This window comes from Arenibacter palladensis (assembly GCF_900129275.1).
GTDB lineage: Bacteria > Bacteroidota > Bacteroidia > Flavobacteriales > Flavobacteriaceae > Arenibacter > Arenibacter palladensis.
The window spans coordinates 288,356-346,026 of sequence record NZ_FQUX01000001.1 but is presented as its reverse complement, the minus strand read 5'-3'; the positions used below and the strand labels follow the sequence as shown (position 1 = coordinate 346,026).

Annotated in this window: 44 protein-coding genes and 1 tRNA gene (1 of these 45 cut by a window edge); 26 read left to right on the top strand and 19 right to left on the bottom strand. The window is 40.4% G+C overall.

Annotated elements, in window-relative coordinates; all coding sequences use genetic code 11:
* The 4 genes from BUA60_RS01295 to BUA60_RS01280 form a co-directional block, all read right to left on the bottom strand.
* On the bottom strand, nucleotides 1–38 hold the 5' portion of the coding sequence (locus BUA60_RS01295) for a HEAT repeat domain-containing protein (RefSeq protein ID WP_072859943.1). 3,373 nt of this gene lie to the left of the window's left edge; only the first 38 of its 3,411 coding nucleotides appear in the window; it begins with the start codon at nucleotides 36–38; the stop codon falls past the left edge of the window.
* A 67-nt stretch (nucleotides 39–105) separates the two neighbouring features.
* Nucleotides 106–1,260 (bottom strand): lycopene cyclase family protein, encoded by a 1,155-nt coding sequence (locus BUA60_RS01290; protein ID WP_072859942.1) that lies wholly within the window; start codon nucleotides 1,258–1,260, stop codon nucleotides 106–108.
* A 128-nt stretch (nucleotides 1,261–1,388) separates the two neighbouring features.
* The gene (locus tag BUA60_RS01285; protein WP_072859941.1) at nucleotides 1,389–1,877 is read right to left on the bottom strand and encodes a thioredoxin family protein; all 489 of its coding nucleotides are present in this window, start codon (nucleotides 1,875–1,877) and stop codon (nucleotides 1,389–1,391) included.
* A gap of 5 nt (nucleotides 1,878–1,882) precedes the next feature.
* Nucleotides 1,883–4,186, bottom strand: coding sequence for a TonB-dependent receptor (locus tag BUA60_RS01280; RefSeq protein ID WP_072859940.1), 2,304 nt, complete (start codon nucleotides 4,184–4,186; stop codon nucleotides 1,883–1,885).
* Nucleotides 4,187–4,265: 79 nt separating this feature from the next.
* Here BUA60_RS01280 and BUA60_RS01275 point away from each other — a divergent pair, with 79 nt between their 5' ends.
* The 5 genes from BUA60_RS01275 to BUA60_RS01255 are packed head-to-tail and all read left to right on the top strand — an operon-like array spanning nucleotide 4,266 to nucleotide 7,089.
* A complete protein-coding gene (locus BUA60_RS01275) occupies nucleotides 4,266–4,928 on the top strand; it encodes a metal-dependent transcriptional regulator (protein WP_072859939.1) in 663 nt (220 codons plus the stop codon).
* On the top strand, nucleotides 4,925–5,746 hold the full coding sequence (locus BUA60_RS01270) for a ZIP family metal transporter (RefSeq protein ID WP_072859938.1): 822 nt from the start codon (nucleotides 4,925–4,927) through the stop codon (nucleotides 5,744–5,746). Before BUA60_RS01275 ends, BUA60_RS01270 begins: the two co-directional genes overlap by 4 nt.
* A gap of 44 nt (nucleotides 5,747–5,790) precedes the next feature.
* Nucleotides 5,791–6,222, top strand: coding sequence for a hypothetical protein (locus BUA60_RS01265; RefSeq protein ID WP_072859937.1), 432 nt, complete (start codon nucleotides 5,791–5,793; stop codon nucleotides 6,220–6,222).
* Between the two features lie 33 nt (nucleotides 6,223–6,255).
* The gene (locus BUA60_RS01260) at nucleotides 6,256–6,669 is read left to right on the top strand and encodes a DUF2141 domain-containing protein (RefSeq protein WP_072860800.1); all 414 of its coding nucleotides are present in this window, start codon (nucleotides 6,256–6,258) and stop codon (nucleotides 6,667–6,669) included.
* A gap of 33 nt (nucleotides 6,670–6,702) precedes the next feature.
* Nucleotides 6,703–7,089: a DUF423 domain-containing protein gene (locus BUA60_RS01255; RefSeq protein ID WP_072859936.1), complete on the top strand. Its 387-nt coding sequence runs from the start codon at nucleotides 6,703–6,705 to the stop codon at nucleotides 7,087–7,089.
* 3 nt (nucleotides 7,090–7,092) lie between these two features.
* Here BUA60_RS01255 and BUA60_RS01250 read toward each other — a convergent pair whose 3' ends face one another.
* The 5 genes from BUA60_RS01250 to BUA60_RS01235 form a co-directional block, all read right to left on the bottom strand.
* Nucleotides 7,093–8,625, bottom strand: coding sequence for a carboxypeptidase-like regulatory domain-containing protein (locus BUA60_RS01250; protein ID WP_072859935.1), 1,533 nt, complete (start codon nucleotides 8,623–8,625; stop codon nucleotides 7,093–7,095).
* Nucleotides 8,626–8,763: 138 nt separating this feature from the next.
* Complete coding sequence (locus BUA60_RS22935) at nucleotides 8,764–8,913, bottom strand: hypothetical protein (protein WP_178346947.1); 150 nt, start codon at nucleotides 8,911–8,913, stop codon at nucleotides 8,764–8,766.
* A 106-nt stretch (nucleotides 8,914–9,019) separates the two neighbouring features.
* The gene (gene feoB, locus BUA60_RS01245; protein ID WP_072859934.1) at nucleotides 9,020–11,257 is read right to left on the bottom strand and encodes a ferrous iron transport protein B; all 2,238 of its coding nucleotides are present in this window, start codon (nucleotides 11,255–11,257) and stop codon (nucleotides 9,020–9,022) included.
* Nucleotides 11,254–11,496 carry a FeoA family protein gene (locus BUA60_RS01240; protein ID WP_072859933.1) on the bottom strand — a complete coding sequence of 81 codons (243 nt, stop codon included), beginning with the start codon at nucleotides 11,494–11,496 and terminating at the stop codon, nucleotides 11,254–11,256. The genes feoB and BUA60_RS01240 overlap by 4 nt, the downstream gene beginning before the upstream one ends.
* A gap of 218 nt (nucleotides 11,497–11,714) precedes the next feature.
* Nucleotides 11,715–12,389, bottom strand: coding sequence for an SCO family protein (locus BUA60_RS01235; RefSeq protein WP_072859932.1), 675 nt, complete (start codon nucleotides 12,387–12,389; stop codon nucleotides 11,715–11,717).
* A gap of 162 nt (nucleotides 12,390–12,551) precedes the next feature.
* Between BUA60_RS01235 and rseP the strand changes: the two genes are divergently transcribed.
* Both rseP and BUA60_RS01225 read left to right on the top strand, forming a co-directional pair.
* Nucleotides 12,552–13,868 (top strand): RIP metalloprotease RseP, encoded by a 1,317-nt coding sequence (gene rseP / locus BUA60_RS01230; protein WP_072859931.1) that lies wholly within the window; start codon nucleotides 12,552–12,554, stop codon nucleotides 13,866–13,868.
* Nucleotides 13,869–13,972: 104 nt separating this feature from the next.
* Nucleotides 13,973–14,046: transfer RNA gene (locus BUA60_RS01225), tRNA-Asn, on the top strand.
* Nucleotides 14,047–14,228: 182 nt separating this feature from the next.
* Here the strand turns inward: BUA60_RS01225 and BUA60_RS01220 are convergent.
* On the bottom strand, nucleotides 14,229–14,711 hold the full coding sequence (locus tag BUA60_RS01220) for a hypothetical protein (RefSeq protein WP_072859930.1): 483 nt from the start codon (nucleotides 14,709–14,711) through the stop codon (nucleotides 14,229–14,231).
* Between the two features lie 258 nt (nucleotides 14,712–14,969).
* On the opposite strand from BUA60_RS01220, the gene BUA60_RS01215 reads away from it, so the two are divergent.
* Entirely contained in the window at nucleotides 14,970–15,299 is a 330-nt protein-coding gene (locus BUA60_RS01215) for a YegP family protein (protein WP_072859929.1), read from the top strand.
* 841 nt (nucleotides 15,300–16,140) lie between these two features.
* Here the strand turns inward: BUA60_RS01215 and BUA60_RS01205 are convergent.
* Nucleotides 16,141–17,067 carry a helix-turn-helix transcriptional regulator gene (locus BUA60_RS01205; RefSeq protein ID WP_143153104.1) on the bottom strand — a complete coding sequence of 309 codons (927 nt, stop codon included), beginning with the start codon at nucleotides 17,065–17,067 and terminating at the stop codon, nucleotides 16,141–16,143.
* 143 nt (nucleotides 17,068–17,210) lie between these two features.
* Here BUA60_RS01205 and BUA60_RS01200 point away from each other — a divergent pair, with 143 nt between their 5' ends.
* The gene (locus tag BUA60_RS01200; RefSeq protein WP_245802485.1) at nucleotides 17,211–17,942 is read left to right on the top strand and encodes a DUF975 family protein; all 732 of its coding nucleotides are present in this window, start codon (nucleotides 17,211–17,213) and stop codon (nucleotides 17,940–17,942) included.
* A gap of 223 nt (nucleotides 17,943–18,165) precedes the next feature.
* On the opposite strand, the gene BUA60_RS01195 is transcribed toward BUA60_RS01200, so the two are convergent.
* Nucleotides 18,166–18,777: an RNA polymerase sigma factor gene (locus tag BUA60_RS01195; RefSeq protein WP_072859925.1), complete on the bottom strand. Its 612-nt coding sequence runs from the start codon at nucleotides 18,775–18,777 to the stop codon at nucleotides 18,166–18,168.
* 113 nt (nucleotides 18,778–18,890) lie between these two features.
* Here BUA60_RS01195 and BUA60_RS01190 point away from each other — a divergent pair, with 113 nt between their 5' ends.
* The 14 genes from BUA60_RS01190 (at nucleotide 18,891) to BUA60_RS01125 (ending at nucleotide 43,426) form a co-directional block, all read left to right on the top strand.
* Nucleotides 18,891–20,060 carry a FecR family protein gene (locus BUA60_RS01190; RefSeq protein WP_072859924.1) on the top strand — a complete coding sequence of 390 codons (1,170 nt, stop codon included), beginning with the start codon at nucleotides 18,891–18,893 and terminating at the stop codon, nucleotides 20,058–20,060.
* A gap of 109 nt (nucleotides 20,061–20,169) precedes the next feature.
* Nucleotides 20,170–23,589 carry a SusC/RagA family TonB-linked outer membrane protein gene (locus tag BUA60_RS01185; protein WP_084532448.1) on the top strand — a complete coding sequence of 1,140 codons (3,420 nt, stop codon included), beginning with the start codon at nucleotides 20,170–20,172 and terminating at the stop codon, nucleotides 23,587–23,589.
* 10 nt (nucleotides 23,590–23,599) lie between these two features.
* Nucleotides 23,600–25,381, top strand: a complete 1,782-nt coding sequence (locus tag BUA60_RS01180) for a RagB/SusD family nutrient uptake outer membrane protein (protein ID WP_072859922.1) — start codon at nucleotides 23,600–23,602, stop codon at nucleotides 25,379–25,381.
* 440 nt (nucleotides 25,382–25,821) lie between these two features.
* Nucleotides 25,822–27,402 (top strand): sulfatase family protein, encoded by a 1,581-nt coding sequence (locus tag BUA60_RS01175; protein ID WP_072859921.1) that lies wholly within the window; start codon nucleotides 25,822–25,824, stop codon nucleotides 27,400–27,402.
* Between the two features lie 269 nt (nucleotides 27,403–27,671).
* Nucleotides 27,672–29,261 (top strand): sulfatase, encoded by a 1,590-nt coding sequence (locus BUA60_RS01170; RefSeq protein ID WP_072859920.1) that lies wholly within the window; start codon nucleotides 27,672–27,674, stop codon nucleotides 29,259–29,261.
* Nucleotides 29,262–29,288: 27 nt separating this feature from the next.
* A complete protein-coding gene (locus BUA60_RS01165) occupies nucleotides 29,289–31,199 on the top strand; it encodes a glycoside hydrolase family 97 protein (RefSeq protein ID WP_218587878.1) in 1,911 nt (636 codons plus the stop codon).
* A 296-nt stretch (nucleotides 31,200–31,495) separates the two neighbouring features.
* Entirely contained in the window at nucleotides 31,496–32,902 is a 1,407-nt protein-coding gene (locus tag BUA60_RS01160) for a sulfatase family protein (protein ID WP_084532446.1), read from the top strand.
* Nucleotides 32,903–32,973: 71 nt separating this feature from the next.
* Entirely contained in the window at nucleotides 32,974–34,395 is a 1,422-nt protein-coding gene (locus BUA60_RS01155; RefSeq protein ID WP_072859919.1) for a sulfatase family protein, read from the top strand.
* 6 nt (nucleotides 34,396–34,401) lie between these two features.
* A complete protein-coding gene (locus BUA60_RS01150; protein ID WP_072859918.1) occupies nucleotides 34,402–35,835 on the top strand; it encodes a sulfatase family protein in 1,434 nt (477 codons plus the stop codon).
* A gap of 10 nt (nucleotides 35,836–35,845) precedes the next feature.
* Nucleotides 35,846–37,432, top strand: a complete 1,587-nt coding sequence (locus tag BUA60_RS01145; protein ID WP_072859917.1) for a sulfatase family protein — start codon at nucleotides 35,846–35,848, stop codon at nucleotides 37,430–37,432.
* 74 nt (nucleotides 37,433–37,506) lie between these two features.
* Nucleotides 37,507–39,099 carry an alpha-L-fucosidase gene (locus BUA60_RS01140; RefSeq protein WP_084532445.1) on the top strand — a complete coding sequence of 531 codons (1,593 nt, stop codon included), beginning with the start codon at nucleotides 37,507–37,509 and terminating at the stop codon, nucleotides 39,097–39,099.
* Nucleotides 39,086–40,579 carry a sulfatase gene (locus tag BUA60_RS01135; RefSeq protein WP_072859916.1) on the top strand — a complete coding sequence of 498 codons (1,494 nt, stop codon included), beginning with the start codon at nucleotides 39,086–39,088 and terminating at the stop codon, nucleotides 40,577–40,579. The genes BUA60_RS01140 and BUA60_RS01135 overlap by 14 nt, the downstream gene beginning before the upstream one ends.
* A 26-nt stretch (nucleotides 40,580–40,605) precedes the next feature.
* A complete protein-coding gene (locus tag BUA60_RS01130) occupies nucleotides 40,606–42,195 on the top strand; it encodes a glycoside hydrolase family protein (RefSeq protein WP_072859915.1) in 1,590 nt (529 codons plus the stop codon).
* 190 nt (nucleotides 42,196–42,385) lie between these two features.
* Complete coding sequence (locus BUA60_RS01125; protein ID WP_084532444.1) at nucleotides 42,386–43,426, top strand: family 43 glycosylhydrolase; 1,041 nt, start codon at nucleotides 42,386–42,388, stop codon at nucleotides 43,424–43,426.
* Between the two features lie 144 nt (nucleotides 43,427–43,570).
* Here BUA60_RS01125 and BUA60_RS01120 read toward each other — a convergent pair whose 3' ends face one another.
* Complete coding sequence (locus BUA60_RS01120; RefSeq protein ID WP_072859914.1) at nucleotides 43,571–45,955, bottom strand: TonB-dependent receptor; 2,385 nt, start codon at nucleotides 45,953–45,955, stop codon at nucleotides 43,571–43,573.
* Nucleotides 45,956–46,167: 212 nt separating this feature from the next.
* Here BUA60_RS01120 and BUA60_RS01115 point away from each other — a divergent pair, with 212 nt between their 5' ends.
* The 3 genes from BUA60_RS01115 to BUA60_RS01105 all read left to right on the top strand — a co-directional run bounded on the left by BUA60_RS01115 (nucleotide 46,168) and on the right by BUA60_RS01105 (nucleotide 49,210).
* The gene (locus tag BUA60_RS01115) at nucleotides 46,168–47,184 is read left to right on the top strand and encodes a sensor histidine kinase (RefSeq protein ID WP_072859913.1); all 1,017 of its coding nucleotides are present in this window, start codon (nucleotides 46,168–46,170) and stop codon (nucleotides 47,182–47,184) included.
* Nucleotides 47,181–47,888, top strand: a complete 708-nt coding sequence (locus BUA60_RS01110; RefSeq protein WP_072859912.1) for a LytR/AlgR family response regulator transcription factor — start codon at nucleotides 47,181–47,183, stop codon at nucleotides 47,886–47,888. The genes BUA60_RS01115 and BUA60_RS01110 overlap by 4 nt, the downstream gene beginning before the upstream one ends.
* Before the next feature lie 284 nt (nucleotides 47,889–48,172).
* Nucleotides 48,173–49,210 carry a LacI family DNA-binding transcriptional regulator gene (locus BUA60_RS01105; protein WP_072859911.1) on the top strand — a complete coding sequence of 346 codons (1,038 nt, stop codon included), beginning with the start codon at nucleotides 48,173–48,175 and terminating at the stop codon, nucleotides 49,208–49,210.
* Nucleotides 49,211–50,091: 881 nt separating this feature from the next.
* Here the strand turns inward: BUA60_RS01105 and BUA60_RS01100 are convergent.
* From BUA60_RS01100 to BUA60_RS01075, 6 genes are all read right to left on the bottom strand, one after another.
* Nucleotides 50,092–51,702 carry a UxaA family hydrolase gene (locus BUA60_RS01100; RefSeq protein ID WP_072859910.1) on the bottom strand — a complete coding sequence of 537 codons (1,611 nt, stop codon included), beginning with the start codon at nucleotides 51,700–51,702 and terminating at the stop codon, nucleotides 50,092–50,094.
* A 32-nt stretch (nucleotides 51,703–51,734) separates the two neighbouring features.
* Nucleotides 51,735–53,180: a tagaturonate reductase gene (locus tag BUA60_RS01095; protein WP_072859909.1), complete on the bottom strand. Its 1,446-nt coding sequence runs from the start codon at nucleotides 53,178–53,180 to the stop codon at nucleotides 51,735–51,737.
* Nucleotides 53,181–53,558: 378 nt separating this feature from the next.
* Entirely contained in the window at nucleotides 53,559–54,602 is a 1,044-nt protein-coding gene (locus BUA60_RS01090; RefSeq protein WP_072859908.1) for a Gfo/Idh/MocA family oxidoreductase, read from the bottom strand.
* Between the two features lie 90 nt (nucleotides 54,603–54,692).
* Entirely contained in the window at nucleotides 54,693–55,967 is a 1,275-nt protein-coding gene (locus BUA60_RS01085) for a TRAP transporter large permease (protein WP_072859907.1), read from the bottom strand.
* Nucleotides 55,964–56,428, bottom strand: coding sequence for a TRAP transporter small permease (locus BUA60_RS01080; protein WP_072859906.1), 465 nt, complete (start codon nucleotides 56,426–56,428; stop codon nucleotides 55,964–55,966). Before BUA60_RS01080 ends, BUA60_RS01085 begins: the two co-directional genes overlap by 4 nt.
* Nucleotides 56,418–57,431 carry a TRAP transporter substrate-binding protein gene (locus BUA60_RS01075; protein ID WP_072859905.1) on the bottom strand — a complete coding sequence of 338 codons (1,014 nt, stop codon included), beginning with the start codon at nucleotides 57,429–57,431 and terminating at the stop codon, nucleotides 56,418–56,420. The genes BUA60_RS01080 and BUA60_RS01075 overlap by 11 nt, the downstream gene beginning before the upstream one ends.
* Between the last annotated feature and the right edge of the window lie 240 nt (nucleotides 57,432–57,671).

Below are 57,671 nucleotides of genomic sequence, written 5' to 3'. Positions count from 1 at the left end.
ACTAATAGAGCAATTCTAAAGGAGATAGTGTTTCGCATGGGTTTATATTGGTCTTAAGAGGAGTAAAATATACGTGTATATATCAGTATTTTAAAATATTGCCTGTTAAATTAAAAATATCCTGCGCACAAAGGCTTGGATAAATTCTTTTTTGGGGCAGGCCGCTATAATTTTTAAGTCTTCCCAAAGGCTGGTTTTTTCATCCAAAAATTTAAAGATATTTTGGGCTTTCCGTTGTTTGAACAATCGCCCAAAAATTAACCTTCCCTTATTGTTGTTCCTATGGAGTATATCCAACAATAGTAGGTCATAAAACCAAAATCGGTCCTTTTTAAAAAAGGTATTTAGCGGTTTGTCTTTTTTCAAAAACGGGATTAAAGCTCCTGTTTTTTGATGTGTCCGCATAAAAGTATAGCCGGAACTGGGCTTGGCCCATCCGCCGGCAACCCCAATGTGCATAAGATTCTTACTGTTGTGAATATTGAAATCATAACAGCTCATGGGGATGTTTCCCTTTTCCCTTTCCAATATTTCGTACTGTTGGCAATTTAGATCATCTTTTAGGTAGTCTTTTATGGCTTCTTCATATTCATGGGCAGGGAGCAGATTTTTGGAGAATAGGGTGTACTCCACCAAGGCCTCCGTTTCAGAAAAGGGCAGTACATACATAAACCGGGTGTTACCTTTCTGAGGTATGGAAAAATCCATAAAAGTGGCCTGTTGACTGTCAAAAACAGGTTTGTCAGATTTTATAAACCACCCTATAAAATGTTGCTGAAGGACCGGGTATTTTTTCTGTTGCAAAAGAGGTTTGTAGTTGAATATGCTATTGAATACTTTTTTACCGATAAATGAATGGGAATCCGTGTCTACGATTACTTGGTCATCCCTCTCCTCTATGTGGGCAACATTCCCTTCCATGAAAGTGATGTTGGCATGCCAATTGATTTTTGTCCGGTAGGCTTTGTAAAAATCTACTGCCCTGATCATCTTATAGGTATAAGGGTCAATGGACATACGTTTGGAATAGGTGTCATCTGCCACCAAAATATGATTCCAGGTCTTGTGTAGAATGGCATCGAATTCACCCTCCTCCTTTTCCCAAAAACACCAGGTACGATCATTGGGTTTGTTCAAGTCCTTGTCCAATAAAAGAATGGATTTTTCCGAAAAGAAACTATCCTTTCCCAGAGCGTCGGCCAATAGCAGACCGGAGGCACCGGCACCAATAATAATATAATCGTATGTGGCCTTGGACATGGTCTCTATTGACACTGAATAATGCTGGGTTAAGTAATGATGAAATATCCATATAGGGGATATTTCCAAAAATACGAATTCTATTTATAGAACATACATTTCCTTGAAAGGTATAAATTTGGCTTAGGTTATGGCATTTTTTCCAGTATAGAGAGCAATTGTTCTGCATCCAGATACTGGAAATAGCGTGCTTGGGCATTAAATTTGGAATCCATCAAAACCATAGCGGGCAAGGTAAAGGGAGCGTCTTTTCTACTTGCTAAAAGAAGCGGGATTTCGTGTACTGGATTGCGTTTATTGGCCCTCTTATTGATAAAACTTTGTTGCCCGAAAACTATGGTATCCGTTGTTTCCACATTCATCTTCACGGCATAATAGTCGTTGTTGAGTTTATGGATTACCTTGGGGTCTTTGAAGGCAATTTTATCCATTTTTAGGCATGGGGCGCACCAATCAGCATAAAAATCGATAAATACTTTTTTTGGATGCACCTCTAAGGAATCGTTCAATTGCTCAAAACTGATCCATTGTATTGTATTATTTGTTTGGGCATATGTAATACCGGAGATTACGTTAAATAGACAAACGAACATCCATATAGTCAGCTTTTTCTTCATGTTTATTACAATGATTTTATTCTTAGTCCAACAAAAACGGTCCTGGGTGCTCCCGGTCCATAAACGTAGTTACTATCCCTATTTTTTCCTAGATCGAAATCGTCCTGGTAGGCGTTGGTCAAGTTTTTTACCCCACCAAAAACTTCCATTCCAGTATCAATATTGGAAAATTCAAAACTGTACCCAAGTCTTAGGCTAAGTTCCGTGAAGGATGGGGTGCTAGTGTATTCATCCATAGCCTGCCCAGTTCCTTCCCCGCTAAAATGGACCAGTTCCATAGGACCTGTATACACTATATTGGCGCTGGCGCTCAATTTTTTGGTAGGGGTATAGGTAAAGGTAGCGTAACCGTAATTATTGGGGGTTCTTAGAAATTCCCTTTTGGCTTCCAGGCCTTCAATATTTTCTACGGCCTCATCATACTGGCTCTCTTGTAGGGTAATGCCTGCATCAACTTGTAACATATAGTCAAAATTGGCCCTTGTTTCCAAGGTAATACCTTTTACGGTGGCACCACTGCCATTTCTTTTTTCGAAACGTTCACCAAATTGATCCTCCCCCAATGGGAAAAGGTAAAAGGCGTCATTTAGATGGGTTTGGAATCCCTCCAGGGTGAAGCCTGCAATAAAGTGTTCCCTAGCCTTATCGTAATTTACTGATGCCGTAAAACTATTGGAGCGTTCTTCCTTTAAATTGTCGGACAGGGTGATACGCGATATACCACCCCCGGCAAAAGCTATGTGCAGGTCGGTATCAAAGGCTTGCGGCGCCCTGAAACCTGTGCCCCAGCCGAGCCTTAATTGTGTCTCCTTCTTCCATTTGTACAGCAAGGAGAGTCTAGGGCTTAAAATGGCCTTGTCCAAGAGATTGTGCTGGTCTATTCTAAACCCTGATAAAAAATTTAGATCAGGAGTTATATCCCAATCATTCTGTAGAAATCCCCCAAGGTTTCTTGTGGTCTGATCTATTTTATAGTTATAGGCTTCAATTACATCCAATACCTCGTCATATACATACTCGGAACCAAGGGTAATAACGCTTTTGCCCCCTAAAAAGGAATTGAATCTATGATTGTATTGCGCCCCACCTTGATGGGTGGTAACATGGGATATGCCATAGGGAGGGTCCGCATAAAACTGGCTCAATTCTGGTTCCTCGTCCGGGATGATGCCCGTATAATGATCACGATCGGTATATTGACCGCCATAATAAAGTATTAAAGCACTTTTTTCTTCATTAAAATTAATCTGATAATCCAAACTTCCCATAAGTACGTTGTGGGTCCTTTCTTCCGACTGCTGTGCCAAGTGAGCGGATTTGTCTACCATTTCGCCCCCATAGCGATATTCATTAATACTACTTATACTCGCTTCCAGTTTTTGGTTTTCTTTAGGGATATAAAAGAAATTGGTGCCAAAGGAATTGTTTTTTAGCTGTGGTAGCTCGGAAAAATTATCCCCGTTATCGTCATAGGTATCACGGTCCCGCTTACTGACGAAAAATGTAGCGCCAGCATTTTTCTTGGTGTTTACTACAGTTGCATTTCCAACAAGAAGATGGTCGTTGCTGCCATTGCCCATATTTTGATAGGTGTAGGTAAAGGCATATTCATTTTGCCTAGGAATTTTGGTCATTACATTTACAGTCCCTCCAATGGCACTGGACCCGTATAAGGCCGATACGCCGCCTCGGACTATTTCAATACGCTCTATCATATTGGCAGGAATTTGCTCCATGCCATATAATCCGGTAAGTGGACTAAATATGGGCCTCCCATTGATAAGGATTTGCGAATATCCTCCTTGTAGCCCGTTTATGCGCAATTGGGTATAATTGCAGGTTTGGCAATCGGTTTCTATGCGGAGGCCTGGTTGAAATCTGAGGCCTTCGGACAGGTTGCTTGCCACCACGTTGTCCAATGTTTTACTGTTGATCAAATTTACAATTACTGGTGAGTCCGTTCGTCTTTTGTCCGTCCGGGTACCCGTAACCACCACTTGTTCCAGCCCCATAACATCTTCCTCCAATTGAAAATTTAGTTGCAAAGTAAGGGAGTTGTTTAGCGTAACCACCTTTTCCACGGATGTGTATCCTATGCTTTTACATATTACGGTGTAGGTGCCAAAAGGAGCCTCCAGGACATACTTTCCGGCTTCATTGGTAGTAGTGCCTAGACGGGTGTCCTTGAGTTGTATGGTAGCCCAGGGCAAAACCTCCCCTTGGGACTTGACCGTACCTGTTAAGGTTCCGGTTTGTGAATAAAGGTTTAAAAGTGGAATAAGGAGACTTACCAACAATATATTTTTCATCAATTGAAATTATAATTTAGGCAAATCTAAAAATTTGTTTTTATAAATAAAAATGTATTTTTGTGTAAATAAGTATTTAATGACACGTTCGGAAGAAAACTATATTAAGACTATTTTTCATTTAGGAAGAAAGGGGACCCAGGAAGTGGCCACCAATGCCATTGCCGAACTCATGGAAACCAAGCCTTCCTCGGTTACGGATATGATCAAGAGACTGTCCGAAAAAGATCTGGTAAACTACAAGCGTTACCAAGGGGTCTCATTGACCGACTTGGGAAACAAAACAGCTTTGGGGATTATTAGAAAACATAGGCTATGGGAGGTTTTCTTGGTGGAGAAGTTGGATTTTTCCTGGGATGAGGTGCATGAAGTGGCGGAACAGTTGGAGCATATAAAAAGCGACAAGCTAATAGATAGCCTTGATAAGCTGTTGGCATATCCAAAATTTGATCCGCACGGAGATCCCATACCCGACAAAAATGGTGGATTTAAGGAAAGGGACAGGGAATTATTAAGTGAAGTCCCCATAAATACTGGTGGGGTATGTGTTGGGGTGAAGGACTCATCCGCAACCTTTTTAAAATTCCTGGATAAAAACGGCATAGCCTTGGGGAACCAAATAAAGGTAATGGAGATAGAAGAGTTTGACGGTTCATTGAATATTGAGATCGACGGCAGGAAAATGCAAATTTCACATGTCATTGCTTCTAATTTATATATTAAAGCCAGTGATGAAATATGAAGGAAATTATTGATTATTTTGAAGCAATAGACCCTATTTTGGCTGCATTTTATGCCACCTTATTTACATGGGGATTAACTGCTCTGGGAGCTGCGCTGGTCTTTTTCTTTAAGACCATGAATAGGGCAGTGTTGGACGGGATGTTGGGTTTTACCGGAGGTGTTATGGTAGCCGCAAGCTTCTGGAGTCTTTTGGCGCCAGGAATTGAAATGAGCCCTGGAGAGGGGTTTGTAAAAGTAATTCCGGCGGCAGTTGGATTTTTGTTAGGGGCTTTATTTCTTTTTGGATTGGATAAGGTCTTGCCGCATTTGCATATCAATTTTAAGGAAAATGAAAAGGAAGGGATAAAAACACCATGGCATAAAACCACCTTATTGACTTTGGCGATTACCTTGCACAATATTCCGGAGGGACTTGCCGTTGGGGTATTATTCGGGGGTGTTGCCGCAGGATTTGACGGGGCTACGATTGGTGGGGCCGTGGCTTTGGCCATGGGGATTGGACTCCAAAATTTTCCCGAGGGTTTTGCCGTTGCCATGCCATTGAGAAGGCAGGGACTAAGCCGTAGAAAGAGTTTTATGTTTGGTCAGGCTTCCGCTTTGGTAGAACCTATTGCCGCTGTATTGGGGGCTTGGGCCGTTCTTACCTTTCAGCCCATTTTGCCCTATGCGCTGTCTTTTGCGGCCGGTGCAATGATATTTGTGGTCGTGGAAGAAGTAATTCCGGAAACACAACAGGACAAGTATACGGACATTGCCACCATGGGTTTTATAGGAGGTTTTATAATAATGATGGCATTGGATGTTGGTCTTAGTTGATATGTTCTATTTTTATAAATTAATCGTCTATCTTCACTAATAATATGGGAAAAACTGAAAAAAGACATTGGTTGCTCAACTTGCTTATTGTGGTCACGATAATTGTGGTGGCCTTGGCTTTTACGGCACATTATAAAAATTGGGTAAAGACAGAAAAGGAGGAACTGGAAATATTATCCGGAATATATTTCGTAAAAATTCCATATGCCGATATGGATAGTGTTTCTATGGTGGAAAAGATACCTTCTATGGAGCGCATTAACGGTTTCTCTGTTAAGGAAAGGGAAAAAGGTGTTTTTAAAGAGGATAGCCTTAGTACGAACAAGGTGTATGTTTATGTAGATAAACTATCCCAACAAAAGATTAGGCTGGTCTATAAGGATTCCATGAAATTATTTTTAAACATGCCCGATAGTACCGAAACCGAGCTTATGTATCAGTTTTTGTCCAATAAAATTAATCCACCCAAGGAATAGATGTTGTATTCGGGTGTAGATTTCGTTATAAGCATGAAGAAATATAGTTGGCTATTGTTGTTTGCTTTTCCTTTTTTAGGGATGTCCCAATACAGCCTTTCTGTAGAAGTACAGGGCGTGAAATCCTCTTTGGGGAATATAAATATCGCCATTTACAATCGCTCCCAGGGATTTTTAGAATATGAAGAGGTCTTTAAGGTAGACCGGATTGCAGCACAGGAGGCGACCACCAATTTCAAGATTATGGACCTTCCCAACGGGGAGTATGCCGTTGCCATTTTTCATGACGAAAATGGGAACGATAAATTAGATACAAATTGGTTGGGGATTCCCAAGGAATCCGTTGCCTTCTCCAACGCCAAGATCAAGGCCTTTGGACCACCCAGCTATAAGGAGTGTGCCTTTAATTTGAATAGGGACTTGGATTTAAAGATGCAGTTCAATTAGGATATATATTTTAAACTTTGTAATAACAGTCTTATGGTACTTATAGCTCATATAATGGGTTCCCTTTACGGTCTTTTAGCGGTGGTATTTGGTGCCTTTGGGGCACACGCGCTAAAAAAGTCCTTAAATGAACAACAATTAAAAAGCTTTGAAACGGGCGTAAAGTATCAAATGTACCATGCTATTTTGTTGTTGGTTTTAGGATTTAACTTTAATTTGGAAACTGCTTTGGAACGTTATATGATCTATTGTTTTATTGTGGGGATCTTTCTTTTTTCCTTTAGTATTTACGGTCTTTCCATTAGTGCGGCCAAGGGCAGGAAAATTAGGATTCTGGGGCCAATAACTCCATTGGGAGGATTGTTATTGGTAATAGGATGGGCCTTATTGCTCTATTCCTTTATCCAAAATTTAGTGTAGTATTTAATTGATCTCCACTTGTGCCGTAAAATCCTTAATGGCCTGATTGGGTTCCAAGATGTTATATCCCTTCCAAAATTCTGGATCATAGTTGGGCATATAGGTAGGAAGTACCGTGTTATTTTCTTTAATGGAATTGAATTCTTGTTCTGTGATATCCTCAGTATCAAAAAGGATAAGTTCGTGCTTATTTATGCCGCTGCTGGCCATATCCAATTTTAAGTGAAGTTCATTTTGTTTGTTCCTTCCTTTAACTCGTTTGTTTAATTCAATTATTTTTAGAGGTCTTTTTATTCCAACTTTTGCCCCTAATTCCTCTTCCAGATAGCGCAAATAATAAAATCCGTCTTCGTTTTTAGAGAAGATCATTTTGCCCCTGTCCAAATATTGATCCAAGGAAATACCTAAAAGTTTAAAGGTTCTTAATGATTTAACATTGTTGTAATCTAACCGGATAATGGCAAAATCATCGGCATTTATAAATAGCCTTCCCTTGTAGTCTGCACCTCTTTTGGGCTCAAAATCCAAAATATACACCGCATCATCGCCCCAATAGGTAAAATCGATCATCTTAAAATCGTAGCGATTGTCTTTGTTGATAAAGTTGAGGTCGGAATCCTTGAGAAAGAACTGTTTTTCCATAATTTTTCCCAAACTTCCCTTTTTAAAGGAGGCAAAATTCTTCTTGCGCTCTTCTTCCTTTTTTTTCTTTTCAGCCAGTTCCTTTTTCAGTGCCTCGGCATCGGTGGAATCGGTGGGGAAGGTCATAAATTCGTCCGCGTCCACTTTGGTGCCAAATAGCCCCGATTTTATTTTGAAATAGGAATCGGGCTTTATATTTTTCTTTAGAATGTCATTGAACTTTTCCTCTAAGGAAGTCAGGTCCAGTTCACTTTGCTTATCATAAAGGTCCGAAGCCTTTATTAGGGTAAGTTTTTGGTTGTCCTTTTCAAAGTTGCCATAGAAGTCACCCAGGATCTCGGTGTAGCGACTAGATTGTTTAGGGATGGAATTTAGTACACTGTCCAAGAACTTTTTGTTGAGGGCCTCTATAGTAGATTCCTTGAACGTATAGTCCCTTTTAGTAAGGTTTTGATGGTAGGAATCTCTAAAAAATACGCGCTTTTTGGTGAGGCTGGTACCGTAATTTCTATCGATATTGATTTTTACCTGTTCAATAAGTTCTTCTGCGGTATATTGCTTATTGCTGACAATAACGGGATTTAGTTCAATGGGTTTTGCATTTAAAAGAATTACACTTTCCTTAAATTCGTTCAATGGCTTGCCCAAGGCTTCATATCCCATACATGAAACAAAAAGGGAGTCGGTTTCCTTGGTGTTCGCATCTAGGAGTAAACTAAAGCGCCCTTCCTCATTGGTAATTACGCCTTTTTTGTTGGATAATTGTACGGTGGCGTAGGGAATAGGTTGTTGGTTTGCGGAGTCCCTTACCACAGAGCTAATAATTTGGGCCTGATTGTAGAAAAATCCAAAGACAATTAGAAGCGCGGAAATTAAGGTTCTATTTATAAGCATAGAAGTGGTCTAAAGAACACCAAATTAAGGAATTGGAATTCTGAATGCAATGGACTTGTGATTATTTTAAGACACTGGAATACTTTTTTCAGCTAACGGTAGTGGAGTTGTGGCAATTAAATTGGATGTATGAAAAGGTTAATGACAACCACAATCCCCATCACCACAGGCTTTGGAGTTTCGTTTTTTTCCTGCAAACAAAGATTTTGGCAATAGAAATTTCTTTACGAGATACCCAAATGCGAGGGCAACCGTGATATAGACCAGAATATGTTGAAGAATACTCATTTTTAATTCTCGTTTTGAACGTTGAACAGATAAAAGTATATGGTTGCTTATTTATCTATCGGAACCAAATTCCGTTATATTCTTTCCTTTTTTTTGATCCACCGGATTACTTGATAATCTGGTAGGCAATCAATGCTACAATATACGCAAAAAGACTCATAAAAACCAGCTGGGCTGCAGGCCATTTCCAAGTATTGGTCTCCCTTTTTACTATGGCCAATGTACTCATACATTGCATGGCAAAGGCATAGAAAAGCAACAAGGATATCCCTGAGGCCAGATTAAATAAAGGCTTTTTAGTTTTGGGATCCATTTCGGCGGCCATTCTATTCTTTATAGTGTCCTCTTCATCGCTGCCCACACTGTAAATGGTAGCCAAGGTACCCACAAAGACCTCTCTTGCGGCAAAGGAAGTCAATACGGCTATACCAATTTTCCAATCATATCCCAACGGGCGTACAACAGGCTCTATGGCCTTACCCATATATCCCATATAGGAATTTTCCAGCTTATAACTGGCAATTTCCTGATTGGTGGCCTTTTCGTTTAGGGTCATTTCCTTAATTCTTAGCGAGTCGTTTATAGCCGCTTGGTCCAAGGCGTAGACTTTGGAGTTTAGACTATCCTGTAGTGCCAATTTATAGCTGGCCATGGTACTTTCTATATTGGATTTGTTAAAGTCTGAAAACCCTTCATTTTTTATATTTTCTGTTACAATAGTCTCTGCATTTTCAAAATCATCGGAAAAGCCGTTGGAGCCCAAAAACCATAGAATAATAGAGATGGCCAATATAATTTTACCGGCACCCAGCACAAAACTTTTAGTCTTTTCCCAAACCGTGTATACCACATTCTTAACAAGTGGTAACTTATAATTGGGCATTTCCATGACGAAAAAGGTCTTGCTCTTGATCTTCATAATCTTGTTCAGGATCATCGCCGAAAGTATTGCCGCTCCAAATCCCATAAGATAAAGGAGCATTAAGGTCAGTGCCTGATAGCTAAGCCCCAAAAATCTTCCTTCTGGGATTACCAGGGCAATAATGATCAAATAAACCGGTAGGCGGGCAGAGCAGGTGGTAAATGGGGTAACCAAAATGGTAATCAGTCGCTCTTTCCAGTTCTCAATGGTCCTTGTGGCCATAATAGCTGGAATGGCGCATGCCGTTCCAGAAATTAATGGCACTACGCTTTTACCACTTAAACCAAAGGGCCGCATTAATTTATCCATTAAGAAAACAACCCGGCTCATATAGCCAGATTCCTCCAAAAGGGCAATGAATAGGAACAAAAAAGCTATTTGGGGAATAAAAATAACGATCCCTCCAATACCAGCTAGAATTCCTTCCGCAATTAAATTGGTAAATACGCCAGGTGGCAAAGTGTCCTTTACCCATTCGCTGGCAGAGGCAAAGGATTCATCAATAAAATCCATTGGGTAACTGCTCCAATCGTATATGGCTTGGAAAATAGTCAGTAGGATGACGAAAAAGATAAGATATCCGAATATTTTATGGGTCAACACCTTATCCAGGGTAGCTCTGAGTCCCTTGGCGGCATTTATATCTACCTTATAGGCCTGTTTTAGGATACCATTTATAAATTGATATCTAAGAATGGTTTCTTTTTGTTGAAGTCGCTTTAATTCGGATTTGGATTTGGTGGCAAAAGAGGCGGTAATGTTGATCGGATTCTTTTCTATGGGCATAAAATTTACATCCTGAGTAATTACCAACCAAAGTTTGTAAAGATCTTCTTTGGGGAAAGTGGCCTTCAGTTTTTCAAAATACTCGGGTGCAATTACCGTAGTGTCCACATTGGGAGCAATGGAAAGATTCTTATAATCGGCAATCAATTCTTTGATCCTATCTATACCAGTTCCTTTTCTGGTACTTACCAATGCAATTTTGGTATCGAGCTTTTCTTCCAACAATTCAATGTCCAAGGAGATACCCGTCCTGGACATACGATCGGCCATATTGATGACCAAAATTACCGGAATTTTAAGGTCCTTGATCTGTGTAAAGAGAAGCAGGTTTCTTTTAAGGTTTTCAACATCGCTGATGACGACGGCAACATCCGGAAAATCCTTGTCATTTTTGTTGAGTAGTAGTTCTACAACTACACTCTCGTCCAAGGAAGTGGTGTTAAGGCTATAAGTGCCGGGAAGATCCAGGATATGGGCTTTTACACCCCTGGGCAATTTGCAGACCCCTTCTTTTTTTTCAACGGTAATCCCGGGGTAGTTCCCTACTTTTTGTTTTAATCCTGTAAGTTGATTAAAGACCGAAGTTTTACCGGTATTGGGATTGCCTATAAGCGCAACCTTGATCTGTTTGCTCATAGTGGGGAATCTTCAATAATTTCTAACTCTATTAGAGCGGCCATAGAACGCCTAATGGCAATATGGGTACCGTTAACGTTAATGTATATAGGGTCTTTAAGGGGAGCTACCTGTACCAATTCTATTTCGTTGCCTGGCAAACAACCCAGTTCCAATAGTTTAATGGGAAGAATTCCATCGGCAAATTCTTTGATGATTCCCTTTTGCCCTCGCCTTAAATGTGCTACCGTTGTAATCAATTTTTATTTAGATTGATTTTAATTAAGCACAAAAATAAAAGAAAAAGATGAAGTAAACAGCTAAAACCATAAAAAGTTAAGGGTATAAAAGGGGCGCTGCCTTGGTTTGAAGATTGGAGGCCCAATTTTTAATGTGGACATTGTACGTTTTGATGAATTGGCAGAAATGGATCTACCTTAATATTTTAAACTTTGTTTGTCCAACCAATGCCTATACATTATTCCTCATAGGAAGATTTCAAAATTTTAAGGTCGCTCAGTAGCTTCTCCATTTCTTCGGTGTTTGTACCGTCATAGAACCCCCTGATCCTTCGTTCCTTATCTACCAGAATAAAGTTTTCGGTATGGATCATATCGTAGGGACCAGCATCGCCATCGGTCTTAACGGCCATGTAGGATTTTCTGGCCAGTTCATAGATCTGCTTCTTATTGCCCGTAACCAGATTCCATTTACTATCCTTTACCCCTTTTTCCAGGGCATATTTTTTTAGTTGCGGAACAGAGTCAATGTCGGGGGTCACTGAATGTGACAACAACATTACATCATCGTCGTTTAAAATTTTATCCTGGATGCCTGCCATATTTTTGGTCATTATGGGGCAAATGGTGGGGCAAGTGGTAAAGAAAAAATCGGCAATATAAATTTTGTTCTCGTAGTCTTTTTGGGTCACCAATTTCCCGTTCTGATTGGTCAATGCAAAATCGGCAATGGTGTGGTATTTTTTTACATGTTGCAGGGTGCTGTCCACCAATTCAAAATTTACCATGGCCGGTTGGTAGACGGGCAGAATTTCTTTGGGCTGCAAGGCATTGTAAAAGAGGGAGATAATCACTGCAGAAACAATTAGAAGTACAATGCCGAAGAATTTGAATTTGGCAAAAAACGAACGCATTTTTTTTGGTAAAGGTAAGGTAGACGGCTATATATTTCAAGTAGCTAACCAGGGATTGCTACTAAATCTTTCTTAAAAAGACCTGTGGGGGGAATAGTTTTTTTTTTAAGACCACGTAATAATGTACTTTTGTGCGTTTTTAAAGTTTAAAAAAAATACTTAATGACCTTAACACTACAGATTGTACAGTTTGTACTCATCATATCCATTTTGGTGATCCTTCATGAAATGGGCCATTTTTTTCCAGCAAAATATTTTAAGACCAAGGTAGAAAAGTTCTATTTGTTTTTTGATGTCAAGTTTTCCTTGTTCAAAAAGAAAATTGGGGATACGGAGTACGGAATTGGTTGGTTGCCTTTGGGCGGTTATGTAAAGATTGCCGGGATGATCGATGAGAGTATGGATACCGAACAAATGAAGCAGGAGCCACAGCCGTGGGAATTCCGATCCAAACCGGCTTGGCAACGACTTATTATTATGACCGGTGGGGTAATCGTCAATTTTTTATTGGCCTGGGTTATTTATACCATGTTGTTGTTTTCCAATGGTGATACCTATATTCCTTCGGACAGTCTAAAATATGGTATAGTAGTAGATTCCATAGGGGAACAGTTGGGATTAAAGACCGGCGATCAAATTTTGATGGTGGATGATAAGAAGACCAGAAAATTCAATGAGGCCGTTTTGGATATTATCCTTGGGGATGAGGTAACGGTGAAAAGGGATGGGCGCGAAATAACAGTGCCCTTATCGGATGAAGGCAAGGAGACCGTTTTTGCTACCCAGGGAAAGAATTTCTTGGGATATAGGTCTAAGGCTATAATTGCCAAGGTACAGCCCAATTCGGTAGCAGAAAAGGCGGGATTAATGCCAGGTGATGAAATTAAAGGGGTCAACGGAGTGGATACCCAATATTGGGACGAATTTAGAAGTAAGATTGGGGCATCTGCCAATCAAAAATTGGATATCAGTGTTTTGCGCAATGGCAGTACGGAACATTTGGAATTGATCGTTCCCGATGAAGGAATAATTGGAATAGAGTTGGATCTTACCGATCTTAGGGTTACCGATAATTACAACTTTTTTGAAGCCATCCCTGCGGGTTATAAACGTACCATTCAGGTTTTGACAGATCAAATAAGACAGTTTAAGGTAATCTTTAATACAAAGACGGGAGCCTACAAACAAGTTAAGGGTCCTATTGGAATAGTGGAATTGATGTCGCCCACATGGGATTGGGTCTATTTCTTGAATTTCATGGCTATGTTCTCCGTATGGTTGGCCTTTTTGAATATTCTTCCTATACCGGCTTTGGATGGGGGACACGTAATGTTCTTGTTGTATGAGATGATATCTGGTAGGAAACCGAGTGAAAAGGTATTGGAAACTGGTCAAATTATTGGTTTTGTTATACTTATGGGACTTATGGCAGTGGTATTTGGAAACGATATCTGGAATATTATTAAGAAGTTTTTATAGGGGAAATAAATAATTTTAAAATTTAGGTGCAAAACAGCCATTATTTGTTTGGCGTATTTGAAAAAACATTTATATTTGCACCCGCTTAGGCGATAAAAATACACTCCTCCTTAGCTCAGTTGGTTAGAGCATCTGACTGTTAATCAGAGGGTCCTTGGTTCGAGCCCAAGAGGGGGAGCAAAAGTGGAAATCCAACTTATGAAAATAGGTTGGATTTTTTTGTTTAAGGCATATTATACAGCATCCAACTGCATTATGTGCACTAACTGCACTTTCCAACTAAATGCCAACTTGCCAAGTTATTTTGAGTAAAAAAGGTTCCCATGGAGGTTCCCAAATACCGCCGACATTTAGCTATGATTAGAAGTTGTTGTAGTGCGCTATTTTTTCAGAGTTTATAAATTCCCTGAAATTTCGGATTAGTTTTTTTTCTTCGCTCATGAAGAAAAAAAGAACTAAGATGAAGACCAAAGGAAAAACAAAGTAGAAAGGCAAAGGTATTCCTAAACCCATTGTAAGCTCCAGAATCAACATGATTAATGGAATAACCAGAATTAATATAAGTCCGTATTTGAATTTGGTTACTAATACTATATTGGTCTTATCTTCTGCCAGTTTAGATATTGTTCCATATACTATTACTGCACTTTTTGCATCGTTATTTAGGTCAAAGGCATGGTTGGTTCCAATTGAAAATTTCAAGCTTATTATAAACTTATTATCAGAAATCCACTTTAGGTGAAAACTTTTTTCTTTCCCATCCAACAGGGTTTTCAATTCCGCAATTCCAAAATCAGTCAAGATATATTCAGGATTGATTTTTAGGGGATTAAATAAGGTCATACATGCGGATTATTTAATGCATTACAACAATCGGATATAGTCATTAACTATATCCGATTCATGTCTACTAAAATAGATTATTTTAGGGTACACCACATAATACCTTCTTCTTTAAGCTGAATTAGCACATTAATTTTTAATGTACACATAGTAATGGGTCACAGGAGCTATCGACCCGGGTTATAAATGGGTATCATATTCTAGCCAATGCTGTCCAAAAAAAATATTATATTTAAGACTTAATATAAAATAGTACAAATGGGAAAATTTGAAATTAAAAAAGACAAATCCGGACAGTTTCGGTTTAATTTAAAGGCATCCAACGGACAGATCATTTTGGGAAGTGAGGCGTATACTACCAAAGCAGCTTGTGATAATGGGATATCATCCGTAAGAAAAAATTCGCAGGAAGATGGAAGATATGAGCGCAATACGGCCAAAGATGGCAGCCCATACTTTAACCTAAAGGCTTCCAATGGTCAAGTAATCGGCAAAAGCGAAATGTATTCAAGTTCCTCTGCCATGGAAAATGGCATTGCATCAGTGAAGAAAAACGCACCTGAGGCTACCGTTGAGGACAACTCCTAATGGTCTTTGGAGCAACGACGGGTTACGTTGATAAATTCAAGGAAAGACAGTCTTTATGACTGTCTTTCCTATTTTTTAACCCATTTGGTAAGAGAATTTTACCCTTGGAGGAGCTGAAGTGAGTCCAAGAGGTGAGCAGATAATCCCGGAAAGACATTGGTTTTACTTGGCTTTTTCTTTTTCGGACTTTTTTTATCCCAAATTAAGATTAAAGTCAGCAAAAAGTCAATCGATTTGGATTACTGGAGTGTGGCCTTATCCTTTTTATACTTTTGCGTAAGTTATTCAAATTTTTAGAATATAATTTTAATGTAATTATAAATTGGTTTTAATAAATTTGAAACCCACTTAATAAACAACCATAACCAATTGGAATCTAGCAAATTTGTACTTTATACAGCGGATAATAAATATGTGGTTGAGTATCTACTTAAGCAACTCATATTGAGTGATAGTATTACAGAGGCGCTGATTTTTGAAAATCACGAATTGGCTATTGGGTTTCGTAAAATGTTAGCTGTGGATTGCCAATTGCAATGTTCTATTAACACCTACATTGAGTAATAAGTTTGAGGCAGGAAAATGTTTTCTTTTGCAACTGGGCAAAATTCTCACCTAATCATTACTGTCCTTACCTCTAGTTTTTGATTTCTTAGCACTGCACAGTACCGTTTTTGCTAAGGATTTGGTCTTAATCCAAATTGTACTAATATTTAGGGATTACATTGGATAAGGCACAACTTTTTGGGGATGTGAATTTTATTGGTTTATATCCATGCAGGTATGACAAATTTTTTGACTTGCACATGTGCTTTAGGAGTAACTTTATTGCATCCCAAAACTATCCATTCACCATTTGCACCAATTTCATTCGGCTTTTAATACCAATTTTGGTGTATATCCTATGAGTATGGTCTTTTACCGTCTGTAGACTAATGCACAATTCGTCGGCTATTTGTTGGTTGGTCTTACCCATGCAGATTTGTTCAATAACCTCTTTTTCACGATTCGAGATGTCATATTTACGATATATTAATTCCTTTTTATCTTGATTCGGGTTTTCAGAATGCAAAGGGACAAATAACAAATGGGAATTGAGTTTCAGATACAATAAGGGTGCAAAATTTGAAATAAAATACATCAATATCAATGGGGCAATAATCCATGGGCTGGAAAAGGCGAAGGGCAATACCCCCAGTCTAAATAAGAGCGCCAATACCATTAAAAGTACAAAGCGGGCCACTATTTTTTTATGAGCTCGTTTCTGTCTTTTTAAATAGTGCCATACAATGCCTGCAAATAGGAACATATAACCAAGCTCCAAGCCAACGAATATTGCCATTTCAGTATAAATGACATGTGTTGTACTGAAAACTAGAAGGTTATTTTTAAAAAAGTAAATTCCTGACGCCACAACAATTACAATTGCCAAAAAAATTAGATAAATACGAATCGCCCTGTTATTAGACTTCATGGCAACCAGCGAAAATCCCATTTTAACCAACATGAACCAGGATATAAGCAAAAATGGCACGCCAAGTACAGGTATAAAATTGGTTACCGTTTCCATGGTATTGCGATCAACATCGATAGAAGTGAGTATAACCCGCATAATGATCGGTGCCCATATGCCATAAAAGGCAAATGAAAAAAAGGTAGCCAAAAAATAAAAGTAATTGCGATGAAATTCGGTATTGTAGGTGGTGATGAATTGGTGGGCCACTAATATACATGCCGAAGCTATGGCGGCACAAAAAATAAATATCACTATGAAGGTTAAACTTAGCAAGTATATGATTGTTGTTTGTTAAAAGTATGAAAATGCAATTAATACCAACCCCTACCTTAGTAGTGATTTAAAATTCACTACTAAAGTTGGAATGCATTTTAATACGACTCCCTTAAATTTGTATGAATTTAAAATCAAAGCTCATGGCAGTCATCAAAGAAGAAAGAAAACCTGAGGCAACTATTACTGGAAGTTACGGTTATGGTTGGCAACAAATGTGGAAACACTTTTTGTATTTATTTTTAGTGATGATCATAGTGGGTATTGCCGAATCTCCCGCTTCAGTTGTTCGGGATTCCGATGCCGATAATTCAGCTGGAATGATAATTTTACAGATTCTGGCAGCCGTTTATTGGTTGTTAGTTTTTTCCGTGGTGAAATACGGTGGCGATTTAATGTACTTGCGTGCCATTCGTAATGAAAAATTTGAAATTAGTGAAATGTTCGACGGCTTTAAAAAGAATTACATCAATATCATCCTTGCTAATTTGCTCACCTTTGCCATTATAGGTTTAGGGTTTGTTTTGCTAATTGTACCTGGAATTATTCTGGCTTGTAGGTTAGCATTCGTTTCTTACCTGGTCATGGATAAAAATATGGAACCTGTTGCCGCTGTTGAAAAAAGCTGGGAAATGACCAAAGGACATGGTTGGCAGATTTTTGGAATGGGATTGCTTGTGATTCCTATAGTTATAGGTGGACTCATCTGTTTTATTGTTGGTATTGTATTTTCCATTATATGGATTTCTACTGCATTTGCCTCAATGTACCACGCCGTTGACCTTGAGGAAAAAAAACAACTCAATGATGAATTTGTCGTTGAGATTAAACCTACCCCGCCCGAAGGGCAATAAAAAGTTATAGAGGCTAAGTAATTAGTTGCAAAAAGTGTTTGTGATTTACTTTTTTAAAATTTATCATATTGGCTATCAGGTTATTGAATAAACGCCAGGGAGTCCCGTTGGTCTTCCGGAAGAGAGGTGGTCAACATTGAGAGATGCCACAACACGGGTAATGTGAACGGGGATATTGATGAATATCAATCATTGCGCGTTATGGAAGGGATTATATCTGGAGCTATACCGATCTAGAAGTGTGTGGGTCTTTTTTTAAAGATTTGAATATTAAGAATAAAACTTGAGGCATTTCCTCTCTTATTGATTGCCTCAGAATGGAAAAGGCTTTGGTGATATGGGCCTCTACCGATTTAATGGATACTTGTTTATATTCGGCTATTTCCAAATTGGTGAGTCCATCATGTTTGCTCAACATAAATATTTCCCTGCATTTGGGGGGAAGGTTTTGTATGGCCCTTTTTACTAATTTTATTTTTGCTTCCAAGGCATGGTCATCTTCATTTTCCACCATAGTGGTAAGCGCATCAATATATTTTTTCTCCAAGGGAACTACTAATTTCTGTTTGCGATATTCGTCTATAAATTCGTTGTAAACCGATTTATAGAGAAAACTTCTAATTTCAAAATCGGATTTTAACCTATTTCTTTTCTTCCAAGTACGGATAAAGACATTTTGGACAATGTCCTCAGCGGCTTTCTCATCATTTATAAGGCTATAGGCATAAATGCAGAGCTTATGGTGGTAGGTATCCACAAGAAACGTATAAGCTTTGGAATCCCCAGATATTAGAGCTTCAATCAATTCTAAATTGCCAGAATATTTGGTTGACATATGGTAATTTGGTAATTATTGGCGGTTTATTTGGGCAATTTAAAAAAAAATATACTAAAAAAGTTAGGGTCGTGTAAATTCCAAACGTATTAAGTGTAAATGGTACGTTTCTAATGAACGATAAGAAAGCAAAAGAACTAATAGCCAAATTCCTAATCCAACAAGCCTCGGCCGCTGACTTGGATGCGCTAATGCTATGGTTGCAAGATGCCAAAAACGAACAATTGTTCAACTCCTATGTCCAAACTAATTATGCCATTGAACACCAAATGAGACAATTTGATCCCAATAGATTAAAAACCAAATTGCAGATATTAATGGACGAAGAGATCAAGGCTGTTAAGCGAAAAAAGATCCGTAAAATTCTTACCTATTCGGCTGCAGCGGTGGTTACGGTTTTATTGGCCACTGGCTATTTTCTTAAGAACAACAGTTTTAATAAGCCTATTGAAACCAACCCTAAAATAATTAGTAACAATATTAATATAGGGTCCAACAAAGCCACTTTGACCTTGGAAGACGGCTCTCAAGTTGCCTTGGAAAAGGGGAACACTTATCAAACACCAAATGCAAGCAGTAATGGTGAAGTAATCGTATACGGAGCGGATAAAAGTGATGGGGCAAGAGCGGTCTTTAACTATTTGACGGTTCCAAGGGGAGGACAGTTTCACCTAGTATTATCTGACGGTACTGAGGTTTGGTTAAATTCCGAATCCCAACTTAAATATCCGGTAAACTTTATAAACGGGCAAACTCGCCAAGTAGATTTGGTTTATGGTGAAGGGTACTTCGCTGTTTCACCTAGTACGGAACATGACGGTGCAAAGTTTGTAGTCTTCAATCAATCACAGGAAATAGAGGTATTGGGTACCGAATTTAATATTAAGGCCTATAAGGAGGAAGTAAATATATATACCACCTTGGTAGAGGGCAAGGTGGTCATTAATACAGAAACTGCAAAAAGAGTCCTGGAACCGTCGCAACAGCTAAATCTAAATCTTAATGATAACAGCATGGAAGTTGCTACCGTTAATGTTTATAACGAGATTTCGTGGAAAGATGGCGTTTTTAGTTTTCGAAGAAAACCCTTAGTGGAGATTATGAAGGTGCTGTCCCGCTGGTATGATATGGATGTTATTTTTGAAGATCCAGAGTTGGAAAAAGCGGGGTTTAACGGGGTGCTTGGAAAAGATCAGAAAATAGAGGATATATTGAATACCATAAAAAATTTCAAGGTCATTAAGGACTATGAAATTAGCGACAAAACAATCCATTTAAAATAAAATAGAATTTTTAGAAAAGGGAGCGAAGGAGAACATTTAGCGGTGCATCAACTTCGTCCCTTTAAAGCGTATTACTTAAACAAATGTCCAACCAATACTATGTAAATTTATGAAAATTAAATTAATTAAGTCCCGATCGTTCGTCCGATTTCGGGTGCTATTCTTGATGATGAGAACCTTTATTTTCCTATTGTGTACGACCGTTTTTGGAATTACTACCGAGAAGTCATTTTCTCAAGAGAAAGTAACGATAGAGGCCGACAAGGTGGTCTCTGTAGATGAGGTTTTTGATATTATTCAAAACCAGACCAAGTATCGTTTTTTATATCCAGACGATCTGTTTGCAGATGCTCCTAAAGTACAATTGAAGAAAGGAGAGATTGCAGTGGATGAGCTTTTAAAACAAAGTTTGTCCAAGAGTCCTGTAGAATTCGACCTGTCCCGAAAAAATCGTATTGTGATTAGGGAACGGCATACCCATACCGGGCCTGTCGAAGAAGTGTTGTCGCAACCACAATTCGAAGTTTCAGGTACGGTAACGGATCAGATGGGTCAACCCTTGCCAGGGGCAAATATTGTTGAAAAAGGAACAGCCAATGGGGTTACCGCAGATTTTGATGGGAATTTCAGTATATCGGTGGCGGATAGTAATTCAATATTAATTATTTCCTATATCGGGTTTGCTACCAAAGAAGTTCTGCTTGATGGGCAGACTTCGTTAACCATTGCTCTAGAGGAATCTGCAGCAGGATTAGAAGAAGTTGTTGTAGTGGGTTACGGTACTCAAAAGAAAGAGACTGTTACCGGATCGGTGGCTACCGTTCAGGCCGAAGATGTGACAGTGGCACCAGCCCCTAATCTACAACAGAATCTTCAAGGTAGATTACCAGGATTGAACCTGAACTTAGGTCAAGGGCGGCCCGGTGCAGATGATTCAACAATAAATATTAGAGGTTTTGGAGCCAATGGTTCGGGAGGTAATCAGGGAGAAAGCCCCTTAATTATAGTTGATGGCTTTCAACGCGACTTTTCACAACTAGACCCAAACGAAATAGAATCCATATCTGTTTTAAAAGATGCAGCAGCAGCTGTTTACGGAGTTAGGGCTGGTGCTGGGGTTATTTTGGTTACTACTAAAAGAGGTAAATTGGGAAAGCCTGTGGTTACTTATAATACCACGTATTCACTTGCTGATTTTACCAGTTACCCTAAGTTCGCAAATTACCAAGGTTATCTAAAAGCTGTTTTACAGCATAGGGATGGTAGTAATGACGGGGTTGTTGATAATATCACTAGTGAAAGATTGGCATTGCTAGAAGCTGGGGATCCTGGGACAGATTGGTTTGATGTGATTACTAATCGTTTTGCTCCACAGGCTCAACACAACTTAAATGTACGGGGAGGAAGTGAAAAAATAAAATACTTTACCTCAATAGGGTTCTTGGATCAAAAGACTATATGGGCATCAGGAGATTTTGGCTATGAGCGTTATAATGGTTCTATAAATCTAGATTTTGAGGTTTCAGACAATCTTTCAGCCGCGGTGCAATTAGGCTGGAGGCGTGAATTACGAAGTTCCGATAGGTCTTTTGAGTCAAGTGATTTGTTTTCCATTGGTTGGTCTAATCCAGCTTTCCCTAGTTCTTTACCAGATCCGGATAAAGTACCAGGAGCTAATATAGATAATCCGCGAAGTCCACTTTCTGCGACTAGAAGGGATATTGCAGGTTATGATGATACCAGAACTGATAATATTAATGCTTCAGCAGAATTAACATATAAAATTCCTGCTATAAAAGGATTGAGTTTTACAGGAAGAGCAGGTTATTTACAGGTTTATAGATTTCGTAGTATTTTATCAAAGCCGTATGATTTATGGTACTTAACAGATACTGGTTATAAAAACCAAGTTGGTAGGGAGCAAACTACATTGAGTGAGCAAACCTATAGATTTGAACGATTAACTACCAATATAAGTGCAAATTTTAATAGAAGTTTTGACGAACATAACGTAGGCGCACTTCTTCTTTTTGAAAGTATTAGTGAGCAAACAAGAGATTACAGTGCTAACGGAAATGATTTATTGTCTAGTGCAACTCCCTTTTTATTTGCTAACAATCCAGATTTTGCCACTGTGTCGGGGGGAGGATCAGAGTTGGGAAGGACAGGAATTGTTGGGCGTTTAAATTATGACTATGCAAGTAAATACCTGTTAGAGTTGTCTTTTAGGCAGGATAAATCATCATTTTTTCCAGAAAACTCTAGAACTGGTTTTTTTCCGGGAATATCTGCTGGTTGGGTAGTATCCAGAGAGAATTTCTTAAAAGAGTCAAAGGCAATTAGCTTGTTAAAATTAAGAGGGTCTTATTCTCGCTTAGGAAATGATGGATCAAATACCTATGATTATATTGATGGTTTTGAGCAGTTGAGAGGAGAAGACGGATATGTTTTTAATGGAGATTATCAATCCGTAATACGTACGTTAGGTATTCCTAACCCTCGTATTACTTGGCAACTAAGTGATTTGTACAACGCAGGTTTGGAAATGAAATTTGTGAACAATAGGTTGGGGCTGGAAGTTGATGCGTTTTACAGAAAAAGAAGTCAATTGTTGGCTTTGGATCCAGGAGTTGTAATTGTAAATACGTCTGGAGCCCAATTACCCTTTGAAAATATAGAAGAAAGAGATAATAGAGGTTTCGAGGGTGCATTAAATTTTAGAGGGGGTAAGGAAGATTTTAAATATAATTTTTCTGCAAATGCTTCATGGTCTAGAGAAAAATGGGTAAAAAACTTTAGTGACCCGGAAGAATTCATTACTGAGGACAGAGAGCGCATTAATAAACTTAGTGGCAATTGGATAAATAGAACTTTTGGCTATGCTTTTGATGGCTTTTTTACACAAGAAGAAATTGATAATTTAACAATAGATTATTTTAATGGTCAAAGTCCTAACCTAAGAGCAGGTGATATTAAAATAAAGGATACCAATAATGATGGCAAAATAGATCAAGATGACCGTATACTCATAGGTCGTAATACAGTTCCTGAAATTTTATATGGTTTTAACACAGAACTTAAATATAAAAACTGGGATTTTACCATGTTTTGGCAAGGGGCTTCCAATTTTAACCAGAACTTTAGTGGTCAACAAATAGGTATTTTTGTGCAAAATAGCGGTACGGCAACACCTTACCAATATATTGTGGATAATTTATGGACGGCGGAAAATAATGGTGTAGGGGCAGAGTTTCCCCGAGATTTAACGGGTCCTACCAATAGTTTAACGCTCGATAAATACTTTATGAATTCTGGTTACTTACGACTAAAGAATCTAGTGGTAGGTTATTCACTACCAAAAGAAGTTTTGGAGAAATCTGGAATAGCTAATATAAGATTATCAGTTAGTGGAACAAATATATTAACCTTCGATAAATTAGGTGTATTTCCATGGGATCCCGAAACGGGGGGCGTTAATAATTACCCCGCGCAACGTCAATATACTCTTGGTTTAAACGTAAGTTTCTAAAAAATAAAAAATGAGAAAAATAAAGATTTTAGTTATAGTTTCCTTGTTGGCCAATATGGCTTGTCAAGATCCTTTGGATGCAACAAGATTGGATGTGATCTCAGCAAATGTCGTATGGGATGATGCTAATTTAGTTGATGCCTATATGGCCGATGTTTTCAATAGAATAGACGTGGTATACCAACCAAATTATGGTAGAGTAAATAATGAGCTTTATGCGGAAACCAGTCTTGGGGCTGAAGGTCGATTTAGGGGCACGGCAAACGGTTATTCAGATGTAGGTGGCAGTGTTAATGGTAGCAATACAGATCATGTCATGGCTTATTGGAGATGGCAGCTAATGCGTGTTGTTAATGAGGCCATAGCACGATTATCCGATGAAAATAGCGGTCTTATCACGGAATATCGTGAGCAGCGGTTGGGACAGGCATACTTTTCCAGAGCGATAATGTATTTTCAAATGGTAAAACGTTACGGTGGTGTGCCTATTATATTAGAAGTACAAGATGTAAGCTTGGACCCTAACTTACTTAAAGTCCCAAGAAGTACTGAAAAGGAAACATACGATCAAGTTTTAAGTGATTTCAATAAAGCTATAGCCTTATTGGAAGATAAGGCAGTTGGTGGTTGGGAGCCTAATCTGGACGCTGCTATTGCATTTAAAAGCCGTGCTGCTTTATATGCTGGCAGTATCGCAGAGTTTGATGCCTTACTTCCTATGAAAAAGGATGGTTTGGTTGGTATTAGCTCTTCTAACGCGGACAATTATTATACACAATCCTTGGAAGCTTCTAAGCTTTTAATGCCAGCGCCTTTTGGTACCGGCTCTTACCAGTTAAGACCAGGCGCTACATCATCTGAATATCGTCAAATATTCGACGATATTGGAAGTGCCAATGATACTGAGAGCATAATGTTTCAACAATTTAGTGGGCAAGGTGGAATCACCAATAGTTTTGATACGCATACTTTACCTAGGGCACTCCCCGACCATGCTAACTGGGGAGCAGCCGAAAATGTATATTTTGAAACTATAACTTGGTTTGATTATAAAGATGGCACTGAAGGAGAGCTATTACCTGATGGATCGGGAACTTTAGAAGATAATATAGGACCGAATACATTTCATGACCTGAAAGAATTATTTGATGCTAGGGATCCACGATTTAAAGCTTCAATTGGTTATCCGGGAATGGTTTATGCCGGGGCACCTGCCTATTTTCATGAAGCGGTTACAGATCCTATTGCTGCCTCTGCAGCCGGAGTACCTACCTCGTCTCCGCGTCAAAACCGAATTCAATCGGCGTTAGCGGCCTATAAATTGGCAAACACAGCAACACCTATCGTAGCTTCTGTTCAAAGTAATAACCCGCTTATGATAATGAGATTGGCAGAGATTTATTTAAATTATGCTGAAGCCGCTTTTGCTTTAGGACAAACGGATAATGCTTTGGATGCAGTAAATGCAATTAGGGAAAGAGTAGGTATGCCATTGTTAGGTACGATAACCTTTGACGATATAGTGAATGAACGTAAGTTGGAATTAGCATTTGAAAGACATCGGTATTGGGATTTAAAGCGCTGGAGAATAGCTGGTGATTTTTTAAATCAACAATACACTGGCGTTCAATTTACTTGGGATGTTGCAGCCGATACGTACTCAATCACAAGAAAAACGAGTACGGAATCTGTAGTGCGTCTATTTAAGCCACAAGATTATTATTTACCTATTCCAGTAGATGATATTGAAAATAACGAAGTCTTGATCCAGAATCCTGGTTTTGAGCTTTGATCTTTATATTTTGGATTCGAAATCGTGAATTCAAAAACCATAACAAATTGTTTTGATGGTTTGTATGCTGGAACCTATTAAAAACTGGGATACAATTAACTTCTTCTAAATTAGTAGTTTTATTTTTTAAATGGGCAGACCCTATTGTCTGCCCTTTTTTACCTCCTAATCCTTATCCCTAGACCTGCCAAGTTTTGGCATTACCTGGGTAGTATTAGGTGTTTTCCATATCGTGGGATTTTTTTAATGTCGTGAAAAATTTATCAAAATATAGTGTTAAACTCATGGTCAAAGCAAAAAACATACCACTAGTGGTGCTTTTACTAGTGGCAGTATCAATATCCTTTGTCTAATTTTAAAAAATTTAAAAATGATTTTTTTAGAAAAAGTCTAGGGATTCCTAAAAGCAAATTAAACACCATCTAAAGTTTTTTATACATATGAAAAAAGTATTCAATTTTATTACAATACTGTTCGTTTTCTCCCAACTCTCTGTCCACGCCCAAAGGAATAAGGCAACGACCCAAAAAGGGACAGCCCAATCCCCCAATATAATCTATATCTTGGCGGATGACCTGGGATATGGCGATGTTAAGGCTTTTAATCCCGAAGGGAAAATTGCTACTCCTAACCTGGACGCAATGGCAACCAATGGGGTCAAGTTTACCGATGCCCATACCTCATCGGCGGTATGTACTCCTACCCGCTATGGCATCTTAACTGGACGATACAATTGGCGAACTTCCTTAAAGAGTTTTGTGCTGAGCGGCTATTCCAAATCCTTGATTAAACAAGAGCGTACCACCATTGCCGAAATGCTAAAAACACAAGGCTATACTACAGCCTATGTAGGCAAATGGCACCTAGGCTGGGACTGGGATGTTCAGGATAAGGATCCCAACTTAGAGCATAATAAACTTAATGCAAATCCGGAGGTGAACTTTGCCTCTCCCGTCAAAAATGGGCCAGCTACCCATGGGTTCGACTATTCCTTTGGTTTTTGTGGCTCCCTCGATATGGCGCCATACGTATATGTGGAGAATGATATACCTACTATGGTACCGACCAAGACTACGGTATCGGTGGATGAAAAAGGCATTTGGAGAAAAGGACCTACTTCGGACGACTTTGTTCATGCTGCCGTGCTCCAGGATTTGACGGACAAGGCAGTACAGTATATAGATGAAAAGGCCAAGGGCAAATCCCCCTTCTTTTTATATTTCCCATTGCCCGCCCCCCACACACCTATTTTACCTACCACGGAATTTTTGGGCAAGAGCAATACCAATATGTACGGCGATTTTGTGATGCAGGTAGATGATGTGGTTGGCCAAATAAGGGCCGCCCTTAAAAAACAGGGCATATCCGAAAATACCCTCCTGGTGTTTACCAGTGACAATGGCTGTTCCCCAAAGGCCGATTTTGAGGAGCTTGCCAAAGTAGACCATGATCCCAGCTATACTTTTAGGGGCACCAAAGCCGATATCTTTGAAGGTGGGCACCATGTACCCTTTATAGTAGAATGGCCCAATAATGCTCCCAAAAATACAAGTTCGGATAAAATTATCTGTACCACCGATTTTTTTGCCACCTGCGCTGAATTGACAGGGTATAAAATTAAAGATACCGAGGCGGAGGATAGTTATAGTATGCTGTCTCTTATACAAGGGGAAAAGGATGAGGAAATACGTGAATATACTGTACATCATTCCATAAATGGATCTTTTGCCATCAGACAGGGTTCTTGGAAATTAAGTATTTGTCCCGGTTCCGGAGGTTGGAGCTATCCAAGGCCACAGGATATAGAACAAGAGAATCTGGATTTGCCTACCATGCAGCTATATAATTTGGCGGACGATATTGGGGAAACAAAAAATTTGATAGCCCAATTCCCAGAGAAGGCGGCAGAGCTTAAGTCGGCCCTAAAAAAAATCATTCTCAACGGAAGGAGTACTCCTGGGGCCAAACAGGAAAATGAAGGTATGGAGGACTGGGAGCAAATAGAAGGTATTATCAATTAAAGTTAGTTCTGTTAATTTTTAAGTGCTAATGATATTTAGGTTAATGTTGTCATGTCGAGCGCAGTCGAGGTTTGTCAGGTCGAGCGCAGTCGAGACCTCATTGTCCCCCAAACCTCTCGACTTCGCCTGTCTGTCGACAAGGCAGGCCTACCTGTCGGGAGGCAGGCTCTAGGAGCATGAGCATTAATTAATGTACAATCAATTATTTGCATCTATTTTTTAATCAAATTCACGATAATTAAATATTCAACAAATCAAAAAACAAGTCCATGCGAAGATTTTATATATCCATTCTCTCTTGTTTAATGGTATTACATGTTTCCTGTCAAAAACAGGAAAGTAAGGGGCAGCCCAATATTGTTTTTATCCTTGCCGATGATTTGGGCTATACAGACCTTAGTTGTATGGGCAGTACCTACTATGAAACACCCAACATAGACAGGATAGCAGAACAAGGAACTATTTTCACCAACGGATATGCCGCCAGTAGGGTCTGTAGCCCCTCACGGGCAAGTATAATGTCCGGCAAATTCACTGCTAGGCATGACATTACGGTGCATATTGGGTCCCCTTCCGGTGAAGCATGGCGAAATAGGAATCGATTTACAAAACTGCTTCCGGCCGAATATACCCATAACCTGCCCAAGGAGTATATTACCATGCCCGAAGCGTTGAAACAGCAGGGGTATAAAACATTTTTTGCCGGAAAATGGCATTTGGGCGACAAGGGTTCCTGGCCCGAAGATCACGGATTTGATATCAACGTTGGCGGATGGACGTCAGGAGGGCCAAGGGGAGGATATTTCTCTCCTTATGACAATCCTAATTTGGAAAATCTGAAGGATGGGGAGAACCTCTCACATCGACTTGCCAAGGAAACGGTAAAATTCATTCAAAAAAATAATCCTGAGAAAACCGGAAAGCCTTTTTTTGCCTATCTCTCTTTTTATGCGGTGCATTCGCCCATTCAGACCACTCAGGAAAAATGGAAGAAATATAGGGACAAGGCAGTGCAACAAGGAGTGGCGGAAAAAGCCTATAACATGGGGAAATTTTTGCCCATTCGCCAGGTGCAGGACAACCCAATTTATGCGGGCTTGGTAGAGCAAATGGATGAGGCTGTTGGGCAGGTGCTTTCCGCCCTGGACGAGCTGGGGCTTGAGGAAAATACCATTGTTGTGTTTACCTCCGATAATGGAGGGGTGGCTGCCGGGGATAATTTTTCAACCAGCAACAAACCCTTGCGGGCCGGTAAGGGATATCAGTTTGAGGGCGGTATCAGGGAACCCTATTTTATCAAGATTCCAGGTCTCTCCAAAGGAGGCGATAAAATTGATTATCCGGTATCGGGAACAGATTTCTATCCCACATTCTTGGAGTTGGCTGGTGCCCAACAGCTACCCAAGGAACATAACGATGGCATTAGCCTTCTCCCTTTGTTTAAAGGGGAGACATTGGCCGAGCGGCCTCTTATCTGGCACTTCCCGCATTACGGGAACCAAGGGGGTGAGCCTTCTTCCATTATTCGTAGGGGCAACTGGAAACTTATTCATTACTATGAGGACGGAAGAAAAGAACTCTATGACCTGTCTAAGGACCTTGGGGAGAAAACGGATCTCGCGGCAGCCTATCCTGATAAGGTACAGGAACTTAACAAGGAGTTGTTCGACTATCTAACAGAGGTGGGGGCCAAATACGCAAAGCCCGATCCTGAATATTCAGAAGAAAAGGCCAGGGAGTTTTTGCACAAAATGGAATATGAAAAGATGCCTGAACTGGAAAAACAACGGATGGAGCTATTATCCAATGATTTTGATCCCAAAAACAACTGGTGGGGCAGTATGGTGACCAAAGATTAAAAATGTAAAAAATAAATTATAATGATAATGCGAAGAAAGTTCTTTTTTATTGCCTTGCTGATAGGGTTGGTATCTTGCCAAAAATCCCTGGATAATTTCAACTTAACTTCTCCAGATGGTAATCGATCCATGGGGATACAGCTTGTTGATAATAAGTTGAATTATCAGGTTGGCTCTCAAGGTGTAGAACTTATCGGGACTTCGGAATTGGAAATAATACCGAACGCGAAGGTGACCATCCTGAAAGCCACAGAAATTGAAAACGACGATAGCTGGAATCCGGTTTGGGGGCAACAAAGCAGCACCCGGGACCATTATAAAGAACTTCAATTGGATCTGAATATCGATGGAGTAGGGGGAAAATTGTTGGCCCGGGCCTATAATGAAGGAGTTGCTTTTAGATTTGTCCTCAACGAAGGCGAAAAACCAAAGGAGGCCATTTTTAAATTCACCTACAATTTGCCAAACGGCAGTAATTATTTTACACCAGCAGGTGAAAGTGAACCATTGGGGCCTGTGGATTATAAAGGACTCACCGATTATTTACAGGACAAAGGTCCTAAAAAGAGAAAAATTAGTGTCCCTCTAGTAGTTGAATCTACAGACCAATCCTATATGGCGTTATTGGAGTCGGACCTCTATGTGGCCAATGGTATGGATCCCATGCATCTTGATGTTGGGGAGATGGAAGGAAAAATTGCATCCATCAACAAAGTAGCATTAAGTGACAAGGAATGGACCAGTCCTTGGCGGGTAATTCTTTTTGGGCAATCGGCTGGCGACCTTGTGGTGAACACAGTACCCATCAACTTGGCAAGTCCGTCTAAACTTGAGAATACGGATTGGATAAAGCCCGGAAAGACCTTGTGGGATTGGCGGGTTCACGGTTACACCGCTCCTGATGGGTTTGTGTATGGCATCAATACCGAAAGCTATTTCCGTTTTATCGACTTTGCCGCCGAAAAGGGAATCGACTATTTCCTTATCGATGATTCCTGGTATAAGGAAGTTACCAAAGGACATTTTGAACTGTCGGACAAACTGGACCTGGAAAAGGTCATCGCATATGCGGCAGAAAAGGAGGTAGATCTAATGTTGTACTATGATAGAAGGCATGGAGAATATGGGGATGATGAACTTTTTCCTTATTACCAGTCTTTGGGAATGAAAGGGATCAAATACGGTTTTATGGGCAGCAATGTAGATTTTACCAGGGAGGCCATACAGAAAAGTGCGGCAAGTGAGCTGCTGATCGACTTCCATGACAGTCCGGTGCCTTTTACGGGAATACGGCGTACCTACCCTAATGCCATAACCAGGGAATACTGCCATGCCCAGCAAGATTCGCGACGGGCCTTCACACCCGAGTCGTTCATTAAAATGGCCCTGATAAACGCCATTACTGGTCCTTTGGATATGAACAACGGCAATTTTGATCTAACGGGGATCAACAGTGGACTACGGCAAAAAGGCCCACGGGAAACAAATACGTATTTTTCGACAGTAGCTTCTGAAGCCGCCCGAACATTGGTTATTTTCAGTGGTTTGGTCTGTATCCCAGATGCCCCGGAAGCCTATGAAGCCAAATCCGATCTTTTCGAATTTATTCAAAAATTGCCTGTCGGGAAATGGGATGAGAGCCAGATTCTACATTCCAAAATAGGTGAATATATTACAACGGCAAGGCGCCATGATAAAGAATGGTTTATTGGCAGTGTGTACAACCAACAAGGAGGGGCACTGGACATTGGTCTCGACTTTTTGGAGGCCGATCAGGAATACGATATCACCTTTTATGAAGACACCTCTGAAACCCATTGTAAGACCAATCCAGAAGCTTACCAGGTTAGGAACGGTAAAGTTAAAAAAGGGGATGTTATTAAGGCCGTAATGGCACCAGGAGGCGGACATTGTATGTGGATAAGGCCAATTAAATGACACCTAATGAATTTATAATATAGATTTTTCATTAAAAAAATACTTGAAAATGCCACTTTCATATCAAAAGAAAGCACTAAAACGTGTTAAGAAGGGGGGTAATGCATGGGATGTTCCATCATGAGTAAGGGTAGGCACGCGGACAATCCATTTGTTGTGTTTTTTCAGCCAGAGGTGTGCATTACCGTAATTATTGCGTGGTACTAGCTAATTAATGAATAGTGAGAGGTAATTAATAATATTATTTTCGGCTTAGAAACCATGGGTTGAAATATCGCATTAGATACATAAAAAAGATGAAAACTTTAGTACTGCTAATCATTATCTCATTTTCTTTAAGCTTTCTTTTGGGTTGCGAATCCGGATTGGAAAAACCTGCAAAACCTAATTTCGTTGTCATCTTCACCGATGATCAAGGCTATGCGGACCTTAGCTGTTTTGGAGGGGATCATGTTTATACTCCCAATATCGACAAAATGGCTACGGAAGGTGCCAAGCTCACTAGTTTCTACGTAGCGGCCCCGCTTTGCACACCTTCCCGAGCGGCATTGATGACCGGCTCTTATCCTGCACGTGTAGACATGGCGGTAGGAATTGATTTTCCGGTTTTGCTTGCAGGAGATTCCAAGGGTCTCAATCCTGATGAAGTTACTATGGCTGAGGTGCTAAAATCCGCAGGGTACAAAACCGGAATGTTCGGAAAATGGCATTTAGGCGATCAACCAGAATTCTTGCCTACCCGTCAGGGATTCGATGAGTTTTTTGGTCTTCCATATAGCCATGATATTCATCCCTTTCACACAAATCAAAAAAAATATAATTTCCCTTCATTGCCTTTACTTGATGGAGAGACAGTTATTGAAATGGATCCCGATGCGGATTATCTTACCCAGCGCATTACAGAACGTGCAGTAGGGTTTATAAAAGAAAACAAAGACGGACCATTTTTTCTATATGTGCCACATCCAATCCCCCATCGCCCCATTCACGTTTCCCCGCCTTTTATGAATGGAGTCTCGGATGAGATCATAGAAGCCCTGAAAAATGAAAATAATGGTGTTGACTACAAAACACGTGATAAGATTTATACCAATGCCATCAGCGAAATCGATTGGTCTGTCGGACAAATTCTGGGTGCTTTAAAAGAGCATGGTCTGGACGAGAATACGCTGGTTATTTTTACTTCGGATAATGGCCCTTCAAAAGGCTTGGCTACACCACTAAGGGGTAAAAAAGGCAGTACGTTTGAAGGAGGGATGCGCATGCCTACCGTAGTCCGGTGGCCGGGAAAAATCCCCGCAGCCCAGGTGAACAATGAGCTTTTGACAGCCATGGACCTATTGCCCACCTTTGCTAAGTTGGCAGACGCAGCAGTCCCTATGGACCGTGTAATTGATGGAAAGGATATTATGCCAGTTTTGATACATAAAGGAAAAAGTCCGCACCAGGCATTTTTCTATTACAAAGGAAATGTTTTGGCAGCAGTTAGATCTGGTAATTGGAAGCTGCATGTAGAAGGGGATAAACCTGTAGCACTGTATAATCTTGAAAGTGATATTTCAGAATCCACAGATGTTATACAGGGAAATGGGAAAATTGTAGATCAACTTCTGGCACATATAGAAACTTTTCAGGAGGATATTTTAAAAAATTACCGCTCTGCGGCTTATGTGGAAAATCCCAAGCCTCTGACCAAAAATTAAGATAAAAAGTAGAAGATAATGAAGCTGTTTTTAAGCCTTGTTAAAACCATTTAATTTGAAATAAAATAACAATGAAGCAATTAACCACTATTTTTTTGTCATTGTTGTCAATGGCCTGTATGCAGAAAAAACAAGATCCTGCCACTAAGCCAAACTTCATTATCATCTTTACCGATGATCAGGGTTACAGCGATGTGGGCTGTTTTGGGTCGCCGAACATCAAGACGCCAAACCTGGATAAAATGGCGGCCGAGGGGATGAAATTTACCAACTTCTATGCCCAAACGGTATGTGGACCATCGCGAGCGGCACTAATGACGGGATGTTATCCTATGCGCAATGCACGTAATGATAATGGAGATAATCCACATCCTAAATTAGCATTAAGTGAAGTTACCATTGCAGAGGTATTAAAACCAGTAGGTTATGGAACAGGGATGATTGGGAAGTGGGATTTGGCAGGACATAATCCTGAAAAATTTAATCCAGATTTATTACCTATTCATCAAGGTTTTGATGAATCTTTTTTTACTCCAACAAGTAACGATTCCAGAGTTCATTTATTGAGAAACAACCAGCTGGTTGAGGAGAATGCTGATATGTCCACCCTTACCAAAAGGTATACGGACGAAGCTATCAACTTTATTGAAAAGAGTAGTGAACAGCCTTTTTTCTTATATCTCGCGCATACCATGCCGCATACTAAATTGGCGGTTTCGGACGCGTTTAAAGGGAAGTCGGACGCTGGCCTATATGGCGATGTTATAGAAGAAATTGATTTTAACGTTGGACGGATCTTGGCCAAGCTAAAAGAAAACGGGCTGGACGACAACACTTATGTGATCTTTACCAGTGACAACGGCCCTTGGTGGATTAAGAAAGAACATGGAGGACATGCGGATCCCTTAAGAGGAGCAAAAACCTCTGCCTGGGAAGGCGGTCTTAGGGTACCATGTATAATTAGGGCGCCAGGAAAAGTGCCGGCAGGAAAAACTTCTGATGTGGTGGCGGCTACCATTGATATGTTGCCCACATTGGCGCAAATTGCAGGAGCGTCAGTACCCAAGGATAGAGTAATAGATGGCTTGGATATTTCAGAGATAATTCATGGAAAATCAACGGAGTTGGAAAGACCATTTTTCTATTATCAGCATCATATATTGCGCGCTGTACGAAAAGGCAAATGGAAATTACATTTGCCGCATAGCCCAGATTCCACCTCTATTGTCTATGCGAAATGGCCCATACACTCTGCACCCGAAGATCGCGTCTTGTTTTCAAAAAACATGTTGTACGATTTGGAAAACGACATAGGGGAGACTACCGATGTGTCTGCCGAAAACCCTGAAGTAGTTGCCGAATTGGAGAAACTATTGGATTGGGCCAAGGAGGATATAGGCCATTTGGGAGCAAGAGGTTTAAATGCGGGCCCCTTGGGGACAGAACCCTATTTTACACCCAACGATATTTTTCCTATAAAAGGATCTAATTAAAAGAGCATGAAACAGATTATTGGATTAGCATTATGGGCTTTTTTTGGGTTATTGGTCAATCGCATGGATGCACAGGAGAAAGAAATTAATAAACCTAACATTATCATCCTTTTTGCCGATGATTTAGGCTATGGTGATTTAAGCAGTTACGGGGCTCAAGATGTAAATACGCCAAATATTGATCAATTGGCGAATGAAGGAATGAGATTTACCGATTTTCAGGTAGCGTCATCTGTTTGCAGCCCTTCAAGGGCGGCACTTCTAACAGGACGTTACCCTATGCGTAACGGATTTCCCGTGGCTCAGGGAAAAATTGATAAACATAAAGATTACGGTTTACATCCCGATGAAATTACCATTGCCGATTTACTATTGAAACAAGATTATGCAACCATGGCTATAGGAAAATGGCATTTGGGATTCAATGAAGGACATCAACCTATTGACCACGGTTTTCAGCATTTTTATGGATTACAATCCAATTGGCATACAAGTCACCCTGATTTAGATGATGTATATAGCGATAATAAAGTAGTAAAAGAAAATGTAGCTTTTGAAACCTTGATAGGAGATTATACCAATAAAGCCATCGAATATATGGAAGAAAATAAAGAAAATCCTTTCTTCCTGTATCTAGCCTACCATTCGGTGCATTCTCCAATCCAACCCAGTAAGGAGTTTATTGGAACTTCAAAAGGGAGTTTATACGGTGATTATGTTCAGGAATTGGATTATCATGTAGGTCGATTGACCCAGGCACTTGCCGAGAAAAAATTAGACGAAAATACCATCGTCATTTTCTTGTCGGATAACGGACCTGCAATTTGTCATTTTGGCGGATCTGCTGGCCCTTTAAATGGAGGGAAATATACCACTATGGAAGGCGGTTTTCGTATTCCTGCCATTATTAAATGGAAAGGAAAATTTGCAACAGGGGTGAACGATACGTTTTTATCATCTATGGATTTATTGCCAACTTTAGCCTCTTTGGCTGGAGCAGAAATTCCAATAGACAGGGTAATTGATGGAAAAAACATCACCTCCATTTTAAAAACTGGAAAAGGAGTATCTCCGCATAAATTCGTGTACTATTACAATGGAATCAATTTACAGGCCATTAGAAAAGGACTATGGAAATTGCATCTGCCAAGAACTTCGGACGACCAACCCTTTTGGTCTAAAAACAGGAATGAAAAACCTTTTGAAGGGAAAAACTTAAAGAATATTGGATGTAGAGGGCTGATTGCATTAAAACACCCCCTATTGTTTAATCTAAAGTTAGATATGGGAGAGTTGACCGATATTTCTCATAACCACCCAGAAATAGTAGAGGAGCTGTTAAAAGAAGCAGAAAGGGTTAGAAAAGAATTGGGAGATATAGAGGTCATAGGAACAGACCAACGTGTACCTCCATTTGAAAATATTCAAGAGAAAATTTAATTCGAAAAGTATGAAATTAAAACCACGAGTATCTCTAAAAGTAAAAATAATTGTTTGTTTATTTTTTATAAGCAGTACATTAAAAATCCAGGCCCAGGATAAACCCAATGTAGTTTATATTTTGGTAGACGATTTGGGATATGGTGATGTTGGCTGCTATGGCGCCACAAAAGTAAAAACCCCCCATATAGATAAATTGGCAAACGAAGGTAAAATGTTTACCGATGCACACTCGGCATCGGCAGTATGTACGCCATCCCGTTATGCCTTGCTTACTGGGCAATATCCTGTTCGTGGGAACAAGGGGAAAGGCATTTGGGGCCCTGCGCCCGTTACTTCAGAATTATTGATAAACCCGGAACAATTGACCATTGCCGATGTGTTTAAAAACAGTGGTTATGCAACGGCTGCCTTGGGAAAATGGCATTTGGGGTTTGGCCATGGAGAAAATACTTGGGATAAACCATTGCGGCCTGGACCCAACGATTTAGGATTCGATTATTACTACGGGATTCCGGTGGTAAACAGTGCGCCGCCTTATGTGTATGTAGAAGATGACCGTGTGGTGGGAGAGGATCCAAACGACCCACTAGTGTATGTAGGTAGAGGAAAGGAGAAAGAGGTTACACCAATTACTCCTATACCGCCAGAAGCTTCACAGAGAACGGCCAATATGTTTAAAGGTGCTGCTAAAGCACACAAATTATACAATGATTACACGGTTGGCGAAGTATTGGCAGGAAAGGCTGTGGATTGGATAACTCAAAAAACATCAAGCAATAAAAAAGATCCATTCTTCTTATACTTTGCTACTACGCACATTCATCATCCTTTTACTCCGGGTACTAATTTTCAAGGAAAAAGTGATGCCGAACTTTATGGGGATTTTATCCAAGAATTGGATTGGATGGTTGGTCAAGTAACTGCCACATTAGAAAAGCAAGGCGTTGCCGATAATACACTGGTAATTTTTACCAGTGATAATGGTGCCATGTTGAATTTAGGAGGTCGTAATGCCGTAAAGGCGGGACACAAAATTAATGGTGATCTATTAGGATTTAAGTTCGGGGTGTGGGAAGGTGGCCACAGGGTACCCTTCATCGCCAAATGGCCCGGAAAAATTGAAGCCGGCAGTGTATCCGATCAGTTGATCTGTAATGTGGATATGTTGGCCACCTTTATGGCTCTTACCGGACAGGATCTAAACAATATGGATAATTCGGATAGTGTAAACGTTTTGCCAGCTTTGGTGGATGATCCCAAAGAACCTATTAGAAAAGAGTTGCTTTTAGCCGCCCATAAGCCAACGCATTTATCTTTAAGAAAAGGCAAATGGATGTACATTCCAGCCAAGGGAAGCGGTGGTTTTGGAGGTTCACAACCTCATCATCACGCATGGGGCGGAGCTGCTGCCTTAGCTTTTGTAGGAGGTGTTAATAGCGATATAGAGGATGGGCATATTAAAGATGATGCTCCTGTAGCGCAATTATACAATTTGGAGGAGGATAAATATCAATCCACCAATGTATACACCCAGTTTCCTGAGGTGGTAAAAGAAATGGAAGCCACCTTGGAAACCTATAAGCCCAAAAACTAATTTTGATGCCTGGTTTAAAGGCGGAATATCGAAATATAAAAACGAATCTGATGCAGAATTAAATAGAAAAAAAAATGAGAATTAAAAATTCATTCTTAATTGCAGTTGCTACTATAATATTAGTGTCTTGCAATTCAAATAAAAAGAAAGAGGTTGCTGTAAACGCTCCTTATGACGGTAGTTGGGAATCCCTTCAAAAAATGCCGGTACCCGATTGGTTCAATGACGGGAAAATAGGAATCTTTATTCATTGGGGCCCTTATAGTGTTATAGGTCACCGTAAAGGGGGTAGGGGATATGCAGAACATGTTCCAAAACTGATCTATACGGATTCCTCTTATTACTACCCTTATTTGCGGGAACGTTGGGGAGCGGCCCCACCGGAATTTGGTTATCAGGACATTATACCCGAATTCAAAGCTGAGAATTGGAATCCTGACGACTGGGCTAAACTGTTTGCTGACGTAGGGGCAAAATATGTAGTGCTCACAGCAGAACATCATGACGGCTGGGCCAACTGGGATTCAGACCTAACTCCCTGGAATGCCATGGATAAAGGTCCTAAACGCGATTTGGTTGGTGATTTGGGCAAAGCGGTCAAAAATGAAGGTTTAAAGTATGCGCCATCATATCACAGGGAAAGACATACTAGTTTTTTTACAAAAAAGCAATATGTGGTAAATGCAGATCCTCATGATGATATTTTGGAGGAAATCAAAAGAAATCCTGAAGCAGAATCACTTTACGGACCTTTTGGGTTCAGTAAAGAAGCCGTTGATGAATATGTTGCCCGTTGGAAGGAAATTCAGGAGAAATACCAACCCGATTTTTTATGGATAGACGATATTCCGATTTTTACAAGAGATGGAAACAACACCCAGGTAGAACCTAAAGTGTTTAAACCGGAAATACAATATCTGTATGATCAATGTAGACTGATGATCACCGATTTTATGAATAATGGAAAGGAAAAGGGCCAGGAAGTATATGTAAACAACAAGGGAGCCAATAGAAACTGGCCAGATGGGGTAGGCTGTTTGGAAAAGGACAATCTTAAACTAGAAGTAATCGGCCCAAAATGGCAGAGCTGTACCACCTTTGGTACCTCCTTTGGCTATTTGGAAAATGATACCTACAAATCAATAGAGGATATTATAAAGGAGATGGTAGAGGTAATTTCTAGAAATGGCAACTTTTTGGTGAATATCGGCCCCAAGGCAGATGGCACCATTCCTGATGAGCAATTGGAGCGACTGCAAGAAATGGGAAGGTGGCTGGAAATAAATGGGGAGGCCATTTATGGCACCCGCTATTGGAAAGAAAATCATCAGGAAAAGGGACATCTCGCTTTTACTACCAAGGGAACAAAGCTCTTTGCAATTGCATTGGAAAAACCAGTGAATTCTATAGTTATTGAAGCTACCAAAGGATGGGCAGAGAATGAAGTGAAGTTTATTAAACTTCTGGGATCCGGGGCTGAGGTTCAATGGAGCATGACGCCTGAAGGCTTGGAAATACTCCCTCCGGCAGACTTGGGAAAAAGTGACTATGCCTGGTCTTTTGAAATAGCAACAAATAGTGAGCAACATGCTCCCAACGCCATACAATCGGATGCGAGTAAGGCGTTGAAAGGGACTAAAAAAGTAGATTTGGATGGAGCACATTAAAAAGGCGATAGCGGTCGTTCTCTGTTCTTGGATGTTGTCTTCTTGTGAAAAAGAAAAGAAGCCAAACATTATTTTTATCATGGCCGATGACCTAGGGTGGCAAGATGTTGGCTTTATGGGGAGCAATTGGTTTGAAACCCCCAACCTGGATCAGCTGGCAGGGGAAAGCCTTGTCTTTAGCAATGCCTATATGTACCCTACCTGTTCCCCTTCACGAGCGGCTTTGTTAACAGGGAAACAGTCCTTTAGGACGGGAATATACAATGTTCCGGTATTGGAAAAAGGGGATAACCAACACAATATATTTTCGCGTTGGACGGTTGGCCTGGAACATACCATGTACGCAGAGCCATTGAAAAATGCGGGTTACCGATCCATCCACCTGGGAAAATGGCATGTGGTAGGTCCCAATCCAGAAGAGGAAAAAGATTATCCGTTTCAAAAACCCTTAAAGCAACCTGATAACGGAAACTTGGGTTGGTTGACAGACCACTTATCCATCGATATTCAAAAATACTATCCTTTGGGAAAGGGCTTTCATGAGAACGTAGGAGGCACCTGGTGGGGAGATCCTGCCCGTGGGTATACAGAAGGCTATAAATCTGAAAGCGGTGGCTATAAGGCCCCTTTCAAGAATCCTTTTATTGGGGATAAGGAAGATGATGAATGGTTAACGGACCGTTTGACGGATGATGCCATCGATTTTATTGAACGCAATAAGCAGCAACCCTTTTTGGTGAACCTTCATTATTATGCACCACATCGTCCTACAGTGCCAAGAGACAAGGATTCGTTTCAGAAATTTATGGGCAAAGCGGCTGATTCCATTACAGGTCAAGGAGAAAATAACCGTGAAGAAATTGCCGGCTATGCCACTATGATAGCCTCCATAGATGAAAATGTGAAGCGCATTTTTGATTATTTGGATCAGGAGGGGTTGAGGGAAAATACAATAGTGATATTCACTTCCGATAACGGATTTAACGGTTTGCAGAGCGGCACAAATATCTTGCGCGGGGCCAAGGGAACCATTTACGAAGGTGGCCTAAGGGTACCCGCTTTTGTAAATTGGAAGGGTCATGTTGCCCCTGGGGTTTCGGAAACGCCCATTTGCGGAATGGACTATTTTCCCACATTTTTGGACTTGGCCCAGGTGAAGGATTATAACGGAAAACTTGATGGGGAAAGTTTGCTGCCCTTATTGAAAAACACAGCACTGAAAGAGCGGGCCCTATTTTGGCACGTGGCAAGTACCTATAAAAATCCGCCATGTTCCATAATCAGAAAGGATAAATGGAAGCTGATCCAGTATTTAAACGATGGTAAGTTAGAGTTGTACAACTTGGATAAAGATTTAAAGGAAGCTCATAATTTGGCGAAAAATAATCCTGAAATAGTTTCCCAATTGTTGGGAGAACTAATGACTTGGCGAAAAAATAATAACGTGCCGCTTCCGCCGGCATCAACCTTGGAGTTCTAGAGTAAAAGAAATATTATTTGATAGATATGGTTAAACAAGTACAAGTTTTATGGGCAGTATTCTTATTATCCCTAGTCATTGGGTGTAATAATAAAAAGAAGTCGGACATAATTAGCTCAGGGGAATGGGTCATAGATTCCCAGGAGGACTGGCAGGGCAGCATGGCCCAACAGACCAATATGAATATTGCTGAAGGCAAACTAAAACCCACAGACAGCGTGGCAACCTTTAGGAGTACCCTAAAAAAGTTTGATAAGAAGCAATCGGTTAAATCCATTGCCTTATCCCAGTCGCCCGATTGGCTCAACTGGGAACCAGTTCCCAACCTGGGCCCCTCCAATCTTGGTGATGCACCGGTAGCCTTGCAATTAGGCGAAGGGAATTATTGGATGTTCGGGAGATATAATAAAAGTAAAAGTCAGAAAGAAGGGGTGTTTAAGGCGGAGGAGGCTGCTCTGGAAGGGTTCGATATTAAATTAAGCACTACACCATTTAAAAACCAATTTGATGCAGCAGGTGGTTTAAAACCAAGTTTAGGCGGATATCACGCTTGGCAGAGCAAGGATATGGTAAACTGGGTGCACCATGGCCCTGTATCAGAAAGTTTTTCAAAATGGGTAACCACTGCGGAATATGTAGATGGCAAGTTGTACTTGTATTACGATTTTCCAAACGATCAAGACCCACATCTTTATATTGATGAGGATTTAACCGATGGTATACCGGGAAAGAATATGGGCATGGCTTTTAACGACCCTACCCATGGCTCGGACTGTGCCGTGATTCGGGATTTGGAAGGTAATTATCATTTAATTGTAGAAGATTGGTCGCCTATCGATGCATCCACCCATGCCTGGGATTCCCCTTTAGCGGTGCATGCAGTAAGTAAAGACGGTACCAAGGATTTTGAAATTTTGGATCCGCCAGTGGATGAGCGTACCAAACCAACAGGAAAATTTGCTGAATATGTACATCCGCACTGGCATGCCGAAGATCCTGATAGATATCCCGGGAAAAAAGCAGAGGTAGATGTTCCCCAACATAAGGTTAAAGCCGGGGAAACACGTGCTTTTGCAAAATACGAGATTCACGAACCGGAGCAGAATGCTTATGGAGACTGGGCATCGATCTCTATTGGGGGGCAGTATTATTTATTTGCCGATTTTGACCCAGCGGGCGGACACGGAAGGGAAAGCATGAGTGTGGCTTGGTTCACTTCGGACGACATCAATAAACCTTTTACCTTCTGTGGCAATATTGGTCAAGGACACCCAGATCCGGACATCATATTTGCCGAGGGCACGTTTCATTTGGTGACTCAAATGGATACCGATTACGTTAGCGATGGCCCCTGGGTAGAAACCGTTGAAGTAAGGGTTGGAGTGGATAGCACGAATGATGGCACAATAGATCATTGGAGCGATTGGCAGGTGGTAAAGGAACAATATGATTATATAGAGGGTTTTGCCAAACAGATTGAAAGAATCCCTGCTATGGTGGACCTTGGAGGGCTTCCAGAAGGATATGGCGTCCAATTTGAAGTTAGAGTTGCGGATACAACTGAAAACGAATCGAAACCAATTCTGGACAAAGTAGTGCTTGCATTTGATAAGTAAGTTTGGGTATCTTGCTCGGCTCAAAGTACTCTTGATGAAACCGGAAGGTAGGGATGATAGTTTTATGATTAGAATTTATTGTGGAGTTGAAGGGAAGCGCATCAATCAATGAAAGGATATTGGAATATTGGGTTTAACAAAGAACATTTAAACATAAAACACTAATAATCAGAAATAAACATAAAATCGAATGAAAAGATCCATTAGAAGAAACCTGTTTGTATTCAATATTTGCGCGGCAATGGCAATACTATTTTTGGCTAGCTGTAAGTCCAAAAGCGAGGAGAAACCAAAAGAAGTGGAGGAAGTTGCAAGTCAATCACAGGCAGCCACCACCACATTTACCTATCAGGAGATTCCGGGCATAGGAATAGATAGTCTATACAACAGGCGGGACAATAGTGATGTTATAAAAGTAGGGGACACCTACTATGTTTGGTATTCTAGAATGGATAGGCCAACAACGGCCGGGTATTGGGCAACCATTTGGTACGCTACTTCCAAAGATGAGGGGCATACCTGGGAGGAGCAGGGCATGGCCTTGGATGTAGGAAAACAGGGCGAATTTGACAGCCATTCTGTTTTTACCCCCAATATTTTGGCCCATAAGGGAAAATATTATTTATACTATACAGGTGTAAAACCCACTCCCGGCAATGCAAAAAAAGAGTTTGAAAATAATTCAACGAACGACTTTACCGCCATTGGTATGGCAGTTGCCGATAGCCCTGAAGGTCCTTTCGTTAGGGTCAAAAACAATCCGATTTTGGAAGTTAGTGAGGTGCCCGAGGATTTTGATAGTTACCGGATTGATGATGCAGCTTTAATGGTAAAGGATGATAAAATTTGGTTGTATTACAAGGGTCGCTCTATTGTTCATGGGAAAAAAGGGCCAGGGCTCACTAAAATGGGGGTTGCTTTGGCCGATCAACCAGAGGGGCCTTATAGGAAGCATCCAGAGCCCCTGATAGATAGGGGACATGAAGTATTGATCTGGAGCCAAAATGGGGGAATTGCTTCCTTGGCGTCATTGAGCAAATCCATACATTGGTCCGAAGATGGAATTAACTTTTCCCCGGAAGAAGAAAATCTAAAGAAGATTCCAATCGCTCCAGGCCTTTATCGCCCGCATTTGGAGGATGGGAACCAGGCCAAGGAAATTCCGGGATGGGGTATTTCCCTAAAGGGCAAAAAAGGAGTCGTTTACTTAGAACGTTTCGAAATGAATTAAGAACGCGGGGATCCTTACAAATACTGTTCGGAGCCCTTTGGGACTTGGAACATTATACTAAAACCGTTCTTGACGGTCCAAACAAAAAAACCAACCTATTCAACTAGGTTGGTTTTTTTGTTAGTGCAACAACTATAACTTATATTATCTTCTACGCTGCTGCCCGGAGTACTGCATGGCCTCTCCCTTACCAAAGCCATAGCTAAAGCCGAGGGCGACAAATGTGCCTCTTTGACGGCGATTGTAAACCTCGTAACTGGCCTGGGCAATTTGGCTTTCGTCTACCCTGGAGGCGAATAGGTCCCTTACGCTTAAATTGAGAACGGCCTTGCCTTTCATTATATTTTTTCTTAGTCCCATATCCATGAAAAGCATGTCACTAACGTCACTTTGTACTGTTTGGTAACTGGATTGATAGTTGCCTGTCATCTCCAAATCAAAATCGGATGGAAGTTTAATTTTTGTCATTAGTTTGGAAGTCCATTGCTCATTGCTAAAGTCGAAAACCGTGGTCTCGAAGATGCCATCCCTTTGAAATTGATTATAATTAAAATCCCCGTTCAAGGTAAGCCATTTTGCAGGGCTATATTTCGCATTGAATTCTATTCCAGTAGCTCTATTGGTTCCAATATTCTCCGGCTTGGAGGTGCTAACGTTGTTTTCGAAGGTGGTAATACGCTCTATGACGTCTGTGGTATAGCGGTGGTACACTCCAAAATTGATGCTTGCAGGGCCTAAAATATAAATACTGGTTACCTCATAGGAATCGGTAAATTCGGGCTGTAAATCGGGATTACCTTGTCGGACGCTATAATTGTTTCTAATATTGAAAAATGGGTTCAAATCCCACATTCTTGGTCGGTAAATACGCTTGGAGTAACCTGCTTGAATGGAAACCTTATCGCTAAACTTATAGGAGCTATGAAGACTGGGAAAAAAATTACTGTAGTTTTGATCGTTGGCCGAGCTCGTAGTGACCAGGAGGGTATTCTGATCGGTCTGCTCCAAGCGCAAGCCTCCCTTTATGCCCCATTTTTTTCCTTCATAGGAACCGGTACCGTATACACCTAGCACCTTTTGATCGAATTCAAAGACATTGGTCAGTCCAGGGTCGTTAACGAAGGCACCGTTGGTGAAATTATTTACCTCGTAATCATTACTTACGTCGTTCATGACATATTGGGCCCCTGTTTCCAAAGTCCACTCGTCAGTAATAGGATTGGTATAATCCAGTTTAAAAGTGAATATAGCTTCTTTAAAATCGGTTCTAGTCTGCTGTCTGCTATCATTGTCATCCCCTGAGATGGTGGTATTCAAGAATTCGGAGGATTGGTCTTTTCCAAAGAAATTTCCAAGGCCACTAAAAAGCAGGGTATGGTCCTCATGGTTCTCGAAATCCTTTTTGTATTGCAGTTCGTATTGAAATTTTGGATTTTTTGCGTCTGTAACTTCGGTTCGTTCCCATTCCGAACTAATGGCATTGTCGGAGTCCAAGGCCACAAAACTGGTGTTGGAGGGTTGATCCTCTATTTCCATGGCAAAGTTTCCCGAAAGGGTCAATACGTTATTATCATTAATATGATAGTCTGTTCCCAAGACGAAATTATAGTAGGTTTCATTCCTGTACTCGGTACCGTTACTAAGAATGGTGGTGTTGTTTATTAGATCTACGTTACGGGTTTCCAGATCGTTGGGCATATCCCTTAGGCCTAACCCCAATTGGGTAAAAAGGTTAAAATTCTCTGTTCTTCTGTTTAAGCTCACCCCCACGCTATGGCTATCAGGGGCACCGGTATTCACCGAGATGGAACCGTTGAGACCTTTTCGTTCCTCTTTTTTCAGGACTATATTGATAATGCCCGATGTACCTTCGGCGTCATATTTGGCTGAAGGGTTGGTCATTACTTCGATTTTTTCGATCATATCCGCTGTAATGGTACCCAAGGCATTTCCTTCCTCACTAGCAATGATAGATGGCTTACCGTTGATGAGAATCTGTACTCCCTGACTCCCCCTAAGACTGATGCGCCCTTCTATGTTAACGTTAACGGAAGGTACATTGTTTAAAACTTCCAAGGCACTTGCCCCTGTGGTACTAAGGTCTTTGCCTACGTTGAATACTCGTTTGTCCAATTTAAATTCGGTACGTGAAACTTCTCCCTGTACCACTACCTCCTGTAGCTGTTCTGCATCCTCTGAAAGGGCAACCCTTCCTAAATCAATAGTCTGACTCTGTGTTGGTGGTGGTCCAAAAGTTTTGGTCTTGAAACCTAAATAACTTACTTCTATATAGTAGTCGGAAGCATCGGTCTCCAAGCTAAAACTGCCATTATCCATAGTGGTAGTCCCATCAATGGGTTTCTTGGTTTCGTTATCGCCTACCATTACCGTGGCATAGGCAATGGGCTGTCCGTTGGATTCCTCCACTACAGTACCCTTTATGGTTACCGTGCCTTGTTGGGCAATGGCAGCAGGGCAATAGAGCATTAATGAACAGGCGGTTAACACTTGTACCAAAAGTTTTTTCATGGCTTCCTTTATTAATTTTAATTGGAACTGTAAGAATTACAAAGATTCATTTTTTTATTGAGAAGGGAGGGTTATTTTCTGTGAACGACAAAAGTATTCCATTGAACGACAGCCAGTAATTTTTGCATAGGGTATGCGCCGTTTAGGGGTTTATTTATGCCGTTGGGATGCCTCTATTTTATGAAACCATGGCAATAGCTTAATTTTGAGGAATGAAAAAAGCCATGATTTCCAGGAAGGAACTGTTCTTTCAAGTCGTGCTCCATGTCCTGGTGCTGCTTTTCTATTCTTTTGATAAGTACAATCCGGGAATTACCTTTGCCCAACTGGTCTTCTTTTTGGTCTACACTATTTTTGCTGCTTTTATTACCTACTTTCTGATGCCAAGATTTTTATACCGAAAAAAATATTGGCAGTTCTTGGGAATGGTAGTTTTGGTATTATTCGGTGTTATTTGGGCCGAGGAACTTTTGGAACTGGTCTTTTATCCAGGAACCAAAAGAGCAAACATTGTTCCTGGGATCTATTATGCCGTCTTCGATGTTTTACCTGTCATAGGAATTTTATCGGGATTCAAGTTTGCCTGGGATGCCATAAGCTCCCAAAGTGAAGTGGAAAAGTTAAAAATGTCGGCTCAGGAAAATGAACTGCAATTTTTAAAATCACAGATCAACCCCCATTTTTTGTTCAACAATTTGAACAATCTTTACTCTTATGCCATTGATAATTCCCCAAAAACACCTACCATTATTTTGGAACTTTCTTCGGTGTTGAGGTATATGTTGTATGACTGCAAGGAAAAGTATGTGCCACTTACCAAGGAGATAGAACACCTTAAAAACTATACCCAATTAAGTGAATTGCAGATTGAGAATAGGGGAACCGTAGATTTTAAAACGGATATTTCAGGCTCTGGATACCGTATTGCACCATTAATATTGACCGTATTTGTGGAAAATGCCTTTAAGCACAGTACCGCAAGCCAATCGGAGGATATATTTATTAGTGTGCTTATCAAGGTATCGGAAAATGGCCTATTACAATTTGAATGCACCAATTCATTTCGGCGTGAAACCAATACTGATGATCTTTCCCATGGTATAGGTCTTCAGAACGTTAAAAAGCGATTAGGGTTAATTTATCCTGGAGCACATAGTTTATCTATTGATGAAACAGAGACCACCTATTCCGTTATTTTGAACATCGATCTAAAAAAAGGTAGCACATGATTCGTTGCATCATTATAGAGGATCAGCCGCCGGCACAGCGAGTACTTCAGAAGTACATTGGGGAAATGAAGAGTCTGGAGCTTAAGGCTACTTTTGCTGATGCCCTTAAGGCCATGGATTATCTAAAAACCGAAGCAGTAGATTTGATTTTTTTGGATATCCATTTACCCAAGATTTCCGGGATAGATTTTTTAAAGGCATTGAACAATAAGCCCCATGTGATATTAACTACGGCTTTTTCGGAATATGCACTTGAAAGTTATGAATATCATGTAACGGACTATTTGTTAAAGCCATTTTCCTTTGAACGATTTGTAATGGCCGTTTCCAAAGTTCCTGTGCCTAATTTTCATGCATCCTCCTTGGAAAAGGATTTGGAGAGGAAGACGGTTCCAGAGGTAATTTTTATTAAGTCGGGCTATGAGCACCTTAAAATAGCCATTGCAGATATTTTTTATATCCAATCCGAAGCGGACTACACCGAAATTTATACTGCAGAGAAAAAACATCTTACCTCCCATTCCTTAAGGTATTGGCTGCAGACCTTGCCAACAGATCAATTTACACAGGTTCATAAATCCTATATTGTGAATACCCGACAAATTGTGAAGGTATCGGGCAACCGCATCTATTTTGACCAAGAAACCTATGTGCCCATTGGGCGCGCCTTTAAGGAAGAGTTTGTGGAAAAGTACCTCAAGTAACGTTCAATGATGGACGATTGTTCCTATAGAATACTAAGTAAGGTTCCCAAATTACACCTTCAGCCTAAATTGCAATCGATTACAACCTAATGCTTAAAATAGTATATCTTGCCAAAGTTATATCTAAATGCTTTTTAAAAGGAAGACACTAATCCAATGGAACGTGGGAATTGAAGGTACGACCATTGTACAATTTTCTTTTAATTTAGTGCCTTTTTAGGACTAGGTTTGTTACCAATAAAGAGCTAAGGATAGAGGTATTATTATAAGATGTTGCTTAATCAATGAAGAAAAAGACTACCATTTATGATATAGCGGCCAAACTTGGTCTAACCGCTGCTACGGTCTCCAGGGCCTTGAACAACAATGTCAAAATAAGTTTAAATACCCGCAAGCTGGTTTTGGAAACTGCCCTGGAAATGAATTATGAGCAGAATAAGTTGGCATTGGCCCTAAAGAGTGGTAAAAGTTATAATGTTGGTGTCATTGTTCCTAGAATTGATAGTAATTTCTTTTCATCGGTTATACGTGGCATTGAAGAGGAATTGTACCCCAAGGGTTACCATGTTATAATCTGTCAGACCCACAACCAGGAAAATTTGGAAATTGAAAAAATAAACTCCCTCTTGAATGTACAGGTAGACGGAATTTTAATGTCGATTTCCAATGCCAATTTGGAGAACGACAAAGGTTTTAACAAGTTAATTAGGAATAAAAGAACCCCTTTGATATTTTTTGACAGAAAGAAGAATATAAAGGGGGTTAGCTCCGTCACGGTTGATGATTTCAAGGGGGGCTATGAGGCAACCAAACATCTTATAGAACAGGGTTGCAGGCGCATAGCCCACCTGTCCAACGACCGTAAATTTGAAATTTTCAACAATCGGTTTTTGGGTTATAAAAAGGCCTTGTCCGATAATGGAATTGAATTTGATGAAAGCTTGGTCATTGAGACGCAGAGTAACGTTCTAGATGGTAGAAGGGCGGCAAGGTTACTTCTGGATATGGAAACACCACCAGACGCTATATTTTCTTCCAGCGATTTTGCTGCCTTGGGAGCTATTCAGGAAATAAAGGAAAGTGGATTTAATATTCCAGAGGATATGTGCGTTGTAGGTTTTTCCAATGAACCCTTTACCAGATTTATGGAACTTACGACTATTACGACGGTAGATCAATTTCCGCTGGATATGGGAAGAAAGGCTGCCCAAGTTTTTTTGGAAGAAGTGGGCAATACGGAAGATACCAAAACAACCCAGAATATAGTGCTTACCCCGGAATTGATCGTTAGGAGGTCATCTTCAAAAAAATGGAAAGATTGAAGAAATGGAACAATTTCTTCAACCTTTAATTGGATCATGCCTAATTGTTGTTTTTATGTAAAAAATGGGATTATTATGAATTGTCGTGTATTTTGATTTTGGGTTTTATTTATTGGTAAAAATCAAATTAAACTTATGTGGAAATTATTCTATCATTTTACTCAATTGGTTTTTATTGTTTTTTATCGGATTTCGTGAATCTTCGATTTCTTTGCTTTCCAATGAAACCGACGCAGGAGGTTCATAAATACCTTATTATAAAATAGAATGGCAATGAATAAAATGAAACCGTAGGTTCACGAATTCATCTTTAAGAAAATAACCAGCCATGAGCTTAACAAACCCGCCTTGCCGTCGGGCAGGAGAAAAGACCATTCTTCACTAGGTGGCCCCTAAAATCGTGGGATTTTATGGACCGATGCCATGGCCTAAATTATTGCCAAGGCTTCAATAATTCTTGGCGGCCATGTCCTCTCCACTACGGAAGAAGATCGCCCTAACATTGCACTTTGGAGAAGATGTTCAACGGTATTCAGTAACGGTCAATGATTTATCGGAATTGGTTAGGTTGCAGGAAAAAAGGACCGGCCTATTTTTATTTTAGTAGTAAATCAAGGGGTTTTCACACGGGGTGCCGGTAGGCGTCCAAAGAGCATTTCACCCTAGTGAAAGCGGTCTGGACGCTGCGGCCGTGAGAAGTCCGTAGATTTCAAGAAAAGAAAAATCAGCCTAGCGTTTTTTGGTTCGTTTTTTGGGCGATGCAAAAAATGAACAGAACATGAACTCTGGAATTGATTATTCTATCTTTTTCTAATTAACTCACAACTTTTGAGATAGATCTATTTAATTATTGAATATTCAGTGAAATAGTCCAAAATAAATTATAAAGAGACCCCTCTGCGCCACGGAATAAAATCATTCTGATTTAATAATTTTGCCTTGGTTTGAATCTTGCCGCTGGCTACCTCGATTATAAAGTTTAACATTTCCTCTGCCATTTCCTCAATGGTTTTTTCACCTCGTATTACCGCTCCGGTTTCAATATCGATTATATCGGGCATTCTTTCCATAAGTTCGGTATTGGAAGAAACCTTTATAATGGGGGCGATAGGATTTCCTGTCGGGGTGCCCAAACCGGTCGTAAACAACACCACATTGGCTCCAGAGCCTACCATGGCCGTTGTACTTTCCACATCGTTTCCGGGGGTACACAAAAGGTTAAGACCAGGTTTGGTAATGTATTCCCCATAATCCAATACATCCTGTACCGGGGAGGTGCCCCCTTTTTTTGCGGCCCCGGCCGATTTCATGGCATCGGTAATTAAGCCGTCCTTAATATTTCCAGGTGATGGATTCATGTCAAAACCTGAACCTGCATCCACCACCGATTTTTCGTAGGCCTTCATTAGCTTTAGAAATTTCTGTCCCTTGTCATCTTCCACACATCGGTTTACCAGTTCCTGTTCTACCCCACATAGCTCCGGAAATTCGGATAGTATGGCCGTACCATTAAGTGCCGCCAATAAATCTGAAACTGCTCCCAGGGTAGGATTCGCCGATATCCCGGAAAAACCGTCCGATCCACCACATTCCAATCCAACCCGTAATTTGGATAATGGAGCAGGTTTACGCACGGTGTTATTAGCCTTTTTTATGGCTTCAAAGGACTCTTTTACAATGGCCGACAACATTTCATCTACTGTTCCCATTTGCTGTTGCTCAAATATGAGCACCGGTTTGTTCAGGTTGGGGTTAATAGTGTTCAAGGCTTCCTTAAAAACGCTTATCTGTAGGTTCTGGCAGCCCAAGCTCAATACCGTGGCACCGGCCACATTGGGATTGTTTACGTAGCCCGCCAATAATTTGCCCAAACTTTCGGAATCTTGCCTTATACCACCACAACCCCCTGGGTGGGTAATAAATTTTACATCGATATTCTCGAAAACATTATAGGAATTATTTTCAACCGAGGCTTCTTCAGTAGTATTGTTCACCAAGGAACGAAGCAACATTTGATGCGGATTCACTTTTTGTTTTAAAAGCTCCTTTTCAAAAACTTCCTTTAAGATTTCTATGTTCCTGTTTTCACAAAAAACCAAGGGGAAAAATAACCATACATTTTCGGTACCAACCTGTCCGTCTTCCCGATGGTAGCCTAGGAAGGTTCTGTCTTTCCATTTATCCACATTGGGCGCGGTCCAACCAATGGTTTCGGTTTTTCCAAATACCTTTTCGCTCTGGTGCTTAACATTTTCGGTGCTGAGTACATCCCCTTTTTCAATAATGCCATTGGCACTTCCAACAAGTACACCGTACATCATGATCCTGTCCCCGGATTCAAATTTTTGCAAAGCAATCTTGTGTTTGGATTTGATATCCGAAAGCACTGTGATGTCCCGGCCTTCAAAAGATATTACCTCTCCCGCCTTTAAATTGACCAAAGCAACGGCAACGTTGTCCGATGAATTTACTTTAATAATTTTACTTTTCATTGTTATGAGGTATAGTTCGTTTTGTTTAAAGCTTAATATCTTTTGCTGAAATTGGCAAAGCCTACTTCTATTCCGTTGGTGTCAATTTCTTCAAGGGCCAGTGCAACTGCATTGGAAAGGTTGTTAATTTGGTTTAGATCCTCTCCCCAATAGTTTATATTGCCCAAGGTTTTTGTTGCTATTTCCGCATAATTATTGGACTTCCATATTTCGGCAAAGGCATCTACTATTTCCGCACTGTCGTTAACGGGCAGGTCGCCGCCCTTCCAGGTTCCTTTATAAAATCTAATTAAAGCGGCAAAGGCAAAGGTTAGGTTGGTTGGTAATTTTTTATTGCGAACTACATACTCCAATAAACTAGGCAATACCCTTACCTTAAATTTGGAAATGGAATTTAGTGCTATACTGGATAGATTATGGATAATAAACGGGTTCCTAAAGCGGTCCAAAACCTCTTCGGCAAAACTGTCCAGCTCCGTTTTGTCCATTGGAAGGGTTTGGTTTATCTCGTTAAAGATGGCGTTATTTACAAAGGTACCGGTAAAATCATTATCTATGGTTTGTTTTACGGTTGTATTGCCGTACAATAATGAAAATGGTACCATGGCAGTATGGGCGCCGTTTAGGATTCGAACCTTTCTGGTTCTATAAGGCTGCATGTCCTCTACTATCTTAACGTCTAGATCTGTTTTGTGAAAGGGTAATTTTTCTTTAAGTTGATCATCGCCTTCAATCACCCAAAGAAAAAATGTTTCTGCCGCAACTATTAAATTATCTTTATAGGAAAGTTGGGCGTTGTATGCCTCAATTTCGTCCTTAGGATAACCAGGTACAATGCGGTCTACCAATGTGTTGTGGAAGGAGCAGTGTTGGTTTAGCCAAGTTTTAAATTCTTCGCCCAGTTTCCAATCATCGGAGTATTTTAATATTATTTCCTTTAGGGTGTCCGAATTATAATTGATCAATTCACAAGGAATTATGGTCAGGCCTTTATTGGCATCCCCTTTAAAGTATTTAAAACGTTCATACAATAGCACTGTTAATTTAGCAGGAAATGAGCTTGGTGGCTGCATATCCAATGTATCGGTGGCAACATAAGCAATACCGGCTTCGGTAGTATTGGAAATAATGAACTGAAGTTGCTCCTCCTTGGCTAAACTTAAGTAGTCCTTAAAATTGCTGTAAGGGTCTATTCCTTTTACAATGTTGGTAATAAGTTCCTTATGTTGAATCTCCTTGCCCTTCTGTATACCTTTTAAGAACAGGGTGTATAGTCCGTCTTGGTCGTTTAGCATTTTTACCATGCCCTGGTCTATGGGCTGTACCACCGCTATGCCCGCATCAAAATTGGCTTTCTCATTTAATTTTTGGAAGGCATAGTCCACAAAGGCCCTTAAAAAGTTTCCTTCTCCAAATTGTACGACCTTTATTGGTGGGGTAGTATTTAAATTGGTGATTGTTCTGTTTAATAAATTCATGTGTTAAAAATTATTGGTTGTTATTGGCCATTTACGGTTTTATTCACATCTTATTCAACTGTGTATTTTTCTGGCGTATATTTTTTGGGAGGTGACGGTAAAAACTTCTTCCGGTCCTCCTATTTCTAAAATGTAATCGATTACACAAAAGTACTATAAATTATTTCATATCCAATTAATTCTATGCTTCTTCAGATGCTTTTATTTTAAATAGAAGGGATTCTGGCTGTACATTGGAAGAGGCATATAGGACAATTTCTCCCATTATCACAATCCCTGATTATTTAGGGATAGCAGGTTCATTTGCAATCTTGTTACCACTTACAATATAAACACAACAATCGACTTTTAACTGCTTCAGACCTAAGCCTACCTAATTTATAATTGGATTACTTTCCTTTCCTTGTTACTTTCCAGTGCTGCTTCAATTACTCTAATGACATTCATCCCTTCGGTTCCTGTGACCGGTACGGATCCATTATTTCGCAAGGCTTGGTAAATACCTTCATAATATTCCATATAATCCCCATTTAGCGTAGGTATATGTTCCTTAATTATTTTACCATCCTTCTCCGTATGCAACAATCCTTTTTCCTTATCCGGTTCGGCCCCCCAATCCTTTGATCCGGGAATTTTTCCGGCCTGGAGCTCTGCCTCCTGAATATCCGCTTTGGATTTAATGAAAGAGCCCTTGGTACCGTGTAGAATATTTCCGGGCAAAGCCTCACGTACATAGTAGCTCGATTTCAATATCACCCTATGGGTGCTGTAGAACAATTTTACATCAAAATAATCCCCTACCTTGGAATTGGGGCGAAATGTATCCAGATCGCCGTAGACGGCCTTCGGCATACCAAACAACATCAATGCCTGATCTATCAAATGTGAACCTAGGTCATATATGCTTCCAACGGCGGCCGTGGGTATTTCCTTATGAACCTTGTGACTCAGCCCCGGGTCATAACGATCATAATGGATCTCCGCCTCAACAATGTTTCCCAGCCATCCCTCATCCAAGACTTTTTTCACGGTTTTAAAATCACTGTCATATCTTCTATTGTGGTAAACGGAAAGTGTTACATTTTTTTCCTTGGCCAGCTGTATCAGTTCTTCCGCCTGTTTCACAGTGGCAGTGAACGGCTTTTCCACAACTACATTTTTTCCCGAATTAATGACCTGTTTGGTAAAATCATAATGGGTAACACTTGGTGTATTTACCACTACCAGTTCAATATTTTGGTCTGCCAACATTTCTTCCAAGGTGCGGAAGGTTTGTATATTGGGATATTTGGCCTGGGCGTTGTTTTTGGTCCTCTCCCAAACCCCGTATAAATTGAATGCTGGGTGCACCTCAATGAAGGGAGCGTGAAAAACGTATCCACTCATTCCGAAAGAACATAAGGCTGTGTTTATAGGTTTCATTGGTTTAGATGTTTTAATAATTACATATAAATTTTCAATAATAATGATCTATTCCCATAAAATTTATAAAAGAATCCGGAACTTTCCGTGTCAATCTATAAAAAGGTTAGGCAATGCCAGGGATAATGACGGAAACAAGGTGACCAATATCAGCACCAAAAAACTGACCAACAAAAATGGCAGGCCAGCCTTACTAACGGCACCTATGGAAATCTTTCCGATACTGGAAGCCACAAAAAGGCAGACCCCCACAGGTGGTGTTGTTAACCCTATAATTAAATTCAGCACGGCTATGACGGCAAAATGTATGGGGTCCACATCCACGGCAACCGCCACTTTCAGTAGGATTGGAAAAAGTATCAATAAGGCGGCAATGGTCTCCATAAAGGTGCCTACCACGATCAATAACAGATTGATCAGAAGTAAGACCACATATTTATTGTCTGAAAATCCCAAGATTTCCTTGGAGATCTCTTGTGGAATTTGTTCCGTAATCAAGATATAGCCAAAAAGATTGGCAAAACCCACCAAGACCATCAGGGAGGCCGAAGTCTTCATGCTGTCGAGCACAATGACCTGAGTATTTTTCAGATTCAATTTTTTATAAACGAACTTTCCAATAATCATAGCATAGACAACAGCGATAATAGAGGCCTCCGTCGGGGTAAATATTCCACCCACAATTCCGTACAGGATAATAAACGTCATTAAAAGCGACCAAAACGTATCCACAAAACTGCCTGCCACATCCCTTAGGCTACTGCGTTTATGTTTTGGGTATTTTTTGCGTTTGGATATGGAATAGGCGGTGAACATTAGACCTACGCCCAATAACAAACCTGGGAGTGCTCCTGCCAGAAACAATTTCCCTACAGATAGCCCGCTCAAGGTCGCCGCTATGATCATGGGTACACTTGGGGGGATTATAGGCCCTATGGTGGAGGAAGCTGCTGTAACGGCACATGAAAAGTCCGTATCGTAACCTTCCTTTTTCATGGCAGGGATCATAATGGAACCCATACTGGCCGTATCCGAAATGGCCGTACCCGAAATTCCTGCAAAAAGCATGGAAGCACCAATATTGACCAAGGAAAGTCCCCCGCGAATATGACCTAACAGATGGTTGCAGAACTTAATAATTTTTTCAGTGAGCCCACCTTGGTTCATCAGATTTCCTGCAAGGATGAATCCAGGAACACTTAGCAGTACAAAGACATCAATGCCCGAGTACATTTTCATAGGTACAATGATCAGAGGAACCCCTTTTACAACTAAATAACTTAAACAGGCAAGTCCTAAAGCGAAGGCAATGGGAAAGCGAAGTACTAGACCAAGAACAAAAACGATAACCAATATCCAAATCATGGTCTAGAATTTTTTATAATTTTCATAATTTTTTTTAGCAGGTAATAACTTATTGATGTGGACATAATAAATATGCTAAAGAAGGCAATGCCCATATTGAAGCCCATACTCGGGGATTTTTCAGGGATTCCCAAAATCACGAATTTAATGGCGTATACGGCCATGATAACAAAAAGGATTAGGGAAATTGAGGGTACAGCCAGGTGTAATGTTTTTTTGATCCTTTCTGGAAAACGTTCGTAAAACATGTCCAAATGCACATAAAACTCATTCTTCATTGCCAGACCAGCGGCGAACGACATGGCATAGATAAAGAAAAGTCGCGAGGCCTCTTCTGTCCATGATGGGGTGTTCATGGGTGTAAAACGGCAAATTATTTGGAGCAATACAGTAAACAACAGGCCATATGTACTTAATAAGGTCCCCATTTTTAGCAGGCGGCCAATGGTTTTATTTAGCATCGTCTTTTTCTTTTTTAAGTTGGCGGTAAATTTGCTTCATGTCAGGAGATAGGCTTTCATAAATGGCCTTTTCACTTTTTTTTGCAAAGGCTTCTTTGTCCACTTCTATAAATTGCATACCCTCTGCCTTCAGTTCATCCTGAACATTTTTTTCGTTTTCCAGATAGAGCCGGTGTTCGTAGTGCTGCATTTCCTTACCTGCCTGTAGAAAAATTTCTTGAAGGTCCGGCGGAAGCTTTTGAAATTGTTTTTCTCCTACTACGGGGTACACCCAACTTATAACATGCCCTGTTAGGTTAAGATATTTCTGTACCTCGGAAAAACCTGCATTATGGATCATGGCAAACGGATTTTCCTGGGCCTCTATGGTGCCTTGTTGAAGTGAAGTAAACACTTCGGAAAACGCCATGGGAGTTGGTTTGGCACCCAGTGCGCTCCATGTGGTAACAAATGCAGGTACATTGGGCACCCTTATGATAAGACCTTTTAGGTCATCCGGGTGCCGTATGGGTCTATTGGATGTTAAATGTCTTGGCCCCCTTTCAAAATGTCCTAGGGCGCGCAAGCCTGCCTTTTTTATCATCTCCTCCTCCATTAATTTCCCTACCGGACCATTAATATAGCGGTTCATATCAGTTGAGTCCTGCATCAGAAATGGCAGCTCGCAAAATGTGGCCACCTCGAACCAATTCGTCAAGGTAGACCCTGTGGTGGTCATATCGATAACCTCTGCCTGGATAAGTCGTATAGCCTCGATCTCTTTGGCCAATTGTTCTGAGGGGTATAGTTCCACTTTAATGCGTCCTTTGGAACGTTCTTCCAGAATTTCCGAAAAATAGGCAAAGGCCTTGTACCAGGTATGGTCTTCATTGACCAACAGGGCGGTCCGCATCAAAAACTCGGGTTCTTTTTTTTCTGGCCCACAATTGACGAACAGAAATATTATGAAGACAAGTATGGCACATACAAGAGGGTAAGGGGCTGTACGAACTTTATTTTTCATGTAGTTGGTCTGGATAGCTTAATCTTTCTAAATATAGCTATTTTGTTTTAACAATTGAAGTAAGATGAGTATGCCGTTTTGGAATGGGAGGTAATTTGGGATACAGTTTGTCGTCTAGGTGAATGGATATGGTTTAGGCGTAAATCTTATAATGGTGGTAATTTGATATTTCTGCATTATCCAAATGTTAAAATTCTTATATTGAAAGCTATATACATAGAATAGGACGCCCATTGCGCT

Bases quoted from the DNA above. Each gene is read 5' to 3' on its own strand.
- BUA60_RS01290 (WP_072859942.1), bottom strand. From the start codon at position 1,260: ATGTCCAAGGCCACATACGATTATATTATTATTGGTGCCGGTGCCTCC.
- BUA60_RS01285 (WP_072859941.1), bottom strand. From the start codon at position 1,877: ATGAAGAAAAAGCTGACTATATGGATGTTCGTTTGTCTATTTAACGTA.
- BUA60_RS01280 (WP_072859940.1), bottom strand. From the start codon at position 4,186: ATGAAAAATATATTGTTGGTAAGTCTCCTTATTCCACTTTTAAACCTT.
- BUA60_RS01275 (WP_072859939.1), top strand. From the start codon at position 4,266: ATGACACGTTCGGAAGAAAACTATATTAAGACTATTTTTCATTTAGGA.
- BUA60_RS01270 (WP_072859938.1), top strand. From the start codon at position 4,925: ATGAAGGAAATTATTGATTATTTTGAAGCAATAGACCCTATTTTGGCT.
- BUA60_RS01265 (WP_072859937.1), top strand. From the start codon at position 5,791: ATGGGAAAAACTGAAAAAAGACATTGGTTGCTCAACTTGCTTATTGTG.
- BUA60_RS01260 (WP_072860800.1), top strand. From the start codon at position 6,256: ATGAAGAAATATAGTTGGCTATTGTTGTTTGCTTTTCCTTTTTTAGGG.
- BUA60_RS01255 (WP_072859936.1), top strand. From the start codon at position 6,703: ATGGTACTTATAGCTCATATAATGGGTTCCCTTTACGGTCTTTTAGCG.
- BUA60_RS01250 (WP_072859935.1), bottom strand. From the start codon at position 8,625: ATGCTTATAAATAGAACCTTAATTTCCGCGCTTCTAATTGTCTTTGGA.
- BUA60_RS22935 (WP_178346947.1), bottom strand. From the start codon at position 8,913: ATGAGTATTCTTCAACATATTCTGGTCTATATCACGGTTGCCCTCGCA.
- feoB (WP_072859934.1), bottom strand. From the start codon at position 11,257: ATGAGCAAACAGATCAAGGTTGCGCTTATAGGCAATCCCAATACCGGT.
- BUA60_RS01235 (WP_072859932.1), bottom strand. From the start codon at position 12,389: ATGCGTTCGTTTTTTGCCAAATTCAAATTCTTCGGCATTGTACTTCTA.
- rseP (WP_072859931.1), top strand. From the start codon at position 12,552: ATGACCTTAACACTACAGATTGTACAGTTTGTACTCATCATATCCATT.
- BUA60_RS01220 (WP_072859930.1), bottom strand. From the start codon at position 14,711: ATGACCTTATTTAATCCCCTAAAAATCAATCCTGAATATATCTTGACT.
- BUA60_RS01215 (WP_072859929.1), top strand. From the start codon at position 14,970: ATGGGAAAATTTGAAATTAAAAAAGACAAATCCGGACAGTTTCGGTTT.
- BUA60_RS01200 (WP_245802485.1), top strand. From the start codon at position 17,211: ATGAATTTAAAATCAAAGCTCATGGCAGTCATCAAAGAAGAAAGAAAA.
- BUA60_RS01195 (WP_072859925.1), bottom strand. From the start codon at position 18,777: ATGTCAACCAAATATTCTGGCAATTTAGAATTGATTGAAGCTCTAATA.
- BUA60_RS01190 (WP_072859924.1), top strand. From the start codon at position 18,891: ATGAACGATAAGAAAGCAAAAGAACTAATAGCCAAATTCCTAATCCAA.
- BUA60_RS01185 (WP_084532448.1), top strand. From the start codon at position 20,170: ATGAAAATTAAATTAATTAAGTCCCGATCGTTCGTCCGATTTCGGGTG.
- BUA60_RS01180 (WP_072859922.1), top strand. From the start codon at position 23,600: ATGAGAAAAATAAAGATTTTAGTTATAGTTTCCTTGTTGGCCAATATG.
- BUA60_RS01175 (WP_072859921.1), top strand. From the start codon at position 25,822: ATGAAAAAAGTATTCAATTTTATTACAATACTGTTCGTTTTCTCCCAA.
- BUA60_RS01170 (WP_072859920.1), top strand. From the start codon at position 27,672: ATGCGAAGATTTTATATATCCATTCTCTCTTGTTTAATGGTATTACAT.
- BUA60_RS01165 (WP_218587878.1), top strand. From the start codon at position 29,289: ATGCGAAGAAAGTTCTTTTTTATTGCCTTGCTGATAGGGTTGGTATCT.
- BUA60_RS01160 (WP_084532446.1), top strand. From the start codon at position 31,496: ATGAAAACTTTAGTACTGCTAATCATTATCTCATTTTCTTTAAGCTTT.
- BUA60_RS01155 (WP_072859919.1), top strand. From the start codon at position 32,974: ATGAAGCAATTAACCACTATTTTTTTGTCATTGTTGTCAATGGCCTGT.
- BUA60_RS01150 (WP_072859918.1), top strand. From the start codon at position 34,402: ATGAAACAGATTATTGGATTAGCATTATGGGCTTTTTTTGGGTTATTG.
- BUA60_RS01145 (WP_072859917.1), top strand. From the start codon at position 35,846: ATGAAATTAAAACCACGAGTATCTCTAAAAGTAAAAATAATTGTTTGT.
- BUA60_RS01140 (WP_084532445.1), top strand. From the start codon at position 37,507: ATGAGAATTAAAAATTCATTCTTAATTGCAGTTGCTACTATAATATTA.
- BUA60_RS01135 (WP_072859916.1), top strand. From the start codon at position 39,086: ATGGAGCACATTAAAAAGGCGATAGCGGTCGTTCTCTGTTCTTGGATG.
- BUA60_RS01130 (WP_072859915.1), top strand. From the start codon at position 40,606: ATGGTTAAACAAGTACAAGTTTTATGGGCAGTATTCTTATTATCCCTA.
- BUA60_RS01125 (WP_084532444.1), top strand. From the start codon at position 42,386: ATGAAAAGATCCATTAGAAGAAACCTGTTTGTATTCAATATTTGCGCG.
- BUA60_RS01120 (WP_072859914.1), bottom strand. From the start codon at position 45,955: ATGAAAAAACTTTTGGTACAAGTGTTAACCGCCTGTTCATTAATGCTC.
- BUA60_RS01115 (WP_072859913.1), top strand. From the start codon at position 46,168: ATGAAAAAAGCCATGATTTCCAGGAAGGAACTGTTCTTTCAAGTCGTG.
- BUA60_RS01110 (WP_072859912.1), top strand. From the start codon at position 47,181: ATGATTCGTTGCATCATTATAGAGGATCAGCCGCCGGCACAGCGAGTA.
- BUA60_RS01105 (WP_072859911.1), top strand. From the start codon at position 48,173: ATGAAGAAAAAGACTACCATTTATGATATAGCGGCCAAACTTGGTCTA.
- BUA60_RS01100 (WP_072859910.1), bottom strand. From the start codon at position 51,702: ATGAAAAGTAAAATTATTAAAGTAAATTCATCGGACAACGTTGCCGTT.
- BUA60_RS01095 (WP_072859909.1), bottom strand. From the start codon at position 53,180: ATGAATTTATTAAACAGAACAATCACCAATTTAAATACTACCCCACCA.
- BUA60_RS01090 (WP_072859908.1), bottom strand. From the start codon at position 54,602: ATGAAACCTATAAACACAGCCTTATGTTCTTTCGGAATGAGTGGATAC.
- BUA60_RS01085 (WP_072859907.1), bottom strand. From the start codon at position 55,967: ATGATTTGGATATTGGTTATCGTTTTTGTTCTTGGTCTAGTACTTCGC.
- BUA60_RS01080 (WP_072859906.1), bottom strand. From the start codon at position 56,428: ATGCTAAATAAAACCATTGGCCGCCTGCTAAAAATGGGGACCTTATTA.
- BUA60_RS01075 (WP_072859905.1), bottom strand. From the start codon at position 57,431: ATGAAAAATAAAGTTCGTACAGCCCCTTACCCTCTTGTATGTGCCATA.